Raw genomic sequence first — 47,760 nt, 5'->3', positions numbered from 1 at the left:
GGGGATCGCCAGTTTCATACGATGCGGGCGGCGCGCAGCCCCGTGAATAACTGAGATGAAACGTTTCTATTTCATTGGCTTTCTGGTGCTCATGGCCTTCGACACGCTGGCCCAGCTGAGCTTCAAGCAGGCCGGCAATGCGGCGCTGCCGCTGGAGTTCTCGGTGGACTGGCTGGCGCGCGTGTTCGGCCAGCCCTGGATCTATGGCGCCTTCGTGGGCTACATCGGCGCCTTTTTCTCGTGGATGACCTTGCTCAAGCGCGCGCCCATCGGCCCGGCCTTTGCGGCATCGCACCTGGAGATTCTTTCCGTGCTGGCGCTGTCGTACTGGCTGTTCGACGAGCGCATAGGCATGCCCCAGATCATCGGCTGCCTGTTCATCGTGGCCGGCATCGCCTGCCTGGCGGTCAGCGAGACGCAGGAGGCCGAGGGGCCCGGCGCAGACGACGACACGCCGGGCCATGCGGGCGGCAATCCGGGCGCGGGCTCGGCCAGCGCGGGCGCCGCGCATCTGGCGGCATCGGCCGAGCACGGCACGCGCCATGGCTGAACGCATGCTGCCGCCCACGGCAGGCCTGCCGCTGCGCGCGGCCGACCTGCTGCCCTGGGGCGACGCGGACCTGGCGACGGCGCTGGCACAGTGGCTGGGCGTGCCCGCCGTGCAGCTTGAATGCTCTGGCACCTCGGCGCTGATGGTGGCGCTGCAGACCCTGCGCCGCCTGGCGCCGGGCCGCAGCGAAGTCATCGCCCCCGCCTATACCTGCCCGCTGGTGGCCCTGGCCGTGGCGCACTGCGGCCTGCAACTGCGCCTGTGCGATCTGCATCCCGACACGCTGGACATGGACCCCACGCGCCTGCGCGCCCTGTGCAGCGAACGCACCCTGGCCGTGCTGCCCACGCATCTGTGCGGCCGCGTGGCCGACGTGGCCACGGCCGTGGACTGCGCGCGCGCCGTGGGCGCCTGGGTGGTGGAGGACGCGGCCCAGGCCCTGGGCGCACGCCTGCGCGGCGAGCCCGTGGGCTGGCAGGGCGATGTGGGCTTCTACAGCCTGGCCGTGGGCAAGGGCCTGACCACCTTCGAGGGCGGCGTGCTGCTGGCGCGCGACCCCGCGCTGCGCGAGGCACTGCGCGAGACACATGCAGCCAGCGTGCGCCAGGACCGGGGCTGGGAGTTGCGCCGCAGCCTGGAGCTGCTGGGCTATGCGGCGCTGTACCGCCCCGCCGGGCTGGACCTGGCCTATGGCCGCCCCCTGCGCGATGCGCTGTCGCGCAGCGACTGGGTGCAGGCCGCCGGCGATGATTTCGACGACGCCATTGCCCGCCATGAACTGGGCACCTGGCGCCGCCGCGTGGGCCGGCGCGCACTGGCGCGGCTGGCGGACTTCCAGCAGCAACTGCAGCGCCAGGCGCGTGAGCGCGGCGCCTGGCTGTCGGCCATCGATGGCATCGAGGTGGTGGGCGACACCGTGCCGGGCGCGCAAGGCGTCTGGCCCGTGCTGCTGCTGCGCCTGCGCGATGCCGCCACGCGCGATGCGCTGCTGCGCGCGCAATGGGGGCGGGGCTGGGGTTTGTCGCTGCCCTTCGTGCATGTGCTGCCCGACTATGGCCGCTACGACCATGTGCTGGGCCTGGCACGCCAGGACGTGGTGGACCAGGGGCGCGACTGGGCGCAGCGCCTGGTGGCCGTGGGCAACAGCCTGTGGTTCGACGACGCGCGCTTTGGCGATCTGGTCCAGGTGCTGGAAAGCGCCACGAAGCAGGCCGCCGCCTGACCTCGCAGCCCCGGTCGCCGCAGCCCCGGTGGGGCCTCAGCCGGCCTGCTGCAGACGCTCCACCAGGCGCTCGTTGAACGCATGCTGGCCCAGTTGCCAGGTGGCCAGCGTCTGCGCGCCGATCTGCGTGTCCTGGCCGTCACCCGCGCTCATCCAGCGCTTCCACCAGGTCGCGTAGCGCCAGGAAGACACATCGCCCGTGATGTCGCTGCCCACGATCTGGCCGGACAGCGCGCCAATGATGTCCATGGCTTCGCTCTCCAGCATGCGGCCCTGGTCCCAGTTGGTGCGCACCACCTCGGGCGCGAACACGTCCTTGTCGATGCTCAGGTAGGTGGGCTGGGCCTGCTCGCGCAGCATGCGCGCCAGCGTGCGCGACAGCTCGGCCACGCTGGCAAAGCTGCGAAAGGCCGAGTCCACGCCCAGGCGGCGCGCCCAGCCCGTGTCCACGCCCGCGCTCCAGTAGCTCAGGCGGCCGGCGCGCAGCGGCGTGAGGTAGTTCTCCCAGGCGTGCGCGCGGCCAATGTCGCCGGAGGTGATGCCGGCCACGTGCACATGCGAGACGGCCGGATGCAGGGCCACGCGGCGCACCCAGGAGCCGCAGTGCACGCCCCAGGGAAAGCGCATGTTGTCGGGGTGGTTGTCCAGCACGACCACGCGCAGCGGCCGGCCTGAGGACAGGGCCCGCGCCGCGATGCAGCGCTCGATCAGCGGCCAGCTCAGATGGTGGAAGTCGCCGCTGCCCATGAGGGCCGTGCCATGCGCGGCGGGCAGCTGTGCATCGAGCGCCGCGCGGAACCGCGCGAAGCGCCGCAGGCCGCAGCCGAAGCGCACCTGCTCCTGCCAGTGCTGCAGCGGCAGGCGCAGCTCGCCGGGCAAGGAACCCACCGAGCCATCCACATCCAGCACGACCGGCTGGGCATTCAGTTCTGTTCGCTCCATTGGCGATCGCTTTCGAAGTGGCCGGCAAAGCGCCGGCCCAGTGCGCGCAGCAGCGGGTTGCGGATGAAGACCGCATGCTGCGTGAAGGTGAAGCTGGCGCCCAGCTGGGCCTTGACCTCGGGATCGGTCCAGCCGGCCACGTAGTGGCTCAGGCCGCGTTCGATGGCGTATTCGAGGTTGACCATCCAGCTCACGAAGTAGAGGTTGGCCTCGCGTGCGGCCGGGTAGGACAGGCCGATGTACTTGTCGATCAGCTTGCCGCCGTGCTCGAAGCACAGGTTCCAGCCCAGCAGCGCGCCGGGCGCGCCGTCGTCCTGCAGCGCGCGGTACTCGAAGACGAGGCCGCCGTTGCCTGCATCGCGCAGCACGGCCGCGAAGAAATCGCGCGTGAGCCTGTCGAAGTGGATCTCGCTTTGCGCATACACCGCATCGAACAGCGCGTAGTAGGCATCGACGCAGGCGTCATCGGCAAAGGCCGCGCCCGTGGGAATGCGCTGCACCTGCAGCTGCGCGCGGCTTTTGAGCTTGCGGCGCAGGTTCTGGCGGCGGCTCCTGGACAGGCGCGCAAGGTACTCGTCCAGGCTGGAGAAGTCGATGGGCACATGTGCCAGGGCCTGGCCTTCGACCAGGATGAAGCCCGCATCGGCCAGGGCCTGCGCCAGCGCCCGTGCATGGGCGTTGTCGGCGTCCGGCAGCAGCGGGGAATCCTGGGGCAGGTCCTTGACGATGGTCAGCATGCGCCGGCCTGCGCGCGCACGCAGCGCGGCAGCCTGCTGGGCGGCAGGGATGCCCATGGGCAGCACGGCGTACTCGCTGACCGTGGTGCCCACGAAATCGGTGGACAGGCGCAGCCGGCGCGACAGCCAGTCGCCACCGGGCAACGACAAAAGACGCGCCTTGAGCGCGTCGTCCGCCGTGGTCAGAAGATCGAAGGGCGCCGTGAAGGCCGGCGCCGGCCAGTCCTGCAGCAGTGCGAAGCCCTCGGGAGGATGGGCTGCGAACTGCGCGAGCAGGCCTGGGGGTTCGAGCTGGTTGTGCAGGCGCTCTGCGGGCATCGCGCCTTCAGGCCGCCTTGGCTTTCGTGAGCAACTGGTCCAGCAGGACCATGGCCTCGTCGATCTCGGGGCGCGAGATCATCAGCGAGGGCGCGAAGGTGATCACGTTCTTGTAGTAGCCGCCCACGTCCAGCACCAGGCCGCGCTTGCTGCCCTTGTATTCCAGGCCGCCTTCGAGTCCGATGTCCACCATCTTGTCCAGCAGCGCCTTGTTGGGCGTGAAGCCGTCCTCGGTGCAGATCTCGGCGCGCAGCGCCAGGCCCAGGCCGTCCACATCGCCGATTTCCTTGTGGCGCTTTTGCAGCTCCTTGAGGCCTTCGAGGAAGTAGGCGCCCGATTCGCGCACCTGGCGGCCGAAGTCCATCTCGTGGGTCATCTTCATGACTTCCAGGCCCAGGGCCGTGCCCAGCGGGTTGGAGGCGAAGGTGGAGTGCGTCGATCCCGGCGGGAAGATGGTGGGGTTGATCAGCTCCTCGCGCGCCCACAGGCCCGACAGGGCGTTGAGGCCGTTGGTCAGCGCCTTGGCGAAGACCAGCACGTCGGGCTTGACGCCGAAGTTCTCCACCGACCACAGCGTGCCGGTGCGCCAGAAGCCCATCTGGATTTCATCGACCACCATCAGCACGCCGTGGTCGTCCAGCACCTTCTTGAGGCCCTTGAAGAAGTTGGGCGGCGGCACGACGTAGCCGCCCGTGCCCTGGATGGGCTCCACGTAGAAGGCTGCGTACTCGCACTGGTTGGTCTTGGGGTCCCAGATGGCGTGGTATTCGTTCTCGAACTTGCGCGCGAATTCCCGGACGATGGAGTCCGCGTATTCCTCCGACGTCATGCCCTTGGGGCGGCGGAACGGGTAGGGGAAGGGGATGAACTGCGCGCGGTCGCCGAAGTGGCCGTAGCGGCGGCGGTAGCGGTAGCTGGAGGTGATGCTGGAGGCGCCCAGCGTGCGGCCGTGGTAGCCGCCCTCGAAGGCGAACATCAGGCTCTTGCCGCCGCTGGCATTGCGCACGACCTTGAGCGAGTCCTCGATGGCCTGGGCGCCGCCCACGTTGAAGTGCACGCGGCCGGCATGGCCCCACTTGCGCTCCGCATCCTGGGCGATGAACTTGGCCAGCTCGATCTTGGTGGGGTGCAGGTACTGGCTGGCGACCTGGGGCAGGGTCTGCAGCTGCTCGATCATCTTCTGCTCGAGGCGCTTGTTCTTGTAGCCGAAGTTCACGGCCGAATACCACATCTGCAGATCGAGGTAGGGCGTGCCGGCCTCGTCGTACATGTAGCTGCCTTCGCAGCCCGAAAAGATCTTGGGGGGATTGACGTAGTGGACGGTATCCCCGAACGAGCAGTACTTGGCTTCGTCGGCCAGGAGTTGGGCGTTATTGGTCACAGCAAAGGGCTCCAGATATTCAGCCGCCGCAGTGTGAGCGGGCAATCTTGCTGCGCTGTCGAGTCTTTGTGTGGGGTTTGTGGAGGAGGTCCGCGCGGGACCGTGATCTGTCCCTGTGACGTAAATGATACAAAACAAATGATAATCATTATCAATTGGTGGGAGAATCGCGGAAAGCCAGCAGGAAGAAATCACACCCGGGGGGAATCAATGGTCTCGCAAGAGCACTCCGCGAAGAGGTCGGCAGCTAGCCAGCAACCCTCGTTCCCCGATTCCTGCCATGGCTCCATCTTCACGCTCCTGCGCCCCTGTCTCCCTTTTCTGGAATCCCTGCGCTGCGCCGGCCTTGCGGCCCAGCCTGCTGGCCGTGGCCGTGCAGGCCGCCGTGATCGGCCTGGCCACGTCCGGCGCCTGGGCCCAGCCCCGGCCTCAGGCCCTGGACGATGAGGCCCGGCTGATGGCGCAGGCTCCCACCAAGGCACTGGCCCAGGTCGAGGTGGTCGACACGGCCGAGCCCGCGCAGCGAACCCCGGGCGCCTCCACCACCGTCAGCGGCCCGGCGCTGGAGCAGGCCGGCAGCATGGCCGACGTGGTGCGCTACCAGCCCCTGGTCTCCGCGCCGGGCACGGCCTCGGGCACCAGCCGCAACCGCAGCAGCTTCGACCGCTCGGGCACCACGGGCTACAACATCCGCGGCATCGAGGGCAACCGCATCGGCATGGATGTGGACGGCGTCGAGATGCCCGACGCCACCACGCGCCCCTATGTGAGCCGTGTCGGCGCCAACACCTTCGGCGTGGGCCGTGACTTCATCGACCCCGAGATGTTCTCGGCCGTGGACATCCACTCCGGCACCACCACGGCGCGGCGCGCGGCCGGTGGCATCGGCGGCTCGGTGGGCTTTCGCACCAAGTCCGCCGAGGACTACCTGGTGGGTGGCAAGACCTCCTACCTGGGCGGCAAGATCGGCCACGACACGGCCGACCGCTCCTGGAACGAGAGCTTCACGGCCGCTGGCCGCTCGGGCGACCTCGACGGCCTGATCGCCTACTCGCGCCGCGACGGCCACGAGACGCGCAACCACAGCGCCATCGTCAACAGCTATCCCGACGACTGGAACTCCAACGCGCTGCTGCTCAAGGGCGGCCTGCGCATCAACCCGGCCCACCGCCTGGTGCTGTCGGCCGACCTGTACCGCCGCAAGAACGACACCTCCTTCCACGGCTGGGACACCACCAACACCAGCATCACCGAAAGCTCGCGCCAGAACAGCGACACCAGCCGCAACACGCTGCAGCTGCAGCACCTGTGGACCCCGGCCGGCGCCTGGGTGGACCAGCTGGACACGCGGCTGTACTTCCAGAACACGGACACCAACGACGTCACCGACACCACCACGCTGGCCACGGGCGCCAAGGTGCACAACGTCTCCGGCAATGAGACGCGCACCTGGGGTTTCTCGAGCACGGGCGACAAGCGCATCGACCGCCACCGCCTGAGCTTTGGCGTCAATGCATCGACCCAGGACACGGAGCGGCCGTGGAACGTTTTCGCTACCGGCACGCCCGTTATGAAGCCCCAGCCCGACACCACCACCCGCCGCTACGGCGCCTTCCTGCAGGACGAGATCAGCTTCCAGGCCGGCGGCCGCCGCCTGGCGCTGATTCCCGCGCTGCGCGTGGACCGCGTGGAGATCAAGACACGCGACCTGGACAACTTCGTCTCGGGCGTGCTCACGGCCGCCGATGTGAAAAAGATTTACGGTGGCACGCGCGGCAACACCATCCTCAGCCCCAGCCTGGCCCTGGTCTATGACCTCACGCCCACGTTCAGCGCCTATGCCCAGTTCAAGCGCAGCGGGCGCGCGCCCTCGGCCGGCGAGATCTTCGGCTCGTGGAACATGGCCAGCAACTACCACGCGGCAGGCCAGTACGCCCTGGTGGGCAACCCCAACCTGAAGGAGGAAAGCAGCAATGCCTTCGACTTCGGCCTCAAGGGTTCGCCCACGCCGGGCGTGACCTTCAACAGCTCGGTCTTCTATACCAGGTACTCCGACTTCATCGCCTACACGCGCTACCTGCGCGCGGGCCGTCCCGACCTGTTCGTCAACGTGCCCGCCCACATCGGCACCATCTACCAGGCCGAGAACCGCGACAGCGCAAAGATCTACGGCTTCGAGGCCAGCGCGCGCCTGGACCACGGCCAGTGGATGCCCGCCGCCAGGGGCCTGTACTCCACCTGGGCGCTGGGCATCAGCCGCGGCACCTCCAAGTCCTACTACGCAGGCGACAAGGATGTGCCGCTGGACAGCGTGCTGCCGCGCAAGGCCATCGTGGGCGTGGGCTATGACGCACCGGCCCGGCAATGGGGCCTGAACCTGACCGGCACCTTCGTCGCGGGCAAGCAGGCCGTGGCCACCAACCGCGACAGCTACCTGAACGCGGGCACCGGCCTGACCGACTCGACCACCGAGCTGTTCCGCGTGCCCGGCCATGCCATCTTCGACCTGGCCGGCTACTGGCAGGTCGCAAAGAACGTGCGCCTGAACGCAGGCATCTACAACCTGGGCGACAAGCGCTACTGGGACTATTCCAGCACCCGCAGCCTGCAGCCCGGCGTGGCGCGCGACCGCCGCGACATCGAGCTGCTGAGCAACCCGGGCCGCACCTTCGCCGTGTCCATGAACGTTGCGTTCTGAGCACCCTGCGCACCATGCCATTGCATCCACGCCACCTTCACTTGCCGCGTGGCGCGGATCCGAGGAGTTTCTCCAGGGGCCGGCCGGCCTTCCCTACAGCGGCGGTGTCGGCCGGAAAGCCTCCACCACCATCGCAGCCGCCGCTGTATCTGCCTACTTCAGGAGTCGTTTCATGATCGAGTTCTCTCTGTCCCACCGCATGCTGGCCGCTGCCGGCCTGGCGGCCCTGCTCACCGCCTGCGCATCGCCCACGGCACCGTCCGCCAGCGGCCCGGCCCAGCCTGCGGGCGGGCATGGCCAGTCTGCCTTCATGGGCAGCTACGACGCCAACCGTGATGGCGTGGTCACGCGCCAGGAGTACGACACCGTGCGCAAGCAGCGCTTCCTGGCCGGCGACACCAATGGCGACGGCTGGCTCAGCGAGAAGGAGTACGTGGACGAGTTCGAGGCCCGCCTCAAGCAGCAGTACGCGGGCCGCCAGCCCGACGAGCGCTATGCCCAGTCCATGAAGCAGGCCCATGTGCGCTTCGGCATCGTGGACAGGAACCGCGACGGCAAATACACCGTGGAAGAAGACATGGCCATCGCCGAACGCAGCTTCAAGGAAGCCGACGTCAATGCCGATGGCGTCGTGGACAAGAACGACGTCAAGAAGCCCTGAGCGGACATGGCCAAAACCCCATCCAAGCGATTGGCCTGGTGGCTGCCGCTGCTGTCGGCCGTGTGCATCTCCGCCCAGGCCCACACGCCCTACCTGCTGCCCACCAGCTTCGAGGCCCAGCCCCGGGCCGTCATCAGCGTGGACGCCAGCTTCGCCGACAAGTTCTTCATCCCCGAAGTGGCTTTTGGCGAAACGCGCTTCGCCGTGACGGCGCCCGACGGCTCGGTCACGCCCATGGCCGATGTGCGCCAGTTCAAGACCCGCACCGTGGCCGAGCACCAACTGCCCGACGAGAAGGGCACCTACCGCGTGAGCACCGGCCCGCGCCTGGGCGCCATCTTCCGTTCGTGGGAGCGCAACGGCAAGGTCGAGACCGCGCGTGATCCCGCCACGCCCACGCCGGCCGATGCCAGGCTGCTGAGCCACTACCAGTCGCTGTCGGTCTCCGAGACCTACATCACGGTGGGCAAGCCCAGCCGGGCCGCGCTCGCGCCCTCAGGCAAGGGCCTGGAGATCGTGCCCGTCACGCATCCGGCCGACCTGTTCGCGGGCGAGAAGTTCGACTTCACCGTGCAATACGACGGCAAGCCGCTGGCCGCGCAGAAGGTGGAAATCTTCCGCTCGGCCATGGACCTGGCGAGCCAGCACAGCGTGGACGCGCTGACCACCGATGGCCAGGGCCGCATCTCCTACGCCCTGCCCAAGTCCGGCATCTACCTGGCCCTGGTGCGCTACCGCGCCGACGCCCCCGCCGGCGCCGCCGCGCCGCAGTACGGCAACAACTACACGCTGACGTTCAGGGTGCTGGCGCAGTAAGGGGTTCCGGCTTCACGAAAAAGGCCTGCCGCCATGGAGGTGCAGGCCTTTTCTCATGGTGAAGCCCAGCCCCAGGCGATGTGCATGAGGGCTATGCGCCTCAACCCGTGGCCACCACCCGCAGCACCTCGGCGCCATAGGCGTCCAGCTTCTTGGCGCCCATGCCGCTGATGCCCTGCAGGTCGTCCAGCGAGGCCGGGTTGCGCTCGGCAATGGCGGCCAGCGTGGCGTCGTGGAAGATCACGTAGGCCGGCAGGTTGTGCTCGCGCGCGACTTCGGCGCGCCAGGCCTTGAGGTTGATGAAGCGCACCTGGGCATCAGGCCCCAGGCTGGCGGCGGCCGCGTTGGGCTGGGTGGCGCGCTTGGAGGTGCGCGTGCGCGGCGCTGCGACGGCCTCGCGCAGCTGCACCTGGACATTGCCGCGCAGCACTTCGCGCGAGCCTTCGGCCAGGCACAGGGTGTCGAAGCTGTGGCCGCTGTTCTCGCTGGTGATCTTGTGCAGGCCCAGGGCGCCGGTGGCCAGCAGCTGGCGCATCACGCCGCGCAGCTGGGGCTCGCTGTAGTCCTTGCCCAGGCCGAAGGTGGAGATCTTCTCGTGCCCGTACTGGCGCACCTTCTCGGTGTCCTTGCCGCGCAGCACGTCCATGATGTGGCCCGCGCCAAAGGTCAGCTGGCTGGCCTCGTGCACGCGGTAGATGGTGGACAGCAGCTTGCGCGCGGCGTCCGTTCCGTCCCACAGGGCCGGGGGCTCCAGGCAGTTGTCGCAGTTGCCGCAGGCGGTCTTTGCCACGCGCTGCAGCGGCCGGCCTTCAATGTCCGTCTCTGCGTCTTCTCCCGGTGCGCCCAGGCCGTACTGCTCGCCGAAGTAGGCCAGCAGCCGCACGCGGCGGCAGTCCGTGGCCTCGGCCAGGCCCAGCAGGGCATCGAGCTTGCCGCGCATGACCTGCTTGAAGGTGTCCTCGGCCGGGCTTTCGTCGATCATGCGGCGCTGGTTGACCACGTCGGACAGGCCGTAGGCCATCCAGGCATCGGCGGGCAGCCCGTCGCGGCCTGCGCGGCCGGTTTCCTGGTAGTAGCCCTCGATGTTCTTGGGCATGTCCACGTGGGCCACGAAGCGCACATCGGGCTTGTTGATGCCCATGCCGAAGGCGATGGTGGCGACGATGACGATGCCGTCCTCGCGCAGGAAACGGTCCTGGTGCAGCTGGCGCGTCTCGAAGGGCAGGCCCGCGTGGTAGGGCAGGGCGGGCACGCCGGCCTGGCTCAGCGTCTGGGCCAGCTCCTCCACGCGCTTGCGCGACTGGCAATAGACCACGCCGGCCTCGCCCTCGTGCTCGCGCTCGATGAAGCGCAGCAGCTGGTTGCTGACGTCCTTCTTCTCGGCGATGCGGTAGCGGATGTTGGGGCGGTCGAAGCTGCTGACGAAGTGCCGCGCGCTCTCCAGCTGCAGCCGCTCGACGATGTCGGCGCGCGTCAGCGCGTCGGCCGTGGCCGTGAGCGCAATGCGCGGCACGCCCGCATAGCGTTCGTGCAGCACGCTCAGCGCGCGGTATTCGGGCCGGAAGTCATGGCCCCACTGGCTCACGCAGTGCGCCTCGTCGATGGCGAACAGCGACAGCTTGCCCTGGGCATGCAGGTCGTCGAGCAGGCCCAGGAAGCGCGGCGTGTTCAGGCGCTCGGGCGCGGCATACAGCAGGGTGATGTCGCCGCTTTGCAGGCGCCATTCGACTTCCTGCGTCTCGTCATAGGACAGCGTGGAGTTCAGGTAGGCGGCGCTCACGCCGGCCTCGTGCAGCGCGCCCACCTGGTCGTGCATGAGCGCGATCAGCGGCGACACCACCACCGCCACGCCGTGGCCCTGCTGCTGGCGCACGATGGCCGGCACCTGGTAGCACAGGCTCTTGCCGCCACCCGTGGGCATGAGCACCAGCGCATCGCCGCCGGCGACCACGTGCGAGACGATGGCCTCCTGCGGACCGCGGAATTGTTCGTAGCCGAACACGGCTTGCAGGACGGAATGCGCGGCGGACAACGGAGGCTTCTTTCGGCAGGGGCGGCTGGCGCGGGAGGGGGCGGGATGCGGGCGCTTCCCGCAACAAATGCGCTGCGGCCCGAAGGCCGCAACAGCCGCCATTTTGCGCCCCCTCGCAAGGTCCAGGGAAGACCTGGGGTTTGAACCGCTCTGCATCAACGGCCTTTTCCGGGCGCGAGGGTGCCATTTTCAGATTTCTCCTAGCCACCCGCTGCTGCATTCAGCTGCCGCCCAGCACCCCACGCGCAATGATGCTGCGCTGCACTTCGGACGAGCCTTCGTAGATGCGCAGGATGCGCGCATCGCGCACCAGGCGCTCCAGCGGCATTTCGCGCGTGTAGCCGTAGCCGCCGTGGATCTGCAGGGCCTCGTCGGTGACGAAGCCCACCATTTCGGACGCATGCAGCTTGGCCATGGCCGAGTGCTGGGTGAAGGGCTGGCCTGCCTGGCGCAAGGCCAGGGCCTGCATGGTCAGCGCCCATGAGGACTCCAGCCGCAGCTTCATGTCTGCCAGCTTCCACTGGATGCCCTGTTTCGTGGCCAGCGGCTCGCCGCCGACCAGGCGCTGATTGGCCCATTGCGCGGCGGCGGCCAGGGCGGCCTCGGCCACGCCCAGGGCGGTGGCCGCCACGTCCAGGCGGCTGTTGTCCAGCACCTTCATGGCCGTCTTGAAGCCCGTGCCCTCGGCGCCCAGCCGGTGGCTGGCAGGCACGCGCACGCCGTCCAGCGAGACCTCGAAGGCATGGCCGCCGCGGATGCCCATGAGTTTTTCGGGCGCCGAGACCTGGATGCCGGGCAGATCGCGCGGCACGATGAAGGCGCTGACGCCGCGCGCGCCGGCCTCCATGTCGGTCTTGGCGAAGACCACCATGAAGCGCGCCTCGGCGGCGTTGGAGATGAAGTGCTTGACGCCCGTGATCAGATAGTCGTCCCCATCGCGCACGGCGCGCGTGCGCATGTCGGCCGGGTGGGATCCGCCGCGCGGCTCGGTCAGCGCAAAGGCCGCCAGCCATTGGCCGCTGGCGCAGCGCGGCAGCCACTGCTGGCGCTGGGCGTCGTCGCCGCCGATGAGCACGGCGTCCGTGCCCAGGTAGTGGGCGCCGATCATGGACGAGGTGGCCGCGCAGGCGCGCGAGATGGCCACCAGGGACAGCAGCATGGCCGTGGGCGTGACGCCGGGGCCGCCCAGGGCCTCGGGCAGGTTCATGCCCATCACGCCCAGGGCCGACAGGCCCGGCACATGGCAGGTGGCGGACAGCGCCTCTTCGTCCATGCGCTGCGCCAGCGGGGCGAGTGCGTCGTCGGCAAAGCGGGCCACGGCATCGGCAATGGCGTGGTCGTCGGCGGTGGTGCCCAGTCGTTGGAAGTTCATGTCGGTTGCTCAATGTGATGGGGAAGAGGGGGCTGCGCCTGCGGTGCCCAGGGCACCGGATGCGCGCAGCGCGGCAATGGCTTCGGCACCCCGGCCCAGCCACTGCGAGAGCAGGGCGTCGGTGTGCTCGCCCAGGGCCGGTGCGCGCTCGGCGCGGTTGGGTGCGGCGCCGCTGAAATGCACGGGCTGGGTGGGCAGGCGCAGGCCGGGCAGGCGCGGGTCCTGCACCGCGCCGAGCAGGCCGCGCGCCTGGCTCTGGGGCGACTCCAGCGCCTGGGCAATGTTCCAGATGGGGGCGGCGGGCACGCCGGCCGCATCCAGCGCGGCCACCACCTGCGCCACTTCATGCCGGCCGGCCCAGGCCTCGATGGCCTCGCGCAGCGCGGGTTCGTGGGCCGAGCGTGATTCGTCGCTGGCAAAGCGCGGGTCGCCGGCCAGGCTGCCCAGCTCCATGGCCTGCAGGGCGGCGGCGAACAGCTTGTTGTTGAGCACGGCCAGCGCGAAGTGGCCATCGCCTGCGCGGTACACGCCGAAGGGCGCGGACAGCGGATGGCGGTTGCCCACGCGGCGCGCGGGCCGGCCCGTGAACAGGTAGCGCGCCACCGAGGTGGCCAGAAAGCTCAGCGTGGTGTCGAACATGGCCACGTCCACCTGCTGGCCCTGCCCGGTGGCGCGGGCCTGCAGCAGCGCGGCCAGCGTGGCCCAGGAGGCGAACAGGCCGGCCACCACGTCGCTGACGGCCTCGCCCACGACGGTGGGCGCGCCATCGGGCTCGCCCGTGGCCTCCATGAGGCCGCTCATGGCCTGCACGATGATGTCGTAGGCCGGCCGGTGGGCCAGCGGCCCGGTCTGGCCGAAGCCCGAGACGCTGACATAGACCAGGCGCGGATTGAGTGCCCGCAACTGGCTTGCGCCGATGCCCAGGCGCTCGGCCACGCCGGGGCGGAAGTTCTCCACCACCACGTCGGCCTGGGCGGCCATCTCGCGGACCAGGGCCACGGCCTCGGGGTGCTTGAGGTCCAGCACCAGGCTTTGCTTGTTGCGGTTCATCACCGTGAACAGCGCGCTTTCGCCGTTGTTCATGGGGCCGATGGCGCGGTAGTCGTCGCCCTGCGGCGGCTCGATCTTGACGACCTCGGCGCCCAGGTCGGCCAGCAGGGCCGTGGACAGCGGCCCGGCCAGCACGCGCGTGAAGTCGAGGATGCGCACGCCGTCCAGCGGGCGGGCGGTACTGGCAGGGGCGGGGGGCGAGGCGGATTCGGTCATTGATGCAGCCATGGACAGGTGGTGGATGGCTGCATGCTGGCCCGCAATTGAATCAATGGAAAATATTCAATCCTGATGCAATGCATTCAAAAAGATGATCCATATCAGCCTCCGGCAGCTTGAGTACTTCGTGGCCGCTGCACGCCATGGCAGTGCGGCGCGCGCGGCAGAAGCCATCGGCGTGTCCCAGCCGTCCATCTCCAAGGCGATTGCCGACCTGGAGGCGCAGTGGGGCGAGGCGCTGTTCGTGCGCCGCCATGCCAGGGGGCTGGATCTCACGGCGGCCGGCGCGGTGCGCAGCCGCGATGCCCAGGCGCTGCTGGACGGCGCACGCAGCCTGCAGGGGCCGCGCACGGCGGCGGTGGCGGGCGTGCTGCGCCTGGGCTTTCTGAGCACGCTGGGCGCGCGCTGGGTGCCGGCGCTGCTGGCGCAGATGCAGCGCCGCCATCCCGGCATTGCGCTGGAGCTGGTGGAGGGCGATATCGCCTCGCTCACGCAGCAGGTGGAGCGCGGCGAGCTCGATGCGGCCCTGCAGTACAACACGGGCCTGGCGCGTCCCCGCATGGAGCTGCTGCCCGTGGCGGCGCTGCCGCCCTATGTGCTGCTGCCGCAGCGCCATGCGCTGGCGGCCAGGACCAGCGTGGGGCTGGCCGAGGTGGCCCGCTACCCGCTGGTGCTGATCAACCTGCCGCACAGCCGCGAGTATTTCCTGTCGCTGTTCCGCGAGGCCGGCGTGACGCCGCTGGTGGCCCATGAGTTCGCCTCCATCGAGATGCTGCGCTCCATGGTGGCCAATGGCCACGGCCTGAGCGTGCTGACCACGCGGCCAGTGGTGGACCGCGCCCACGATGGCCAGCGCCTGGCCTGCCGCCGCATCCGGGGCCGCGTGGCCCCCCAGGGCGTGGTGCTGGCCGTGCCGGCGGGCAATGCCTCGCCGCTGATTGCACCGTTCTTGAAGGTGGCGCGTGCCGTGATTGCACCGTAGCGGCGCGCAGCCCCGTGGCATGCACCACGGTGGTGAGCTGTTACCCGGGATTTTCCCCAGGTTGTATGGACAAGCTTGGTTGGCACGGCATTTGCTGTTGCTCTCCGTGTTGATCGCAGGTAGATGCAGGATGCTCGCTCCATCACCGGTTTGCCGGGTAATCCTGTATATACATGTCCGGTCGGCAAAAACACACTTCGGGCTCCCGCACTGGTCTGCCTGCGGACCCCGAAACTGCCATCGCCAACTTGCTTTCCCGACCGAGGAGTGCCACATGAGTTCGATCCCCACGTTCCGCCGCCTGCCCCTGGGGCCGCTGGCCGCCGCCCTCTGCCTTGCCGCCGCACTGCAGCCCGCTGCCGCGCAGGAGACCAAGATCACCCTGGGCATGTCGGGCTGGACCGGCTTCGCGCCGCTGACCCTGGCCGACAAGGCCGGCATCTTCAAGAAGAACGGCCTGGCGGTGGACCTGAAGATGATTCCGCAGAAGGACCGCCACCTGGCCCTGGCCTCGGGCGCCATCCAGTGCGCGGCCACCACCATCGAGACGCATGTGGCCTGGAACACGAACGGCGTGCCCATCGTGCAGATCTTCCAGATGGACAAGTCCTACGGTGCCGACGGCATCGCCGTGCGCAATGATGTCAAGGGCTTCGCCGACCTCAAGGGCAAGACGGTGGCCGTGAGCGCGCCGGGCACGGCGCCGTACTTCGGCCTGGCCTGGATGCTGCACAAGAACGGCATGACCATGAAGGATGTGAAGACCGTCTCGCTGGAGCCCCAGCCCGCGGCCCAGGCCTTCGTGGCCGGCCAGAACGATGCGGCCATGAGCTACGAGCCCTACCTGTCCACCATCCGCGCCAACCCGGCCGCGGGCAAGATCCTGGCCACCACCATCGACTACCCCATGGTCATGGACACGGTGGGCTGCGATCCCAAGTGGCTCAAGGCGAACACGGCCGCCGCCAAGGCGCTGGCCCAGTCGTATTTCGATGCGGTGGCCATGATCGAGGCCGACAAGACCAAGTCCTTCGAGATCATGGGCACGGCCGTCAAGCAAAGCGGCGAGCAGTTCGGCAAGTCGGCCTCCTACCTCAAGTGGTCCGACAAGGAAGCCAACCAGAAATTCTTCGCCAACGAGCTGGTGCCGTTCATGAAGGAATCGGCCGTGATCCTCAAGGAGGCCGGCATCATCCGCTCCATCCCCGAGAACTATGGCGTGATGTACGACGCCAGCTTCATCCAGTAAGCCCGCCAGGGGATGACCATGCAAGCCGCATCCACTTCCGCAGTCCAGCCGGCTAACAAGCCCATGACCCACGCCACACCGCACGCTCCCGCGCCCGCCGCGGCGCCAGCCCCCGTCCGCCGCCGCCGCATGGCGCCGCTGGAGCCCGTCAGCCCCACGGCCAAGTGGGTGCTGGGTGTGGCTTTCTTCGTGCTGTTCTTTCTCGTCTGGGCGGCTGTGACGCTGGGCGGCTTCGTCTCCCCGACCTTCCTGGCCAGCCCCATGACCATGGCGCGCGAGGGCGTGCTGCTGTTCACCGAGTACGGCTTCCTGCACGACATCGGCATGACGGTCTGGCGCGTGATGGGCGGCTTCATCCTGGCCTCGGTCGTGGCCGTGCCGCTGGGCATCGCCATGGGCGCCTGGAAGCCGGTCGAGGCCTTCTTCGAGCCCTTCGTGTCGTTCTGCCGCTACCTGCCGGCCTCGGCCTTCATCCCGCTGCTGATCCTGTGGGCCGGCGTGGGCGAGACGCAGAAGCTGCTGGTCATCTTCATCGGCTCGGTGTTCCAGATCACGCTGATGGTGGCCGTCACCGTGGGCGGCGCGCGCAAGGACCTGGTGGAGGCCGCCTACACGCTGGGCGCCTCCAACACCGGCGTGGTGCGCCGCGTGCTGATCCCGGGCGCCGCGCCCGGCATTGCCGAGACGCTGCGCCTGGTGCTGGGCTGGGCCTGGACCTATGTGATCGTGGCCGAGCTGATCGGCTCGTCCTCGGGCATCGGCCACATGATCACCGACAGCCAGGCGCTGCTGAACACGGGCCAGATCATCTTCGGCATCATCGTGATCGGCCTCATCGGCCTGGTGTCCGATTTCATCTTCAAATCGCTGAACCGTCGCATGTTCGAGTGGAGCACCCTGTGAAAAGGATCTACCCCCTGAGCGGCTGCGCCGCTTCCCCCTTGAAGGGGGACGACACCCTCGGTGCGGGGCGGCCCTTCCTCGGTGTCTCTGAGGGGAGTCGCGCCGGTTGCAGCCGCCGTGAATATTGACAAGCGCCCTGGAGAATCGTGATGAATCTTTTGTCCATTCAAGGTGTTTCGCGCACCTTCACCAGCCACAAGGGCACGAGCACGCAGGCCTTGCTGCCTGTGGATTTCGAGGTCCGCGAGAACGACTTCGTCACCATCCTCGGCCCCTCGGGCTGCGGCAAGTCCACCATGCTGCGCATTGCGGCGGGGCTGGATTTCCCGACCACGGGCCAGGTGCTGCTGGACGGCCGCGCCGTGGACGGGCCGGGCGCCGACCGGGGCATGGTGTTCCAGAGCTACACGCTGTTCCCCTGGCTGACGGTGGCCCAGAACATCCGCTTCGGCCTGCGCGAGAAGGGCGTGAGCGAGGCGCTGCAAAAGGAGCGCAGCGACTACTTCATCGCCAAGGTGGGGCTGCGCGGCTTCGAGAACCACTTTCCCAAGCAGCTGTCGGGCGGCATGCAGCAGCGCACGGCCATTGCGCGCGCGCTGGCCAATGATCCCAAGATCCTGCTCATGGACGAGCCCTTCGGCGCACTCGACAACCAGACCCGCGTGCTCATGCAGGAGCTGCTGCTGGGCATCTGGGAGGCCGAGCGCAAGACCGTGATGTTCGTCACCCACGACATCGACGAGGCCATCTTCATGGCCAACCGCGTGGCCGTGTTCAGCGCGCGCCCGGGCCGCATCAAGGCCGACATCCCCGTGAACCTGCCGCATCCGCGCCACTACACGGTCAAGACATCGCCCGAGTTCATGGAGCTGAAAGCCCGGCTGACCGAAGAGATTCGCGCAGAGTCGCTGGCTGCTGCTGCACACTGACGCTTTTCATGACCACTGCCCACACCATGTCTTCCCGCTCCACGGCTTCTCGTCTTTCCGCAACGACGGCGGAGGTGCCCATGGCCCTGTACCAGCAGGTCAAGGACCATGTGATGCGCAAGATCGCCGATGGCTCGCTGTCGGCCGGCGAGCGCGTGCCGTCCGAGCAGGAGCTGGTGCAGGAGTTCGGCGTGGCCCGCATGACGGCCAACCGCGCGCTGCGCGAGCTGGCCGAGCAGGGCGTGATCGTGCGGGTGGCGGGCGTGGGCTCCTTCGTGGCCGAGGAAAAGCCGCAGTCCACGCTGCTGCGCATCGCCAACATCGCCGAGGAAATCCGCCAGCGCGGCCATGACCACCGCTTCGAGCTGATCAGCGTGCGCCGCGAGTCGGCCTCGCCCGAGGCGGCGGCCTCGCTGCAGCTGTCCGCCGGCAGCTCGGTGTTCCACCTGCAGGGCGTGCATTTCGAGAACGACGTGCCCGTGCAGCTGGAAGACCGCCATGTGAACCCGCGCATGGCGCCGGACTTCATGGAGCAGGACTTCTCGCTGATCCAGCCTTCGGTGTACCTGGTGCGCAACGTGCCCTTCGACCAGATCGAGCATGTGGTGGACGCCATGCTGCCCACGCCCGAGCAGGCACGCTGGCTGCAGATGGAGACCGACCAGCCCTGCCTGACGCTGACGCGCCGCACCTGGTACCTGGGCACGCCCGTGACCTGGGTGCACTGCGTGCATCCGGGCATGCGCTACCGGCTGGGCAGCCGCTTTCGCACCGACGGCGGATCGCACGACGGCTGAGGCCGGAAAGGCGGGGTTCCCGCTCTTGCGCTGTTCCGCTTCGATTGATATTGTATAGACAGGCATAGACATCCATCCTGGCACATCCTTCCAGACACCGACAGGGCATCACCATGAACACCATCACGACTCCCGGCCTCACCTCCCGTCCCGGCACCGCGCTGACGCTGCAGCCCGGCCAGGTCACCCTGGCCCAGCTGCGGGCCATACAGCAGGGCGGCGTGCGCCTGTCCATGGCGGCGTCCGCCTACGAGCGCATGCGCGCCGCCCAGGCCCATGTGCAGCACATCGTGGATGAGGACCAGGTCGTCTATGGCATCAACACCGGCTTCGGCAAGCTGGCCTCCACCAAGATCGCCCATGACCGCCTGGCAGAGCTGCAGCGCAACCTGGTGCTGTCGCACAGCGTGGGCACGGGCGATCCGCTGCCCGACGCCGTGGTGCGCCTGGTGCTGGCCACCAAGGCCGTGAGCCTGGCGCGCGGCCACTCGGGCGTGCGCCCCGAGCTGGTCGATGCGCTGCTGGCCCTGGCCAACGCCGACGTGCTGCCCGTGATTCCCGCCAAGGGCTCGGTGGGCGCCTCCGGCGACCTGGCGCCGCTGTCGCACCTGGCCTGCGTGCTGATCGGCGAAGGCCAGGCCAAGATCGATGGACAGGTGGTGTCCGGCACCGAGGCCATGCGCCACGTGGGCCTGGAGCCCTTCGTGCTCGGCCCCAAGGAAGGGCTGGCCCTGCTCAACGGCACCCAGGTATCCACGGCGCTGGCCCTGGTGGGCCTTTTCCAGGGCGAGAGCGTGTTTGCCGCCGGCCTGGTGGCGGGCTGCCTGACGCTGGAGGCCATCAAGGGCTCGGTCAAGCCGTTTGACGCCCGCATCCACGAGGCGCGCGGCCAGCTTGGCCAGATCGCCGTGGCCGCCGCCGTGCGCGAACTGCTGGACGGCAGCGCCATCGACACCTCCCACCCCCACTGCGGCCGCGTGCAGGACCCGTACTCCATCCGCTGCGTGCCCCAGGTCATGGGCGCCTGCCTGGACAACCTCAGCCATGCGGCCCGCGTGCTGGTGATCGAGGCCAACGCCGCCTCGGACAACCCGCTGGTCTTCGACAACGGCGACGTGATCTCGGGCGGCAACTTCCATGCCGAGCCCGTGGCCTTCGCGGCCGACATCATCGCCCTGGCCCTGGCCGAGATCGGCGCCATCTCCGAGCGCCGCATGGCCCTGCTGCTGGACACCGGCCTGTCGGGCCTGCCTGCCTTCCTGATTGCCGACAGCGGCGTGAACTCGGGCTTCATGATCGCCCAGGTCACGGCTGCCGCCCTGGCTGCCGAGAACCAGTGCCTGGCCCATCCCAGCAGCGTCACCAGCCTGCCCACCTCGGCCAACCAGGAAGACCATGTCTCCATGGCCACCTACGGCGCGCGGCGCCTGGGCGAGATGGCGCGCAACACCGCCGTCATCGTGGGCGTGGAAGCCATGGCCGCCGCCCAGGGCATGGACTTCGACCGCAGCCTGAGCAGCTCCGAGCTGATCGAGGCGCAGTACGCGCTGATCCGCAGCCAGGTTCCCCATCTCGACCGTGACCGCTACCTGGCACCCGACATCGAAACCATGCGCCAGTGGGCGCTTGCCACGGACTGGCCCCAGGCCATCGTCCGCCACCTGCCCAGCCACCAGGCTGCCTGAACCCCGCAACCGCTCACCCTACGCACCCAGGAGATCGCCATGAACGCCAACGACGCCATCCTCAACGCCAACGCGGCCACCGCTGCCACCAATCCCCGCTATGACGCCAGCCGCGTCATCCGCGCCCCGCGCGGCAGCGAACTGCACTGCAAGAACTGGCTGGCCGAGGCCGCCTACCGCATGCTGCAGAACAACCTGGACCCCGACGTGGCCGAGAACCCCAAGGCCCTGGTGGTCTACGGCGGCATCGGCCGCGCGGCGCGCAACTGGGAGTGCTATGACCAGATCCTGGAGTCGCTGAAAAAGCTGGAGGCCGACGAGTCCCTGCTGATCCAGTCGGGAAAGCCCGTGGGCGTGTTCAAGACGCACGAGAACGCACCGCGCGTGCTGCTGGCCAACTCCAACCTCGTGCCCCAGTGGGCCAACTGGGAGCACTTCAACGAGCTGGACCAGAAGGGCCTGTTCATGTACGGCCAGATGACGGCCGGCAGCTGGATCTACATCGGCGCCCAGGGCATCGTGCAGGGCACGTTCGAGACCTTCGTCGAGGCCGGCCGCCAGCACTACAACAACGACCTCACGGGCAAGTGGATCCTCACGGCGGGCCTGGGCGGCATGGGCGGTGCCCAGCCCCTGGCAGGCGTGCTGGCCGGTGCCTGCGTGCTGGCCATCGAATGCCAGCAAAGCAGCATCGACTTCCGCCTGCGCACGCGCTACCTGGACAAGCAGGCGCGCGACATCGACCACGCGCTGGAGCTCATCGCCCAGCACACGGCTGCGGGCGAGGCCATCTCCATCGGCCTGCTGGGCAATGCCGCCGAAATCCTGCCCGAGCTGGTGCGCCGCGCAAAGGCCGGCGGCGCCCGCCCCGACATCGTGACCGACCAGACCTCGGCCCATGACCTGATCAACGGCTACCTGCCCGTGGGCTGGACCGTGAACGAGTGGCGTGCCGCCGCGGCCGACCCGTCGCGCCATGCCCAGCTCAAGGCCGCTGCCGCCCAGGGCTGCGCCCAGCATGTGCAGGCCATGCTGGACTTCCAGGCCATGGGCATTCCCACGGTGGACTACGGCAACAACATCCGCCAGGTGGCCCTGGACCAGGGCGTGAAGAACGCCTTCGACTTCCCCGGCTTCGTGCCCGCCTACATCCGGCCGCTGTTTTGCGAGGGCAAGGGCCCGTTCCGCTGGGTGGCCCTGTCCGGCGACCCCGAGGACATCTACAAGACCGACGCCAAGATCAAGGAACTGTTCCCCGACAACAAGCACACCCACCGCTGGCTGGACATGGCGCGCGAGCGCATCAGCTTCCAGGGCCTGCCCGCGCGCATCTGCTGGCTGGGACTGGGCGAGCGCCACAAGGCGGCCCTGGCCTTCAACGAGATGGTGAAGAACGGCGAACTCAAGGCCCCCATCGTGATCGGCCGCGACCACCTGGACTGCGGCTCGGTGGCCAGCCCCAACCGCGAGACCGAATCCATGAAGGACGGCACGGACGCCGTCAGCGACTGGCCGCTGCTCAACGCCCTGCTCAACACCGCAGGCGGCGCCACCTGGGTCAGCCTGCACCACGGCGGCGGCGTGGGCATGGGCTACTCCCAGCATGCGGGCGTGGTCATCGTGGCCGACGGCACGGACGAGGCCGCAGCCCGCCTGGGCCGCGTGCTCTGGAACGATCCGGCCACCGGCGTCATGCGCCATGCGGATGCGGGCTACGACATCGCCGTGGCGGCCGCCAAGCGCCATCAGCTGAACCTGCCCATGGTCAAGTGAGCCGCTTGCAGGACACCACGGCCATGCAGCGTTTCAACCTGAACCAGATCGCCGCCAGCCCCTGGAAGAACGGGGGCGGCAGCACGCGCGAGATCGCCTGCTGGCCGCCCGGGGCCGGCATGGAGGCCTTTGGCTGGCGCATCAGCGTGGCCACCATTGACCAGCCCGGCCCGTTCTCGGCCTTTGCAGGCGTGGACCGGCAGATCATGCTGCTCGATGGCGACGGCGTGCACCTGCGCGGCGAAGGCATCGACCATGTGCTGGACGCGCGCTGGCAGCCGTTTGCCTTCTCCGGCGATGTGGCGCTGGGCTGCTCGCTGCTGGGCGGCACTTCCACCGACTTCAACGTGATGGCGCGGCGCGGCCGGTGGCGGGCGCAGGTCCAGGTGCTGGACAGCGCTGCCGACGCCGGCCGCGCCGACGCCGGCCTGTGCATGGTGCTGCAGGGCGACTGGCAGGCGGATGGCGCTGCGCTCATCCCCGGCCAGGGCCTGTGGTGGAGCGCGCAGCAGCCCGACCCGCAGCAGCTGGTGCCGCAGACCGACGACGCGCGGCTGGTGCAGGTGCTGCTGCAAGCCTGCTGACGACCCACGACATCCAAGGAATCACCTCCATGACCGAGCCCCACGCACCCGCTTCTGCATCCGCTTGCGCACTCGCTCCATCCTCTTCGGCCGACGGCTGCTGGCAGAACCTGCGCCTGGCGCCTGACATGTTCGAGGCCGGCCAGGCCGTGGGTGACGGGGAGGATGCCTGCATCGTGGTGCAGCAGGGCCGCGTGGCCTGGGTGGGGCCGCAGCAGGCCCTGCCGCCCGCATATGCGGCCCTGCCGCGCCATGACGGCCAGGGCATGCTGGCCACGCCGGGCCTGGTCGATTGCCACACCCACCTGGTCTATGGCGGCGAGCGCGCCAACGAATTCGCCATGCGCCTGGACGGCGCCAGCTACGAGGAAGTGGCACGCGCCGGCGGCGGCATCGTCTCCAGCGTGCGTGCCACGCGCGAGGCCAGCGAGGACGAGCTGTTCGCCCAGGCCCTGCCGCGCCTGCAGCAGCTGCTGGACGAGGGCGTCTGCGCCATCGAGATCAAGTCGGGCTACGGCCTGGCGCTGGAGCACGAGCGCAAGCAGCTGCGCGTGGCCCGGCGCCTGGGCCAGGCCCTGGGCGTGACCGTGCGCACCACCTTCCTGGGCGCGCATGCGCTGCCGCCCGAGTACGCAGGGCGCAGCCAGGACTACATCGACCTCGTCGCCGGCACCATGCTGCCCGCGCTGGCGGCCGAGGGCCTGGTCGATGCGGTCGATGTGTTCTGCGAGCGCATCGCCTTCTCGCTGGCCGAGACCGAGCAGGTCTTCCAGGCCGCACGCCGCCTGGGCCTGCCCGTCAAGCTGCATGCCGAGCAGCTGTCGAACATGGAGGGGGCGGCCCTCGCGGCCCGCTATGGCGCGCTGTCGTGCGACCACATCGAGCACCTGTCGGAAGCAGGTATCGCCGCCATGCGCGGCGCGGGTTCCGTGGCCGTGCTGCTGCCCGGCGCCTACTACACGCTGCGTGACACCCACATGCCGCCCATCGCGGGCCTGCGCGCCGCGGGCGTTCCCATGGCCGTCTCTACCGATCACAATCCGGGCACCTCCCCCTGCCTGAGCCTTTTGCTCATGGCCAACATGGCCTGCACCCTGTTCCGGCTCACCGTGCCCGAGGCCCTGGCGGGCATCACCCGCCATGCCGCGCGCGCCCTGGGCCTGCAGGACGAGCATGGCCTGATCGCGGCCGGCCGTCCCGCCCACTTCGTGCTCTGGCCCGTGCGCCATGCGGCCGAGCTGGCCTACTGGTTCGGCAGCAAGCCTGACTGCACCATCGTGCGACAGGGCCGCATCGTGCGGACCCGCGGGCAGGGGAGCCACTGAAAGCCTGTCCCATGCCCCATGCACTGTTTCTCGATGAATTGATTTCCACCCTGGGCGCCGAAGTGGCGCAGCGCGGCGACGATGTGCCCGCGCGCTACCACACCGACTGGAGCGGCACGCCGCCCCAGCGCCCGCTGGCCCTGGTGCGCCCGCGCAGCACCGACGAGGTCAGCGCGCTCATGCGCCTGTGCACGGCCCACCGCGTGCCTGTCGTGCCCCAGGGCGGGCTCACGGGCCTGGCCGGTGCGGCCGTGCCCGTGCCGGGTGCCGTGGCCGTCTCCATGGAGCGCATGAATGCCATCGAGGACGTGAACGCGCGCACCGCGCTGATGACCGTGCAGGCCGGCGCCACGCTGCAGGCCGTGCAGGAAGCGGCCGTGGCCGCAGGCATGGTCTTCGGCGTGGACCTGGGCGCGCGCGGCAGCTGCCAGATCGGCGGCAACGTGGCCACCAATGCGGGCGGCAACGGCGTGCTGCAGCACGGCATGATGCGCGAGCAGGTGCTGGGCCTGGAGGTGGTGCTGGCCGACGGCACGGTGCTGCCCATGCTGCGCCCCATGCTCAAGAACAACACGGGCTACGACCTCAAGCAGTTCTTCATCGGCTCGGAGGGCACGCTGGGCATCGTCACGCGCGTGCTGCTGCGCCTGCGCCCCGCGCCCCAGGCCCGCGCCACGGCCCTGGTGGCCGTGCCGGACTTCGATGCGGCGCTGTCCGTGCTCGCGCGCATGCAATCGCGCTTTGGCAACGGCGTGGCGGCCTTCGAGCTGATGTGGGACAGCTTCATCCAGGCCTCCATCCGCTGGCAGAAGCTGCAGCCGCCGTTTGGCCAGGCGCATGCGCTGCTGGCCCTGATCGATGTGGACGGCAAGGACGAGGCTACGCTGCGCGCCGACGTGGAAGAGGCCCTGGGCGAGGCCATGGAGGCCGGCGAGGTGGCCGATGCCGTCATCGCCCAATCCGTGGCACAGGCGCGCCAGCTGTGGAAGCTGCGCGAGGCGCCGGCCGAGCTCAACACGAACATGCATCCGCCCGTGAACTTCGACGTCAGCCTGCCCCAGGCCGACATCGGCCGCTTTGCCGATGCCTGCCGCGCCGCGTTCGACGCGCGCTGGCCCGGCCACCACACGCTGTTCTTCGGCCATGTGGGCGACGGCAACCTGCATGTCTCGGTGGACGGTGCCACCGCCAACGGCGACTGCGAAGGCGTCGAGGCCGCGTTGTACCACCTGGTCGGCGAGTTCGGCGGCAGCGTCTCGGCCGAGCACGGCATCGGCCTGCACAAGAAGCCCTATCTCGGCGCCAGCCGCACCCCGGCCGAACTGGCCGTGATGCGCGCCATCAAGCAGGCGCTGGACCCCCTGCATCTGTTCAACCCCGGCAAGGTATTCGACCTATGAACGCTCCCGCCCTCCACGCGATCCACACCCTGGCACGCCCCGAAGTGCCGCCGCTGCCGCCCTACAACGCAGGCCTGTCCTCCGAGGCCGTGCGGGCGCGCTACGGCGTCACCGAGATCGCGCGGCTGGCGAGCAACGAGAACCCCTTTGGCGCCAGCCCTGCCGTGGCCCGCGCCCTGGCCGACCTGGCCCTGCACGTGGGCACCTATCCCGATGCGCAATGCACGGCGCTGCGCGCGGCCATCGCCGCGCGCACCGGCGTGCCGGCCGAGGCCATTGCCGTGGGCAACGGCTCCGAGGACATCCTGCAGATGCTGTGCCAGGCGTTTCTCTCGCCCGGCGACCGCGTGCTCACCCAGCGCCCGGCCTTCGGCCTGCACGAGATCTACCCGCGCATGATGGGCGCCCGCGTCGAGCTGCTGGAGCTGACGCCCGCGCTGGACTTCGACGTCGATGCCTGGTGCCAGGCGCTGGCGCGCGGTCCCAAGATCGCCATGCTGGCCAATCCCTCCAATCCCGTGGGCTGCATGTTCAGCGCCCGCGATTTCGCGCGCCTGCTGGACGCCACGCCGCCGCAGACCCTGCTGGTGGTGGACGAGGCCTACTACGAGTACGCCCTGCACGCCGACGGCTACCCCGACGTGCTGGCCCTGCTGCGCGGCCGCGCCATGCCCTGGATCGTGCTGCGCACCTTCTCCAAGGCCTGGGGCCTGGCAGGCCTGCGCGTGGGCTATGGCCTGGCCAGCGACGCGGCCCTGGTGCAACTGCTGGACCGCGTGCGCACGCCCTTCAACGTCAACCAGGCCGCCCAGGCGGCGGCGCTGGCGGCCTGGGGCGACGAGGGCTTCATGCAGCGCGGCGTGGCCGAGACCGTGCGCCTGCGCGATGTGCTGGCGCAGCGGCTGGCCGCCCTGCCTGCCCTGCCCGCACTTCGGATAGCGCCTTCGGCCGCCAACTTCCTGTTCATCGACATCGGCCGCCCCAACGGCCCCGTGAACGAGGCGCTGCTGGCCCGGGGCCTGATCGTCAAGCCCTGGAAGGAGCCGGGCTTCGAGCACTTCATCCGCGTCTCCGTGGGCACCGAGGCCGACAACGAACGCTTCGTGCGCGCGCTGGCCGAGATCCTGGAGGCCGGGCAATGAGCGGCATCGACCCGACACCCGACAGCCGCACGCTGTTCGCCGAGCATGCGCTGCTGCCCACGGGCTGGGCGCGCAATGTGCTGCTGCGCTGGGATGGCGCAGGGCGCCTGCAGGCCGTACAGGCCGACGCACAGCCCGGCAACGGGCCGCGCGCGCCCGGCCCTGTGCTGCCCGGCATGCCCAACCTGCACTCGCATGCCTTCCAGCGCGCCTTTGCGGGCCTGACCGAATACCGCGCCGAGGCCCAGGACAGCTTCTGGAGCTGGCGCGACCTCATGTACCGCTTTGCCGCGCGCATCACGCCCGAGTCGCTGGAGGCCATCGCCACCTGGCTGTACGTGGAGATGCTGGAGGCCGGCTACACCTCGGTCTGCGAATTCCACTACGTGCACCACGACCGGGATGGCCGGCCCTACGCCGACGACGCCACGCTGTCCCTGGCCCTGCTGCGCGCCGCGCGCAAGGCCGGCATGGGCATCACCCTGCTGCCCGTGCTCTACCAGACCAGCGGCTTCGGCGGCAAGCCGCCGCGCGCCGACCAGGCGCGCTTCATCCGCAGCACCGACAACATGCTGGCCCTGCTGCAGCGCCTGCTGCCCGAGGCGCGCGCACAAGGCGCGGCCCTGGGCCTGGCGCCCCACTCGCTGCGCGCCGTGCCGCCCGACAGCCTGCGCGTGGCCGTGGAGGGCCTGACGGCGCTGGACGCGCGCGCGCCCATCCACATCCACATTGCCGAGCAGACCCAGGAGGTGGACGACTGCCTGGCCTGGAGCGGCCAGCGCCCCGTGCAATGGCTGCTGGAGCATGCCTCCGTGGACGCACGCTGGTGCCTGGTCCACGCCACCCACATGACGCCCGGTGAATACACGGGCGCCGCGCGCAGCGGCGCCGTGGCCGGCATCTGCCCCACCACCGAGGCCAACCTGGGCGATGGCATCTTCGACATGCCGCAATGGCTGGGCCACGGCGGCGCCTGGGGCGTGGGCTCGGACAGCCATGCCTGCGTCAACGCGGCCGAGGAACTGCTGATGCTCGAATACAGCCAGCGCCTGTCGCTGCGCCAGCGCAACGTGCTGGCAGGCCCCGACCCGCAGGTGGGCACCGCGCTGTGGACCGCTGCCGTGCAGGGCGGTGCCCAGGCCGCAGGCCGCCCCGTGGCCGGGCTGGCCGTGGGCCAGCAGGCCGACTTCCTGGCGCTGGACGCAGGCCATGTGGCACTGGCCGGCCTGCCGGTGCAGGCCATGGTCTCGGCCCATGTCTTCGGCAGCCACCGCAGCAGCGCGCTGCACAGCCTGTGGGTGGGCGGCGAGCGCCGCGTGCAGGCCGGACGGCATGCGCTGCACGAGGCGGCAGCCCGCGGCTTTGTCGCGGCCCGCGCGGCCACCCTGCAATCCTGAGGCCCCCGCATGCCATGGGCCCGCGAAACCCGCCAGAAACGTTCCAGAATCACGCCATGACCGATACCGCTCCCCCTCCCTTCATCTTCCACCAGGGCACGGCGCCGCTGCTGATCTCCATGCCGCATGCGGGCACCCATGTGCCGCCCGACATCGCCGCGCGCCTGACCGAGGAAGCCCGCCACGTGCCCGACACCGACTGGCACCTGCCGCGCCTGTACGAGTTCGCCAGGGCCATGGGCGCCTCCATCCTCGTGGCCACGCATTCGCGCTATGTGGTGGACCTGAACCGTCCGCCCGATGGCGCCAGCCTCTACCCGGGCCAGAGCGTCACCGGCCTGTGCCCCGTGGACACCTTCGACGACACGCCGCTGTACGCCGACCCGGCCGATGTGCCCGCAGACGCCGAGATCGCCGCGCGCCGCGAAGCCATCTGGGGCCCGTACCACGCACAGCTGCGCGCCGAGCTGGACCGCCTCAAGGCCGTGCACGGCACCGTGGCGCTGTGGGATGCGCACTCCATCCGCTCGGTGCTGCCGCGTTTCTTCGAAGGCAAGCTGCCCGACCTGAACCTGGGCACCGGCAAGGGCACGAGCTGCGCGCTGGAACTGGCCGAGCATCTGCTGGCCATTGCGCAGACCGCGCCAGGCCACACCGCCATACTCAACGGCCGCTTCACGGGCGGCTACATCACGCGCCACTACGGCCAGCCCGAGGCCGGCATCCACGCCGTGCAGCTGGAGATGACGCAGTGCAGCTACATGCAGGAAGCCCTGCCCTTCGACTACCTGCCCGAGCGCGCCGAACAGATCCAGCCCACGCTGCAGCGCATGCTGCAGGCGGTGCTGGACTTCGTCACGACACGGCGCGTGTCCTGATCAGCCTTCGTCGTGGCAGTGGCCCGGGCAGGGCCCGCCCATGGCCACGGGCGGCGGGTCGCCCAGCCAGCGGCGCGGCCCCGGGCCGTTCTGTGCGCACAGGTCGCCGGGGTTGTGCAGCACGCAGTGGCGCAGCGACAGGCAACCGCAGCCAATGCACTGGTCCAGGCTCTCGCTGAGCCGCTGCAGCTCGCCTATGCGGTCGTCCAGCCGCTGCTTCCAGACCCGCGACATCTTCTGCCAGTCCCCGCCCGTGGGGACATGGCGGCTGGGCAGCTTGGCCAGCTGCTCGGCGATCTCCTCCAGCGTGAAGCCGATGCGCTGGGCGAACACCACGAAGGCGATGCGCCGCAGCGACGAGCGGTGGTAGCGCCGGTGGCCGCTGGCGCTGCGCACGGACTCGATCAGGTTCAGCGACTCGTAAAAGCGCAGCGCCGAGGCCTTGACCCCGCTGCGCTGCGCCACGTCGCCGATGCTGAGCAGCGGATCATCCTCGGTTTTCATGGTGGCTTTCCTTCGTGGCTTGACTTCAAGTTCACTTGAACTCGAAGAATGCGGCCATTCTGAGCGAAAGCGCAGGAACAGGGCAACCGGGGCTTGTACCGCCCCTGCAGGCGTCCTGGCCGGACTGCGAAATTCTTTGGCCGAGTGCTGCAATGACGCAGCTGCCGTTCATTCATACAGTAATGGGTCTCATTTGTATTGAATGGCATCGGCCGGAGGTTTCCATGTACATCGACAGCAGCAGCTTTCCCCTGGTCCGCATGGGCTACGAGCGCGACAAGGCCGTGCCCGTGGACCGCTTGCTGGAGGACTTCTCGGCCCTGCTGGCCCGCGGCCAGGCCTTTGTCTTCTTCAGCGACGGCGACATGTCCCAGGAGGAGCGCTCGCCCGCGGAGCGCAAGCAGGTCGTGCTGTGGATGAAGGCCCGCCGCCCCGAGCTCAAAAGCCTGGTGCGCGCCCTTGTCCACGCCGAGCCCGATGCGCACAAGCGCGCCGAGGCCGAGGCCTTCGCACAGATGTTCGGCAAGGCCTGGGGCTATCCCATGCTGCTGGCGGCCTCCCCCGAGGAGGCGCAGCAGCGTGCATGGGAGCTGCTCGGGTCCGATTGATGACCGATTGACATGAACTGAGAGAAACACCATGAATGCCGTGGATTCCGCCCTGCTCAAAGTCCTGCCCGAGAGGTGGGATCCCGACCATGTGGACCGTCCCGTGATCGTCCTGCCGATGCGCTCGGGCCCGGGTGACTGGGCAATGGACTTCCATGCCCACCGCAAGAGCCAGCTCATGGTCACCAATGCGGGCCTGATCACGCTGGAGACCGAGGCCGGCGTCTGCGTGGTGCCGCCGCGCAGCGCCGCCTGGATTCCGGGCGGCACGCTGCACCGCGTCAGCTGCAGCGGTGCGGCCAGCGGCCATATCGTCTTTGTGGAGTCCGGCGCGGCGCGCCCCGCGCCCGGCCCCTGCCATGCGCTGGCCGTCTCGCCCTTTCTGCATGCCCTGCTGGAGCGCGTGCAGGGCCTGCCGCAGGACTACGAGCCCGACAGCGGCGATGGCCGGCTCATGCAGGTCCTGCTCGATGAAATCCAGAACGCGCAGCCCGAGGGCCTGCACCTGCCCCTGCCGCGCGACCGCCGCCTGCGCCGCATGACCGGCGCCCTGTGCGAGCAGCCCCAGCTGCAGGCGCGGCTGGCCGACTGGGCCCAGCGCATCGGCATGAGCGAGCGCAGCATGACGCGGCTGTTCCTGGCCGAGACCGGCCTCACCGTCAACCAGTGGCGCCGCCAGCTGCATGTGCTCACCGCGCTGCAGCAGCTGTCCCAGGGGCTGCGCATCCAGACCGTGGCCGATGCCCTGGGATACGAAAGCGCACCGGCCTTCGTGACCATGTTCCGCAAGGCCGTGGGCACCTCGCCGCGCCGCTTTCTGGCACTGCGCAGCGCGGTGCGCTGATCGCTACGAAAGCCGCAATCCCAGGCCGACCAGCACGGCCACCACCATCGCCGCCCCGAAGACATCCCAGCGCTGGATGCGCCGGTACCTGAGGATGACGACCAGGACGATGCCGATCAGCGTGATCAGCCGGGCCTGGAACACGGTGCCCAGCAGGAAGCAGATCACGATCTGCGCCCAGTAGGTGAGCAGGCCGGCCATCGGCGGCCTTTTCGATGCGGGCGGATTCGGGTCCGGTGCGGCCGGTGATGGCGATGGCGATGGAGAGGTCGATGCCGCGGGCAGGGTGCTTGCGGCGCCGGGGGCAGGGCCAGCCGCCTGCCGGGCGGCCTGCCGTTCCTCCTGGCGCTGCTCGCGCCGCTGCTGGTCGGTCTTCTCCAGCACGGGCGCTGCGGGTGCGGCCGGCTGCCACCATGGCTTGCCGCTGGCCAGCGCAGGTGCCTGCCCGCCGGCTGCCAGGCGCCGGAACGTGGCGTTTGCGGCGGGCTTGGCGCGCGCGGCGGCGCGGTCCTGCCGGCTGGCCTCGAGCAGGGCGTCGTTCGCCCGGTCCACAGGGCTGCGCGTGAGCTGCCGGGCCTGTGCCAGCAGCGGCCCGCCCTGCACGGGATCGACCTGGTGGACGAACTGCGCCATTCCCAGCAACTGCGAGGCATGGGCCGGCTGGCCTTGCCAGTGGGGCGCCTGGGCAGGCTGGACAGATTGGCCTGGCAGGCCTGTCCCGGCCTGCGTGGCGCGGTGCAGGGCGGCGCGCAGGCGCCTGCGCGTCTGGCGCGATACGCCGGGCTTGTCCGCGTTCACCACCAGCCCCGTGACCTCCTGGCGGCGGCCCTTGCGCATCACGCGCTCCTTGTCGGGGTGGGGCGTGAAGCCTTCGTCGCGCAGTATCCAGCGCACGCGGCCCAGCAGCCGCCCCACGTTGTCGCGCGCGGCCTCGCCCGAGGCCGAGAAGGTCAGGTCGTCCGCATAGCGCGTGTACACAAAGCCCAGCTGCCTGGCCAGGCCCAGCAGGCGGCGGTCCAGGCGGCGGCACAGCAGGTTGGTGAGCATGGGGCTGGTGGGCGCGCCCTGGGGCAGCACGCGCTCGCGCGCCTTGCCGCCGACGAAGAGCTTCTCGCCATCCACCTGCCAGGCCTGGGCGCGGTTTTCGCTGCACAGCAGGGCCAGGAGGGTGGCCATGGCCTCGCCATAGCCCAGATGCCGGAACACGCCCTTGATGCGGCCGAAGGCAATGCTGGGAAAGAAGTCCTTCACATCCAGGTTGATGACCACGTCGTGGCCCGCATGCGGCGCGGCATTGCTGACGATGGAGCGGCCGGCCAGGAAGCCGTGCGCGGCATCGTGCGCGGGCACCTTGGCGAGGATGTTGTCCAGCACCCAGTACTGCGCGCGCTTGAGGCGCGGCATGGGCGCGGAGATCAGCCGCTCGCCGCCGGTCTTCTTGGGCAGGGTGAACGAGTGGTAGTGGTGGGTGCGGGCCACCTCGCGGTGAAAGCCCAGGAAGCGCAGCTCGGCCACCGTGATGCCCATGGCCTGCGCCAGCTGGGCGGCATCGGCCAGCTGCGGCAGGCCGTGCCGGGCGAGCCGCTGCGGATCGGCCTGCCTGCGCTCCGTGCCATCCCGGGCGGCATCCTGCAGGGCCGCGGAGACGCCGGGACCCAGATAGCCCACGTGCGTGGACCGCCTGGCATGCCAGGCCAGCGCCTTGTCATGGCGTTCCTGGGCCTGGCGGCGTTTGGTTTCCTCGCGCTGGGCCAGCGCCTTTTGCATGCGCTCCTTGCGCATCTGGCGCAGTGCGCGCTCGGGGTTCTGGCGCACGGCGATCTGCTGGCGCAGCTCGGCCAGCTCGCGCTGTAGCTCGCCTTCGCGCTGGATGTGGGCGGCGGCCAGCTGCGGCTGTCCCTCGCCCTTGGGCCAGAAGCCCAGGCGCTGCATTTCCTCGAGGATGACTTCCTGTTTGCTGGAGGCCTTGATGCGCTCGTAGATCTCGGCGCGCGTGGGTTGCGGCTGGCTCATGCGGCAACCCCTGCAAGGCGGGCCCGGCCGGTGCGAGGCGGGCAAGAAGGTGGAGCGACGCGCTTCTCGTCGAAGAGCCCGCAGGGCTCACGGGACGGGAGCTGTTCGCTCGACGCCACCCCGCGACGGTATGCGTGTTTCGCTTGTAGCAAGCCACTCAGGAAAACGCATACCGTCGCTGGGGTGGCACAGTGAAAACGGCGCCCGTGGTGCATGAAACGGCAGTTCACAAGGGTGGCGAAACACCACCCGGGTTGCAAGAGCCTGCGCGTCGCTCCGCGTGGCAGTGTAGAGCAATTGAGGCGGTTCACGCGATTTCTCCTTGTCCTGCTGCGGCCGCCTGCTGCGGGCCTGCCGGCTGGCGTGCGGCATCGAGCTGGGCCTGCGCCACCAGGCGCAGCGCAATCATGTGCTCGCAGGGCCCCTGGCGCAGCCGGTGCTGCTGGTAGTGGTTGCAGCTGCAGCGCGCATCGGTCAGGCGCTCGTCCGCGTTGAGTTCGAGCTGGGTGTCGAACAGGCGCTTGCCGTCGGCGCGCGGTATCTGGCCGGTGATGCGGCTGAAGCCGTCCTTGTGGTCGATGCGCGCCGGGGCAATGGCCTTGCCGCGCACCAGGGCCAGCGCCTTGTCCTCCTCGGGGTTGGCGGGCTGCAATTGCTGCGCCGTCAGCGGCTCGCGCAGCAGCTCGCGCCAGGCGTAGCGCCCGGCGTCCAGGTCGTAGACGGCACGCCCGGCCTGCATCCAGCGCGTCATGGCCGTGTGCACCTGGGCCGGGGCCAGGCCCGTGGCCTGGGCCAGTTCCTGCGCGCCGGCCTGCCAGCACGACTGCAGTTGCCGGCCTACGGCCTCGACCTGGGCGGGCGTGACCTCGGCCTGCGGCGCCATCAGGTGAAAGCGCGCGCTGGCGGCCCAGTCGTTGGCGCTCCAGCCCGACAGGCCCAGCGTGACCGTGACCTGGCCCAGCTCCACCACCCAGAAGCTGGGCATGCCGCTGCCCAGCAGGTGCACGCGCACGCGCGTGGCCTGCGGGATCAGCCGCTCCAGCGTGAGCAGGCGCCGGCGCCCCCACAGGCGGATGGTGCCGCCGCCCGTGCCCAAGGCATCGCTGACGACGTGCGAGCGCCGGGTGGCCAGGCGTTCCTCCCAGGGCTCGAACACCACGGCGGGCGGCTGCCCCGGCGTCAGCTCGAAGCGCAGCGCGCGCGGGCCATGGCGCTCGCGCCGGGCACGCAGCCGCGCGCAGATGTTGAACAGGTCCATGGGGTGCAGTTCCACCACGGTGGCGGGCAGGGCCATGGCGCTGGAGACCTGTACGAAGCCGCGCAGCCAGCTGTCGGGCAGGTCGATCTTTTCCTCGCGCAGTGCCGGATCGGCGCCCACCTGCACGGCAAAGCCGGCCGGGTCCAGCGTCAGCCGCGTGTCCCGGTAGCTGCGGATCTTCTGGAATTCTTCGTAGAGGCTGGCCGAGTAGTCGATGTTGGTGGTGCCGCAGATGCGCTCGCCCGCATGCTCGAAGGCCTCGTGCCGGATGCTGACCGCGCAGTAGCTGGACTCGTCCTGGCTGAAGGCCTCGAACAGCAGCCGGTCCGGGTGCACGGTGATCACGGGGTCGAGCACGTACCAGGCATCGCGGTTGGCCTGGTACAGCCAGTCGAAGTATTTGCGCTGCGCCTTGTAGAAGGGCGCGAGCACCTGGTTGCGGGTCTCGCGCAGGTCCTTGAGTTCGGCGCTGATTTCCTTGGCGCGCGCCTGGGCGCCGCCGGTGTCGGCCATGAAGCCGGCCAGCAGCTGGGACTCATGCTCCTGCAGCCATTCGCGGTAGGCCGTCTTGTCGCGGCCGCGCGTGCGCATGTCGCTGACCACCACGCTGTGCAGCGCGCTGAGGCCTTCGCGCACCTGCAGGAAGGCCGGGCCGTCGCGCCGGAGCAGGCCGTCGAAGCGCGTGGGAGGCCGCAGCAGGTCGGGCGCGAAGGAAAACGCCTGTTGCGTGGCCGTGTCGCTGACCTGCGTGCTGCCGTAGTACTGATAGCGAAATTCCATGTCCGTTCGACTCCGTGCTGTGAACAGGCGCTCAGGTGGAAGACGGGGCCTGGCCGCGCCGCTCCGCCGCCAGGGGCTGCATGAAGCTTTGCGCCAGATGGGGATGGCGCTGCACGATGTCGCGCAGCCCGGCCACATAGTCGGGCTGGTCGGCCTGGCTGGCGCTGACCACCTGCCGCGCGAAGATGGCCGCGACCACGGCCGCAGTCTCGGGCGCATCGACCTGGCCGCGCAGGAAATGCAGCACGCGCGTCTTGCTGGCGCGCGCGCGGTGCACCTGGCTGAGCACGGCCAGGAAGTAGGGCTGCAGCTCCTGCAGGCGCGTGGCGCGCTGGGGCGCGGGCTCGTCGGGCAGGGCCAGCAGCCATTGCGTGACGAACAGCTGCACGCCGGGGGCCGGGTGCTGGGCCAGGCGCGCGAGGTAGAGGCTGGCCTCGCGCGCGCTCATGTGCTGCTCGAGCCGCTGGCGGCCCAGGGCCTGTACCCAGGACTGGGGATGGTCCACCCAGCCGATCAGCAGCTCGGGCGTGAGCGCATTGGCCGGCAGCCGCTGGCCGAACATATCGCGCGCGTACTGCTGGGTGTCGGCGAACAGGGCGTCGGCCAGCGGCAGCAACTGTTCCGCCTGCTCGGGCCGGGTCTGTTCCATGGGCGTGAGGCGCGTGTCGATGCTCTGGCGGCTCAGGGCGCGCACATCGGCATCGGCATGCCGCGCCAGCGTGGACCACTGGCGCAGGGTGTAGGCCTGGATGTCCAGCGCCTTCAGGCCCCAGGCGCCGTAGCGTTGCGCACCCGTGGCCTGGGCCTGCAGGGCGCGCCAGATGCCCGAGGCATCGCGGGCCGGGGCCACGGCGGCCAGCGGGCCGGTGAGCAGGCGCAGCGCCGCGTCGTGGACGCCTTCGGCCTTTTCCGCGCGGAACAGCACCTCGTGCAGGCGTTCGGCGATCTGGGCGTTGCAGCGCGCGTTGTACAGAGGGGTGCCGGCCAGGCGCTCGACCAGGGGCGCGGCCGCTGCGCGCAAGGCGGCATGGGGCGATACCGCGAACCCGGCCAGCATGTCGGCCTGCTCGCACAGCAGATCGTCGGCCAGGCTGCCCATGAGCCGTATGCCGCAGGCCATGCGCGCAGGTTCCTCGGATTCCAGCAGCCCGCGCAGCGCCGCCGCAGGCAGGGTGCGCAGGCCTTGCGGGTGCGCCAGCAGCCAGGCGGTCGCCATCTCCACCAGTGCCGTCACCGAATGCGCCAGCAGGTGGTGCAGCGGCGGGGCCGGAACGCCGGGCGCGTGCGCGACCAGCGGTGCCTTGTCCGCGAAGAGGGCCTGCACCGCATCGCGGATGTCGGCCAGCGCAGCGCCGTCCGCATCCAGCGTGGGCAGCGCCGCCAGCAGGGCCAGGGCCACGGCGGCGCCATCGGCATAGAGCAGCAGGGCCAGTGCCTGCGTGCGCGAGCTGGCGGCGGGCGACAGCAGCAGGGCCGCCACCAGCTCGGCATCGCGCGCGGCGGCTGCGCGGTCGCGCGACAGCCAGGCGCCCAGGTAGCGGGCGGCCGGCCCCTCGCCGCATTGCGCAAGCGCCAGCAGCCAGGGGCGGCGCGCCGCATCGTCGGTCAGAGCGACCATGCGCTGCTGGGCAATCTCCAGGCCCAAGGCGGCGGCGGGCGCATAGGTTTGGTGCAGCAGCGGCGCGGCGGCCGCCGCATCCAGGCTGTCCAGAAAGGCCTTCTGGTCCTGCAGAGCGCGCGTGAGCGACCACAGCAGCAGCGTGGACTGCGAGCGGCCCACCAGCTGCAGCAGCCGCTCGGGGTGGGCGTCCCACAGGGGCGACAGCCCTTCCACGCGCTGCGCGGGCAGCTGCTGCAGGTCCAGCGGCTTGTCGGTGTACCAGCCATGGGCGCGTGCCGAGGCATGCAGCTGCGGCCAGCGCGGCAGCAGCAGCCGGGCGGCAAGCAGCCAGCGCGATTCGGGCAGGCGGCCGGAGCGCGAGGCAGCCTGGCCCGCGCAGCGGCGGTCCATGGCCTGGAGCAGGGCCGTGGCCTGCGCGGCGCCTTCGCTGTGCCCGGCCGAGACCATGCGCCGCAGCTGGCGCCAGCCGCGCAGGCGCAGGTACAGGGAGGTGTCGCGGCTGAAGACGGCACCCTCGTCGCGCGGGCCATCGAAGCGGGCATGCAGCACGGCCAGCAGGGCGTGGTCGCGCCGCCACTCGGCACGCTTGTGGATGCGCCGTATGGCAGGCCACCAGGGGCGTGTGAAAGGGATGCGCTCCATCCAGGCCAGCAGCTGCCGGTGGACGGCGCCATCGTGCGCGCCCAGCGTATCGGCCGCCAGCAGCGCCTGGGGCGTGAGGGCGTTGAACACGGCCTGCTGCGCCTGCGGGCCGTCCTCCGGCGGGGCGGTGCGTGTCTCTTGTTCCCCCTGTGCCCCTTGCTCCCCTTGTACCCACTGCTCCCCTTGTACCCACTGCTCCCACTGATCCCGGTGCTCCTGCAGCGCCGCCTGGCGCTCCTGCGGCGCGAGCAGCGCCAGCCAGGCCTGGTGCGCCAGGTCGCGCGTGGCCTCGCTGGCGCCGCGCTGCGACAGCGCCTGCATGGCCACCGCCGCGCCGCCATCGCCCAGGCGGCCCACCAGATAGGCCAGGCAGTAGTCGAGCAGGTCGTCGCCCGTGCCCAGCAGGGCCACCAGGCGCGGCACCTGCGCATGCAGCAGGCGCTGGGCGCCGCCGCCGCGCGCGGCATCCGCATATTCCGCCAGGCGCCACACCAGGCGCGCCTGCTGGCCTGCGGGCATCAGCCGCCAGGCATTGCCGTCCAGGCGCCGGCACAGGGCCGGTATGGCGGCGGCCTGCACGGGCGACTCCGGCAGCTGTGGCGGCTGCGGCGCCGGTTCCTGGGCGTGGCCAGCCAAGGGCAAGGCTTGCACGCCATCCAGCTCGGCAAAACCTTGCTGGGACTGCAGCACATCGCCGGCCGCCAGGCGCTGGCGCAGATAGGCCAGTGCGCGCTGGCGTGCAGGCTCCAGTGCCAGCGGCAACGGGGTCAGCGTGCTGTCATCGACCTGCGCGACGACGCCGGCCTTCCATTGCGTGACCTGCAAGGTCACGACATGGCGCGCCGCCGCGTCGCGCCCCTGCGGGTCCAGGGCCACCAACGTCACGGTGCTGATGCGTTCATTGCGTCCCTGCGGGCGGGACAGTACGGCTTGAGCAAGCAGGTTCATGCGGCAGGCATCCAGTGCTTTTCCATATGGGGTTGGCTGGCGGGAACAACCGGGGCCGCAAAGTGTTCGCGGCCGTCGTTTCCCGCTGGCCAACGCAGGGTCAGATGGCATCGCAGTGTAGTGCCTCGATGCCCTGCGGGCGCCGCCCGCCGCGTGCCCGCCGCAGTGCCGATGGCCACTGCGCTTGTCCGATCCGGCCATTGATTCCCCTGGCAAACCGTCCTCAATTTTCGTGGTGTCTTTGTGGCTGGATCTTGACTTCAAGTTCACTTGAACTTGAAGAATGCAACCCATTGTGAGCAGCCGCCGGCAAGGCCTTCAGAGCCTGCGGTACAGCCCCCCTTTTTCCGGCCCTGCACCGACCCCGGCAGCAGGGCCTTGCCCATCCCCCTCAAGGAGAGTCGATCCATGCCAGTTCTTCCCCCGCCGCCGTTGCGGCGTGCCCTGTTCGGAGGCGCCCTGGCGGCGCTGGCCCTGCTTGCCGGCTGCCGCCCGCAGGCCGTGGGCGATGCCCATGCCAGCGACGGCCCGCCGCCTGCGCCCGAGGTGCTGGTGAGCGAGGTCGTGCCGGCCAGCGTGCGTGTCTGGGACGAGTTCAACGGCCGCATCGATGCCGTGGACTCCGTGCAGCTGCGCCCGCGCGTGTCGGGCTATATCGAGCGCATTGCCTTCAGCGAGGGGCAGGAGGTCAGGAAGGGCCAGCTGCTGTTCGTGATCGACCAGCGGCCCTACCGCGCGGCCCTGGCCAGCGCCGAGGCCGAGCTGGAGCGCACGCGTGCCGGCGCCGCCCTGGCGCGCACCCAGGACCAGCGTGCCCGCCAGCTGGTGGCCGAGCATGCCGTCTCGCGCGAGGAAGCCGACACGCGTGCCGGCGCCATGGCCCAGAGCGCCGCCCAGGTGCGTGCCGCCGAGGCCGCGCTGGCGGCCGCGCGGCTCAACCTGGACTTCACCGAGGTGCGCGCGCCGGTCTCCGGCCGCGCGGGCCGCGCCCTGCTCACCGTGGGCAACCTGGCCCAGGCCGACCAGAGCGTGCTGACCACCGTGGTCTCGCAGGACCCGGTGTATGTGTATTTCGATGCGGACGAGCACAGCTTCCTGCGCCACCAGCAGGCCGCCAACGCCGCCAACGGCGGCAAGGGCCGGCCCGTGCGCATGGGCCTGGCCAGCGATGAGGGCTTCCCGCACAAGGGCACGCTGGATTTCACCGACAACCAGCTCAACGCCGGCACGGGCACGGTGCGCATGCGCGCCCGCATGCCCAATCCCGACCGCCTGCTGACGCCGGGCCTGTTCGCGCGCGTGCAGTTGCAGTCAGGGCAGTCCGAGCAGGGCGGCGGCGGGCAGCAGGCGCTGCTGATCGACGACAAGGCCGTGCTCACCGACCAGGACCGCAAGTACGTGTATGTGGTGGGCGAGGGCAACAAGGCCGAGCGCCGCGACCTGGAGCTGGGCCGCATGGTCGATGGCCGGCGCGTGGTGCAAAAGGGCCTGGCGGCGGGCGACCGCCTCGTGGTCGGCGGCCTGCAGCGCATCTACTACCCCGGCATGCCGGTCAGCCCCAAGCCTGCGCCCGGCGATGGGCAGGCGGCGGTGGCCCAGGCGTCGGCCGTGGCCGCGCAGTGAACCGGGACGCACCATGGATTTCTCCAAATTCTTCATAGACCGCCCGATCTTCGCGGTCGTGCTCTCCATCATCCTGTTCGCCGTGGGCCTGGTTGCGATTCCGCAGCTGCCCGTGGGCGAGTATCCCGAGGTCGTGCCGCCCAGCGTGGTGGTGCGCGCCACCTATCCGGGCGCCAATCCCAAGGAGATCGCCGAGTCGGTGGCCGTGCCGCTGGAGGAGGCGATCAATGGCGTCGAAGGCCTGATCTACCTGAAGTCGGTCGCGGCCTCGGACGGCAGCCTGCAGGTGGTGGCCACCTTCCGCGCCGACGTGGACCCCGACACGGCAGCCGTGCGCGTGCAAAACCGCGTGAGCCAGGCGCAGAGCCGCCTTCCCGAGGAAGTGCGCCAGTACGGCGTGACCACGCAAAAGCGCTCGTCCACGCCGCTGATGTATGCGGGCCTGACCTCCAGCGACGGCAACCATGATGCGCTGTACCTGCGCAACCATGCCACGCTCAAGATCAAGGACGAGCTGGCGCGCATCCCCGGCATCGGCGAGGTGGCGCTGTACGGCGCAGGCGACTATGCGATGCGCGTCTGGCTGGACCCCAGCAAGGTGGCCGCACGACAGCTCACCGCCGCCGAGGTGATCGCCGCCATCCGCGAGCAGAACGTGCAGGTATCGGCCGGCCAGCTGGGCGCCGAGCCCAGCCCCAAGGGCTCGGACAAGCTGCTGTCCATCAATGTGCGCGGCCGCCTGAAGACGGCCGAGGAGTTCGGCTCCATCGTGCTCAAGGGGGGTGCCGACGGCCAGGTCGTGCGCCTGTCCGACGTGGCGCGCATCGAACTGGGCGCCAGCGACTACAGCATGCGCTCGCTCAGCGACACGCGGCAGATGGCGGCCGTGGGCATCTTCCTGTCGCCGGGCGCCAATGCGCTGGGCGTGGCGCGGGAGGTCTACGCCACCATGGAGCGCCTGTCCAGGGATCTGCCCGAAGGCGTGAACTTCGAGACCGTCTGGGACCCCACGGTCTTCGTGCGCGACTCCATCAAGGCGGTGCAGAGCACGCTGATCGAGGCGGTGATCCTCGTGGTGCTGGTGGTCATCGTCTTCCTGCAGACCTGGCGTGCTTCCATCATTCCGCTGCTGGCCGTGCCCGTGTCCATCGTCGGAACCTTCGCGGGGCTGTACCTGCTGGGCTACTCCATCAACACGCTGACCCTGTTCGGACTGGTGCTGGCCATCGGCATCGTGGTGGACGATGCCATCGTCGTGGTGGAGAACGTGGAGCGCTACATCGAGGAGGGCCACTCGCCCCTGGAGGCGGCGCACCTGGCGATGAAGGAGGTCTCGGGCCCCATCATCGCCATCGCCCTGGTGCTGTGCGCGGTCTTCGTGCCCATGGCCTTCCTCAGCGGCGTGACGGGCCAGTTCTACAAGCAGTTCGCCGTGACGATCGCCATCTCCACGGTGATCTCGGCCATCAACTCGCTGACGCTGTCGCCTGCACTGGCGGCCAAGCTGCTGCAGCCGCGCGGCGCGCCGCGCGATCTGCTGTCGCGCGGGCTGGACCGCAGCCTGGGCTGGTTCTTCCGGCCCTTCAACCGCTTCTTCGACCGCAGCGCGCACGGCTACCAGAACTCCGTGGGGCAGTCGCTGCGCCGCCGCGGCCTGGTGTTTGCGGTCTACGCGGCGCTGCTGGCGGGCACGGCCGTGCTGTTCCAGGCCGTGCCGGGCGGCTTCATCCCGCTGCAGGACAAGCTGTACCTGTTCGGCGGCGCCAAGCTGCCCGAGGGCGCCTCGCTGGGCCGCACCTCCGAGGTGACGCGCCAGATCGTGGAGCTGGCCCACAGCGTGGAGGGCGTGGACAAAGTCGCTGCCTTCGCGGGCTTCAATGCGCTGCAGACCACGACCACGCCCAACCTGACCAGCTCCTACATCATGCTCAAGCCCTTCGGCGAGCGCACGCGCAGCGCCGAGGAGATCAATGCCGAGCTGGGCGCCAAGTTCGCGCAGATCGAGGGCGGCTTCGCCTACGCGCTGATGCCGCCGCCCATCCAGGGCCTGGGCAACGGCTCGGGCTACTCGCTGTTCCTGCAGGATCGCGCGGGCCTGGGCTACGCGGCGCTGCAGCAGGCACTGCAGGCCTTCCAGGCCGAGATCGCCAAAACGCCGGGCATGACCTATCCGGTCAGCAGCTACCAGTCCAACATCCCGCAGCTCGAAGTCAAGGTGGACCGTACCAAGGCCAAGGCGCAGGGCGTGGCGCTGACCGACCTGTTCCAGACGCTGCAGGCCTACCTGGGCTCGGTCTACGTCAACGACTTCAACGCCTTCGGCCGCGTCTGGCGCGTGATGCTGCAGGCCGATGCCGACCACCGCCAGGCCGTGGAGGACATCGCGCGGCTGCGCACGCGCAATGCGCGCGGCGAGATGGTGCCCATTGGCTCCATGGTCACCGTGGTGCCCAGCTTCGGGCCCGACCCGGTGCTGCGCTACAACGGCTTCCCGGCGGCCGACCTGATCGGCGACTCCGACCCGCGCGTGCTGTCCTCGGGCGAGGTGCTGACCAAGCTCCAGGAGATCGCGCAGCGCACGCTGCCGCGCGGCATCGAGCTGGCCTGGACCGACCTCAGCTACCAGCAGGTGGAGCAGAGCAACGCCGCGGCCGTGGTCTTCGCCATCGCCGTGATGCTGGTCTTCCTGGTGCTGGCCGCGCTCTACGAGAGCTGGACGCTGCCGCTGGCCGTCATCCTCATCGTGCCCGTGTGCATCTGCGCGGCGCTGTTCGGCGTCTGGCTGGCCGGCGGCGACAACAACGTCTTCGTACAGGTGGGGCTGGTGGTGCTGATGGGGCTGGCCTGCAAGAACGCCATCCTGATCGTGGAGTTCGCGCGCGAGCTGGAGCTGCGCGGCGTGGGCATCGTCGATGCCGCGCTGCAGGCCTGCCGCCTGCGGCTGCGGCCCATCGTCATGACCTCCATCGCCTTCATCGCCGGTGCCGTGCCCCTGCTCATCGGCGGCGGCGCGGGCAGCGAGGTGCGCGCGGCCACGGGGGTGACGGTGTTCTCCGGAATGCTGGGCGTGACCCTGTTCGGCCTGTTCCTCACGCCGGTGTTCTACGTCACGCTGCGCCGGCTCTCGGGCCGGGCGCTGACGGGCCATGCGCCTGCACATGCCGCGCCTGCCTTCCCACCCTCCGACAAAGCCGCACCCCTGGAGCCCCACCATGTCTGAAATCCGCAAATCCCTGAGCCGACACGCGCTGGCGCTGGCGTCTGCCGGGCTTGTGGCCGGCTGCGCGGTCGGCCCCGACTTCAAGGCGCCTGCGGCGCCGCAGGCCGGAGCACAGTTCGCGCGGGCCGAGCCTGCACCGGCCACCCCGCAGGCCGAGCCCGATACCGCCTTCTGGCGCCAGTTCCAGGATCCGCAGCTGACGCGGCTGGTGGAGCAGGCGCTGGGCGGCAACCAGGACCTGCAGGTGGCGCTGGCACGGCTGGACGGCGCCCAGGCGCTGCTGAGCGAAAGCCGCTTCGACCAGTTCCCCACGGTCACGATGTCGGGCCAGGCCACGCAGCAAAAGCGCAGCGAGAGCGAGGCCTTCTACGGGCCGCGCAGCCAGCGCAGCTACACGGCCGGGCTGTCGGCCAGCTGGGAGATCGACGTGTTCGGCCGCGTGCGGCGCAACATTGAGGCGCGGCGTGCCGACCTGCGCGCCGACGCGGCCGATCTCGCGGCGCTGCAGGTGGCCATCGCGGCCCAGGTCGCGGGCAGCTATGCCGACCTGCGCGGCTGGCAGCAGCGCCTGGCCCTGGCCCAGGCCAATGCGGCCAACCAGCAGGACACGCTGCGCCTGGTGCAGCTGCGCCTCACACACGGCAGCGGCACCGAGTTCGACCTGGCGCGCGCCCAGGCCCAGCTGGAGGCCACGCGCTCGCGCATCCCGGCACTGCAGGCGCAGATCGCCATGGCCCAGCACCGGCTGGCCGTGCTCACGGGCCAGGTGCCCGAGGCGCTGATCGCCGCGCTGGATGTGCCTGCCGCCCTGCCGCAGCTGCCGCCGGCCATCGACCCCGGCACACCGGCCGGCCTGCTGCGCCGCCGTCCGGACGTGGCCGTGGCCGAGGCTCGGCTGCATGCGGCCACGGCGCGCATCGGCGTGGCCACGGCCGACCTGTTCCCGCGCCTGTCGCTGGGCGGGCTGCTGGGCAGCACGGCGCTGCACGGCGGCGCGCTGTTCGAGGGCGGCAGCGCCACCAGCAGCGTGTTCCTGGGCGTGGACTGGTCCTTCCTCGACGTGGGCCGCGTGCGTGCGCGCATCGCGGCCAGCGAGGCCGGCGCCCAGGCCGCGCTGGCCCAGTACCAGCAGACCGTGCTGCTGGCGCTGGAGGACGCCGAGAACGCCCTGGTGCGCCTGCAGCGCACGCGCACCGAGGATGCCCACCTGGCCCAGGCCGCCGAGCAGCGCCAGCGCGCAGAACAGCTGGCGCTGCGCCGCTACCACCTGGGCAGCGTGGGCCTGTACGAAGTGCTGGATGCGCAGCGCGACCTCTACGCGGCCCAGGACGCCGCCGCCGACAGCCGCGCACGCGGCCTGCGCGCCGCCGTGGCGCTGTACCAGGCCCTGGCCGGTGGCTGGGACGGGAAGCTGCCGCCAGCCTGAGCACAAGGCGTGCGTTGCAAAAAGGGACGGCCAGGCGCCGTCCCTTTTTTCTTGTCCGGCGCACCCGGTGAAAACCACGAGGACCAGGGGCTTGCCTCATTTTTTTCTTATCGGATAATTTTCTCATTGGAAAAAATGGAGCGATGGATGATGGAAAGCCAGGTTCTGGATTTCGCCGTGATCGGTGCCGGCATGGCCGGCGCCTCCGTGGCCTGGCGGCTGGCCGGTGCGGGCGCCTCGGTGCTGGTGCTCGAGCGCGAGCCGCAGCCCGGATACCACGCCACGGGCCGCTCGGCCGCCATGTTCATGGAAAGCTACGGCACCGGGCAGATACGCGCGCTGACACGCGCCAGCCGCGCCTTCTACAGCGCGCCGCCCGAAGGTTTTTGCGAACACGCGCTGCTGCAGCCGCGCAGCGTGCTCTACATAGGAACGGCCGGCCAGGAACCCCTGCTCGACGATGCCCTGGCCATGTACCGGCGCGACGGCCTGCGCGCCGAGCGCATCGACGCGCGCCAGGCCTGCACCCTGGTGCCCTGCCTGGACGAGAGCCAGCTGGTGGGTGCCGTGCATGACCTGGACGCCATGGACATCGACGTGGCCGAACTGCACCAGGGCTTTCTGCGCGGCATGGCGCGTGCCGGTGCGCGGCTGCGCTGCGGCGCCGAACTGTCCGGCGCCGAGCGCGAGGTGGATGGTGATGGCCAGGGCCTGTGGACCCTGGTGCTGCAGGACGGGTCGCAGGTCCGTGCCCGCGCCGTGGTCAATGCCGCAGGCGCCTGGGCCGATGCCGTGGCCCGGCTGTGCGGCGCGCAGCCGCTGGGCATCGAGCCGCGCCGCCGCTCGGCCTTCACCTTTGCCGCACCCGAGGGCGAGGACATCCACGGCTGGCCTGCCGTGATCGGCGTGGACGAGAGCTTCTACTTCAAGCCCGATGCCGGCCAGCTGCTGGGCTCGCCCGCCAATGCCGATCCCGTGCCGCCGCATGACGTGGTGGCCGAGGAACTGGACGTGGCCATGGGCATAGACCGCATCGAGACACTGACCCGCCTGCGCATACGCCGGCCGCGCCATGTCTGGGCCGGGCTGCGCAGCTTTGCGCCCGACGACGACTTCGTGATCGGCTGGGACGCGCACCGTGAAGGATTCTTCTGGCTGGCAGGGCAGGGTGGCTACGGCATACAGACGGCCGCCGGCGCCTCGGCCGCCGCTGCCGCGCTGCTGATGCGCGAGCCGCTGCCCGCCGAGCTGCTGGCCCAGGGCGTCGATGCCCGGCGGCTGAGCCCGGAGCGCTTCGCGGCCTGAGACGCCTGCCTTTTCGCTTTTTCAGCCCCCGCAACACACAACAATCCAAGGAGACAGGCATGGGTGCATTCAAGGAAGTGAGCAGGATTGCCGGCGCCTTCGTCGGCGTCATCGTCGGGGCGGGCTTCGCCTCGGGGCAGGAGATACTGCAGTTCTTCGCGGGCTTTGGCGCCATCGGCCTGGCGGGCTGCCTGGTGGCGGCCCTGGCCTTCGTCTTCCTGTCCATGGCGTTCTCCACCATGGGCCAGCGCCTGCAGGCCGGCTCGCACAAGGAGGTGGTGCAGGCCCTGCTGGGCCGGCATGTGGGCATGGTGTTCGATGTGCTGATCACCTTCTTCCTCTTCGCCATCACGGTGGTCATGCTGGCGGGCGCAGGCTCGCTGCTGCACCAGTGGCTGGGCCTGCCCGAGGTCTGGGGCAGCGTGCTGGCCACCGTGGCCACGGTGCTCATCGTCTGCCTGGACGTGGGCCGGGTGATCGCCTTCATCGGCGCGGTCACGCCGCTGCTGGTGTTCATGACCGTGGTGGTCGCAGGCTACGTGCTGGTGACGCCCCAGGGCGAGCCGGCCGCGCTGGAGGCCGCCACCGCCGCCCAGCCCCGGGGTGCGGGGCACTGGCTGGTGGCGGCGCTGCTCTATGTCTCCTACAACGTGGTGGCGGGCATGCCCTTCCTGGTGATCATGGGCGGCCAGGCCAGCTCGCGCCGCGTGGCGCTGTGGGGCGGCGTGGCCGGCGGGCTGCTGCTGGGCCTGCTGATGCTGCTGATCGCGGCCGCCATGGTCTGGCGCATGGACACGCTGGGCGGCCTGTCCATGCCCATGCTGGCGCTGGCCACGCAGATCTCGCCCTGGCTGGGGCACCTGATGTCGCTGGTCATCTTCGGCATGATCCTCAACACCGCCGTGGGCATGCTCTATGCCTTCGTGGCCCGCATCCTGCCGGCCGGCACGCCGCGTTTTCGCTGGGGCACGGGCGTGGCGGGCGTGGTGGCACTGGGCGGCAGCTTCGCGGGTTTCATCACGCTGGTGGGCATGGTCTACCCGGTCTATGGCTACATCGGCTTCGCGCTCATGGCCTGCGCGCTGGCAGGCTGGCTGCGCATGGGCCGCAGGCCGGCGCCCCAGGCCGATCTGCGCGGCACCTGAGGGGGCGGGCCTGACCCTAGAATCGGGCGGTCGCCAGCCCCGATCGCCCGCTTCATGCCCAGCCCCCGTCCTCGCACCAGTCCCGCCCCTGGTCCCGGCCCCAGCCCTCGCTCCAGTCCGCTTCCCACGGCAGACCAGGTCCTTGCCGCCGTGCTGCCGGGCGCCCGCACGGCCGCCGCCCTGCCCGCAGGCAAGCACGAAGTGGGGGCCAAGCTGCGCAAGGCCCGCAAGGAGCGCGGCCTGACGCTGCAGCAGGTGGCCGAAAGCAGCGGCCTGGCCGTGTCCACCATCTCCAAGGCCGAGCGCGGCCAGATCGCGCTGAGCTACGAGAAGGTGCTCATGCTGGGCAATGCGCTGGACATCGACATGACACGGCTGTTCATGGTCGGGGACGCCCAGCAGGCGGCCGGCGACACGCCCACCGTGGTCAAGGACCGTTTCGAGGACGTGCAGCGCTACGAGACCGACCAGTACCTCTACAGCGTGCTGTGCGGCGCCTTCCCGGGCAAGAAGATGCAGCCCCTGGTGGCCGTGATCAATGCGCGCGAGGCCGGGGAATTCTCGGAGACCATCCGCCATGCGGGCCAGGAGTTCGTGATGGTGCTCTCGGGCCGGGTGCGCATCCTGTTCGAGAACGGCGAATCGGTGGAACTGGGCCGCCATGAGGCCGCGTATTTCGACAGCGGCGTGGGCCATGTGTATGTGAGCCTGAGCCGCCAGCCGGCGCAAGTCGTCTCTGTCTGCAGCTGAAATGGTTAGCACCCCCTGAGCGGCTGCGCCG

The 47,760-nt window shown here is 69.9% G+C and carries 36 protein-coding genes; 26 read left to right on the top strand and 10 right to left on the bottom strand.

All coding sequences use genetic code 11. The annotated features are described in order from the left end of the window. Positions 1–55: 55 nt before the first annotated feature. Together DTS01S_RS07465 and DTS01S_RS07460 are read left to right on the top strand one after the other, a co-directional pair. The gene (locus tag DTS01S_RS07465) at positions 56–550 is read left to right on the top strand and encodes a DMT family transporter (protein ID WP_016447366.1); all 495 of its coding nucleotides are present in this window, start codon (positions 56–58) and stop codon (positions 548–550) included. Further along, the gene (locus DTS01S_RS07460; RefSeq protein WP_061287505.1) at positions 543–1,772 is read left to right on the top strand and encodes a DegT/DnrJ/EryC1/StrS family aminotransferase; all 1,230 of its coding nucleotides are present in this window, start codon (positions 543–545) and stop codon (positions 1,770–1,772) included. The genes DTS01S_RS07465 and DTS01S_RS07460 overlap by 8 nt, the downstream gene beginning before the upstream one ends. A gap of 36 nt (positions 1,773–1,808) precedes the next feature. Here the strand turns inward: DTS01S_RS07460 and DTS01S_RS07455 are convergent, their stop codons facing one another. The 3 genes from DTS01S_RS07455 to DTS01S_RS07445 are packed head-to-tail and all read right to left on the bottom strand — an operon-like array spanning position 1,809 to position 5,150. Continuing rightward, positions 1,809–2,714, bottom strand: coding sequence for an arginase family protein (locus tag DTS01S_RS07455; RefSeq protein WP_016447368.1), 906 nt, complete (start codon positions 2,712–2,714; stop codon positions 1,809–1,811). Beyond that, positions 2,696–3,769, bottom strand: coding sequence for a GNAT family N-acetyltransferase (locus DTS01S_RS07450; RefSeq protein ID WP_061287504.1), 1,074 nt, complete (start codon positions 3,767–3,769; stop codon positions 2,696–2,698). The genes DTS01S_RS07455 and DTS01S_RS07450 overlap by 19 nt, the downstream gene beginning before the upstream one ends. A 7-nt stretch (positions 3,770–3,776) precedes the next feature. Then, the gene (locus tag DTS01S_RS07445; protein WP_016452231.1) at positions 3,777–5,150 is read right to left on the bottom strand and encodes an aspartate aminotransferase family protein; all 1,374 of its coding nucleotides are present in this window, start codon (positions 5,148–5,150) and stop codon (positions 3,777–3,779) included. 280 nt (positions 5,151–5,430) lie between these two features. On the opposite strand from DTS01S_RS07445, the gene DTS01S_RS07440 reads away from it, so the two are divergent. From DTS01S_RS07440 to DTS01S_RS07430, 3 genes are all read left to right on the top strand, one after another. Then, positions 5,431–7,848 (top strand): TonB-dependent hemoglobin/transferrin/lactoferrin family receptor, encoded by a 2,418-nt coding sequence (locus DTS01S_RS07440; RefSeq protein ID WP_026062453.1) that lies wholly within the window; start codon positions 5,431–5,433, stop codon positions 7,846–7,848. Positions 7,849–8,020: 172 nt separating this feature from the next. Continuing rightward, positions 8,021–8,509, top strand: a complete 489-nt coding sequence (locus DTS01S_RS07435; RefSeq protein ID WP_012202078.1) for an EF-hand domain-containing protein — start codon at positions 8,021–8,023, stop codon at positions 8,507–8,509. Positions 8,510–8,515: 6 nt separating this feature from the next. After that, the gene (locus tag DTS01S_RS07430; protein ID WP_026062452.1) at positions 8,516–9,325 is read left to right on the top strand and encodes a DUF4198 domain-containing protein; all 810 of its coding nucleotides are present in this window, start codon (positions 8,516–8,518) and stop codon (positions 9,323–9,325) included. Positions 9,326–9,425: 100 nt separating this feature from the next. Here the strand turns inward: DTS01S_RS07430 and DTS01S_RS07425 are convergent, their stop codons facing one another. The 3 genes from DTS01S_RS07425 to DTS01S_RS07415 form a co-directional block, all read right to left on the bottom strand. Beyond that, complete coding sequence (locus DTS01S_RS07425; protein ID WP_017405658.1) at positions 9,426–11,357, bottom strand: RecQ family ATP-dependent DNA helicase; 1,932 nt, start codon at positions 11,355–11,357, stop codon at positions 9,426–9,428. Between the two features lie 220 nt (positions 11,358–11,577). Further along, entirely contained in the window at positions 11,578–12,729 is a 1,152-nt protein-coding gene (locus tag DTS01S_RS07420; protein WP_017405657.1) for an acyl-CoA dehydrogenase family protein, read from the bottom strand. 9 nt (positions 12,730–12,738) lie between these two features. Next, on the bottom strand, positions 12,739–13,995 hold the full coding sequence (locus DTS01S_RS07415) for a CaiB/BaiF CoA transferase family protein (RefSeq protein WP_016447376.1): 1,257 nt from the start codon (positions 13,993–13,995) through the stop codon (positions 12,739–12,741). 94 nt (positions 13,996–14,089) lie between these two features. Here DTS01S_RS07415 and DTS01S_RS07410 point away from each other — a divergent pair, with 94 nt between their 5' ends. The 13 genes from DTS01S_RS07410 (at position 14,090) to hutG (ending at position 29,042) form a co-directional block, all read left to right on the top strand. Next, complete coding sequence (locus tag DTS01S_RS07410) at positions 14,090–14,980, top strand: LysR substrate-binding domain-containing protein (protein ID WP_017405656.1); 891 nt, start codon at positions 14,090–14,092, stop codon at positions 14,978–14,980. 274 nt (positions 14,981–15,254) lie between these two features. Beyond that, positions 15,255–16,229 (top strand): ABC transporter substrate-binding protein, encoded by a 975-nt coding sequence (locus tag DTS01S_RS07405; RefSeq protein ID WP_017405655.1) that lies wholly within the window; start codon positions 15,255–15,257, stop codon positions 16,227–16,229. Positions 16,230–16,247: 18 nt separating this feature from the next. Next, entirely contained in the window at positions 16,248–17,132 is an 885-nt protein-coding gene (locus tag DTS01S_RS07400; protein WP_016447378.1) for an ABC transporter permease, read from the top strand. Between the two features lie 149 nt (positions 17,133–17,281). Beyond that, on the top strand, positions 17,282–18,061 hold the full coding sequence (locus tag DTS01S_RS07395) for an ABC transporter ATP-binding protein (RefSeq protein WP_012202086.1): 780 nt from the start codon (positions 17,282–17,284) through the stop codon (positions 18,059–18,061). Positions 18,062–18,087: 26 nt separating this feature from the next. Further along, entirely contained in the window at positions 18,088–18,858 is a 771-nt protein-coding gene (hutC, locus tag DTS01S_RS07390; protein ID WP_026062963.1) for a histidine utilization repressor, read from the top strand. Positions 18,859–18,971: 113 nt separating this feature from the next. Then, complete coding sequence (gene hutH / locus DTS01S_RS07385) at positions 18,972–20,543, top strand: histidine ammonia-lyase (protein ID WP_017407624.1); 1,572 nt, start codon at positions 18,972–18,974, stop codon at positions 20,541–20,543. A 39-nt stretch (positions 20,544–20,582) separates the two neighbouring features. Further along, complete coding sequence (hutU, locus tag DTS01S_RS07380; RefSeq protein ID WP_017407625.1) at positions 20,583–22,316, top strand: urocanate hydratase; 1,734 nt, start codon at positions 20,583–20,585, stop codon at positions 22,314–22,316. A gap of 23 nt (positions 22,317–22,339) precedes the next feature. Continuing rightward, complete coding sequence (locus DTS01S_RS07375) at positions 22,340–22,900, top strand: HutD/Ves family protein (protein WP_026062964.1); 561 nt, start codon at positions 22,340–22,342, stop codon at positions 22,898–22,900. A 29-nt stretch (positions 22,901–22,929) separates the two neighbouring features. Next, complete coding sequence (gene hutI / locus DTS01S_RS07370; RefSeq protein WP_026062965.1) at positions 22,930–24,225, top strand: imidazolonepropionase; 1,296 nt, start codon at positions 22,930–22,932, stop codon at positions 24,223–24,225. Positions 24,226–24,236: 11 nt separating this feature from the next. Further along, a complete protein-coding gene (locus tag DTS01S_RS07365; protein ID WP_017407628.1) occupies positions 24,237–25,625 on the top strand; it encodes an FAD-binding oxidoreductase in 1,389 nt (462 codons plus the stop codon). Next, positions 25,622–26,767: a histidinol-phosphate transaminase gene (locus DTS01S_RS07360; protein ID WP_017407629.1), complete on the top strand. Its 1,146-nt coding sequence runs from the start codon at positions 25,622–25,624 to the stop codon at positions 26,765–26,767. The genes DTS01S_RS07365 and DTS01S_RS07360 overlap by 4 nt, the downstream gene beginning before the upstream one ends. Further along, a complete protein-coding gene (locus tag DTS01S_RS07355) occupies positions 26,764–28,164 on the top strand; it encodes a formimidoylglutamate deiminase (RefSeq protein ID WP_017407630.1) in 1,401 nt (466 codons plus the stop codon). The genes DTS01S_RS07360 and DTS01S_RS07355 overlap by 4 nt, the downstream gene beginning before the upstream one ends. A 14-nt stretch (positions 28,165–28,178) precedes the next feature. Next, a complete protein-coding gene (gene hutG / locus DTS01S_RS07350) occupies positions 28,179–29,042 on the top strand; it encodes an N-formylglutamate deformylase (RefSeq protein WP_082774885.1) in 864 nt (287 codons plus the stop codon). Here hutG and soxR read toward each other — a convergent pair whose 3' ends face one another. Then, positions 29,043–29,546, bottom strand: a complete 504-nt coding sequence (gene soxR / locus DTS01S_RS07345; RefSeq protein WP_012202096.1) for a redox-sensitive transcriptional activator SoxR — start codon at positions 29,544–29,546, stop codon at positions 29,043–29,045. Between the two features lie 224 nt (positions 29,547–29,770). Here soxR and DTS01S_RS07340 point away from each other — a divergent pair, with 224 nt between their 5' ends. Beyond that, positions 29,771–30,154, top strand: a complete 384-nt coding sequence (locus DTS01S_RS07340) for a hypothetical protein (protein ID WP_017407632.1) — start codon at positions 29,771–29,773, stop codon at positions 30,152–30,154. Positions 30,155–30,185: 31 nt separating this feature from the next. Beyond that, positions 30,186–30,998: an AraC family transcriptional regulator gene (locus tag DTS01S_RS07335; RefSeq protein WP_016447389.1), complete on the top strand. Its 813-nt coding sequence runs from the start codon at positions 30,186–30,188 to the stop codon at positions 30,996–30,998. Positions 30,999–31,001: 3 nt separating this feature from the next. Here the strand turns inward: DTS01S_RS07335 and DTS01S_RS07330 are convergent, their stop codons facing one another. From DTS01S_RS07330 to DTS01S_RS07320, 3 genes are all read right to left on the bottom strand, one after another. Beyond that, the gene (locus DTS01S_RS07330) at positions 31,002–33,011 is read right to left on the bottom strand and encodes a reverse transcriptase family protein (protein ID WP_061287503.1); all 2,010 of its coding nucleotides are present in this window, start codon (positions 33,009–33,011) and stop codon (positions 31,002–31,004) included. A gap of 307 nt (positions 33,012–33,318) precedes the next feature. Then, complete coding sequence (locus DTS01S_RS07325) at positions 33,319–35,049, bottom strand: SWIM zinc finger family protein (RefSeq protein ID WP_061287502.1); 1,731 nt, start codon at positions 35,047–35,049, stop codon at positions 33,319–33,321. 31 nt (positions 35,050–35,080) lie between these two features. Continuing rightward, positions 35,081–38,260 carry a hypothetical protein gene (locus DTS01S_RS07320; RefSeq protein ID WP_061287501.1) on the bottom strand — a complete coding sequence of 1,060 codons (3,180 nt, stop codon included), beginning with the start codon at positions 38,258–38,260 and terminating at the stop codon, positions 35,081–35,083. Positions 38,261–38,668: 408 nt separating this feature from the next. Here DTS01S_RS07320 and DTS01S_RS07315 point away from each other — a divergent pair, with 408 nt between their 5' ends. The 6 genes from DTS01S_RS07315 to DTS01S_RS07290 all read left to right on the top strand — a co-directional run bounded on the left by DTS01S_RS07315 (position 38,669) and on the right by DTS01S_RS07290 (position 47,729). Continuing rightward, positions 38,669–39,883 carry an efflux RND transporter periplasmic adaptor subunit gene (locus DTS01S_RS07315; protein WP_016447393.1) on the top strand — a complete coding sequence of 405 codons (1,215 nt, stop codon included), beginning with the start codon at positions 38,669–38,671 and terminating at the stop codon, positions 39,881–39,883. A 13-nt stretch (positions 39,884–39,896) separates the two neighbouring features. After that, positions 39,897–43,103 carry an efflux RND transporter permease subunit gene (locus DTS01S_RS07310; RefSeq protein WP_061287500.1) on the top strand — a complete coding sequence of 1,069 codons (3,207 nt, stop codon included), beginning with the start codon at positions 39,897–39,899 and terminating at the stop codon, positions 43,101–43,103. Further along, positions 43,096–44,529: an efflux transporter outer membrane subunit gene (locus tag DTS01S_RS07305; protein ID WP_017407368.1), complete on the top strand. Its 1,434-nt coding sequence runs from the start codon at positions 43,096–43,098 to the stop codon at positions 44,527–44,529. Before DTS01S_RS07310 ends, DTS01S_RS07305 begins: the two co-directional genes overlap by 8 nt. A 150-nt stretch (positions 44,530–44,679) precedes the next feature. Next, positions 44,680–45,834: an NAD(P)/FAD-dependent oxidoreductase gene (locus tag DTS01S_RS07300; RefSeq protein ID WP_174538870.1), complete on the top strand. Its 1,155-nt coding sequence runs from the start codon at positions 44,680–44,682 to the stop codon at positions 45,832–45,834. A 59-nt stretch (positions 45,835–45,893) separates the two neighbouring features. Then, on the top strand, positions 45,894–46,979 hold the full coding sequence (locus DTS01S_RS07295) for a YkvI family membrane protein (protein WP_016452210.1): 1,086 nt from the start codon (positions 45,894–45,896) through the stop codon (positions 46,977–46,979). Between the two features lie 54 nt (positions 46,980–47,033). Continuing rightward, positions 47,034–47,729: a helix-turn-helix domain-containing protein gene (locus tag DTS01S_RS07290; RefSeq protein WP_016447398.1), complete on the top strand. Its 696-nt coding sequence runs from the start codon at positions 47,034–47,036 to the stop codon at positions 47,727–47,729. Positions 47,730–47,760 lie beyond the last annotated feature (31 nt).

Origin of the sequence: Delftia tsuruhatensis NBRC 16741 (genome assembly GCF_001571325.1) — a bacterium.
Lineage (GTDB): Bacteria > Pseudomonadota > Gammaproteobacteria > Burkholderiales > Burkholderiaceae_C > Comamonas > Comamonas tsuruhatensis.
This window is presented reverse-complemented; position numbering and strand designations above follow the sequence as displayed.

What these genes read in the sequence shown, in the direction of transcription:
- DTS01S_RS07290 (WP_016447398.1), top strand. Translation starts at nt 47,034, where the DNA reads ATGCCCAGCCCCCGTCCTCGCACCAGTCCCGCCCCTGGTCCCGGCCCC.
- DTS01S_RS07360 (WP_017407629.1), top strand. Translation starts at nt 25,622, where the DNA reads ATGAACGCTCCCGCCCTCCACGCGATCCACACCCTGGCACGCCCCGAA.
- DTS01S_RS07400 (WP_016447378.1), top strand. Translation starts at nt 16,248, where the DNA reads ATGCAAGCCGCATCCACTTCCGCAGTCCAGCCGGCTAACAAGCCCATG.
- DTS01S_RS07450 (WP_061287504.1), bottom strand. Translation starts at nt 3,769, where the DNA reads ATGCCCGCAGAGCGCCTGCACAACCAGCTCGAACCCCCAGGCCTGCTC.
- DTS01S_RS07340 (WP_017407632.1), top strand. Translation starts at nt 29,771, where the DNA reads ATGTACATCGACAGCAGCAGCTTTCCCCTGGTCCGCATGGGCTACGAG.
- DTS01S_RS07330 (WP_061287503.1), bottom strand. Translation starts at nt 33,011, where the DNA reads ATGAGCCAGCCGCAACCCACGCGCGCCGAGATCTACGAGCGCATCAAG.
- DTS01S_RS07300 (WP_174538870.1), top strand. Translation starts at nt 44,680, where the DNA reads ATGGAAAGCCAGGTTCTGGATTTCGCCGTGATCGGTGCCGGCATGGCC.
- hutH (WP_017407624.1), top strand. Translation starts at nt 18,972, where the DNA reads ATGAACACCATCACGACTCCCGGCCTCACCTCCCGTCCCGGCACCGCG.
- DTS01S_RS07420 (WP_017405657.1), bottom strand. Translation starts at nt 12,729, where the DNA reads ATGAACTTCCAACGACTGGGCACCACCGCCGACGACCACGCCATTGCC.
- hutI (WP_026062965.1), top strand. Translation starts at nt 22,930, where the DNA reads ATGACCGAGCCCCACGCACCCGCTTCTGCATCCGCTTGCGCACTCGCT.
- DTS01S_RS07410 (WP_017405656.1), top strand. Translation starts at nt 14,090, where the DNA reads ATGATCCATATCAGCCTCCGGCAGCTTGAGTACTTCGTGGCCGCTGCA.
- DTS01S_RS07305 (WP_017407368.1), top strand. Translation starts at nt 43,096, where the DNA reads ATGTCTGAAATCCGCAAATCCCTGAGCCGACACGCGCTGGCGCTGGCG.
- DTS01S_RS07335 (WP_016447389.1), top strand. Translation starts at nt 30,186, where the DNA reads ATGAATGCCGTGGATTCCGCCCTGCTCAAAGTCCTGCCCGAGAGGTGG.
- DTS01S_RS07415 (WP_016447376.1), bottom strand. Translation starts at nt 13,995, where the DNA reads ATGACCGAATCCGCCTCGCCCCCCGCCCCTGCCAGTACCGCCCGCCCG.
- DTS01S_RS07465 (WP_016447366.1), top strand. Translation starts at nt 56, where the DNA reads ATGAAACGTTTCTATTTCATTGGCTTTCTGGTGCTCATGGCCTTCGAC.
- DTS01S_RS07315 (WP_016447393.1), top strand. Translation starts at nt 38,669, where the DNA reads ATGCCAGTTCTTCCCCCGCCGCCGTTGCGGCGTGCCCTGTTCGGAGGC.
- DTS01S_RS07355 (WP_017407630.1), top strand. Translation starts at nt 26,764, where the DNA reads ATGAGCGGCATCGACCCGACACCCGACAGCCGCACGCTGTTCGCCGAG.
- DTS01S_RS07295 (WP_016452210.1), top strand. Translation starts at nt 45,894, where the DNA reads ATGGGTGCATTCAAGGAAGTGAGCAGGATTGCCGGCGCCTTCGTCGGC.
- DTS01S_RS07395 (WP_012202086.1), top strand. Translation starts at nt 17,282, where the DNA reads ATGAATCTTTTGTCCATTCAAGGTGTTTCGCGCACCTTCACCAGCCAC.
- DTS01S_RS07455 (WP_016447368.1), bottom strand. Translation starts at nt 2,714, where the DNA reads ATGGAGCGAACAGAACTGAATGCCCAGCCGGTCGTGCTGGATGTGGAT.
- DTS01S_RS07325 (WP_061287502.1), bottom strand. Translation starts at nt 35,049, where the DNA reads ATGGAATTTCGCTATCAGTACTACGGCAGCACGCAGGTCAGCGACACG.
- DTS01S_RS07310 (WP_061287500.1), top strand. Translation starts at nt 39,897, where the DNA reads ATGGATTTCTCCAAATTCTTCATAGACCGCCCGATCTTCGCGGTCGTG.
- hutU (WP_017407625.1), top strand. Translation starts at nt 20,583, where the DNA reads ATGAACGCCAACGACGCCATCCTCAACGCCAACGCGGCCACCGCTGCC.
- DTS01S_RS07430 (WP_026062452.1), top strand. Translation starts at nt 8,516, where the DNA reads ATGGCCAAAACCCCATCCAAGCGATTGGCCTGGTGGCTGCCGCTGCTG.
- hutG (WP_082774885.1), top strand. Translation starts at nt 28,179, where the DNA reads ATGGGCCCGCGAAACCCGCCAGAAACGTTCCAGAATCACGCCATGACC.
- DTS01S_RS07440 (WP_026062453.1), top strand. Translation starts at nt 5,431, where the DNA reads ATGGCTCCATCTTCACGCTCCTGCGCCCCTGTCTCCCTTTTCTGGAAT.
- hutC (WP_026062963.1), top strand. Translation starts at nt 18,088, where the DNA reads ATGTCTTCCCGCTCCACGGCTTCTCGTCTTTCCGCAACGACGGCGGAG.
- DTS01S_RS07365 (WP_017407628.1), top strand. Translation starts at nt 24,237, where the DNA reads ATGCCCCATGCACTGTTTCTCGATGAATTGATTTCCACCCTGGGCGCC.
- DTS01S_RS07435 (WP_012202078.1), top strand. Translation starts at nt 8,021, where the DNA reads ATGATCGAGTTCTCTCTGTCCCACCGCATGCTGGCCGCTGCCGGCCTG.
- DTS01S_RS07460 (WP_061287505.1), top strand. Translation starts at nt 543, where the DNA reads ATGGCTGAACGCATGCTGCCGCCCACGGCAGGCCTGCCGCTGCGCGCG.
- soxR (WP_012202096.1), bottom strand. Translation starts at nt 29,546, where the DNA reads ATGAAAACCGAGGATGATCCGCTGCTCAGCATCGGCGACGTGGCGCAG.
- DTS01S_RS07375 (WP_026062964.1), top strand. Translation starts at nt 22,340, where the DNA reads ATGCAGCGTTTCAACCTGAACCAGATCGCCGCCAGCCCCTGGAAGAAC.
- DTS01S_RS07405 (WP_017405655.1), top strand. Translation starts at nt 15,255, where the DNA reads ATGAGTTCGATCCCCACGTTCCGCCGCCTGCCCCTGGGGCCGCTGGCC.
- DTS01S_RS07320 (WP_061287501.1), bottom strand. Translation starts at nt 38,260, where the DNA reads ATGAACCTGCTTGCTCAAGCCGTACTGTCCCGCCCGCAGGGACGCAAT.